We start from the raw sequence: 57,671 nt of genomic DNA on the forward strand, positions 1-57,671 counted from the left end.
CGGAGCCCCATTGGGGTGACGGCGTGCCTTTTGCATAATGAGCCTACGAGTTACCGTTTCTGGCCAGGTTAAGCACTTCAGGTGCGGATCCGTAGCGAAAGCGAGTCTGAATAGGGCGCATAGTCAGTGGCGGTAGACGCGAAACCGTGTGATCTACCCATGGGCAGGGTGAAGCTGTGGTAACACACAGTGGAGGCCCGAACCGGTTGACGTTGAAAAGTCTTCGGATGACCTGTGGGTAGGGGTGAAAGGCCAATCAAACTCGGAAATAGCTCGTACTCCCCGAAATGCATTTAGGTGCAGCGTACTGTTAGTTTTATAGAGGTAGAGCTACTGATTGGGTGCGGGGGCTTCACCGCCTACCAATCCCTGACAAACTCCGAATGCTATAAAATGTTGCAGTGCAGTGAGGGCATGGGTGCTAAGGTCCATGTCCGAGAGGGAAAGAACCCAGACCATCAGCTAAGGTCCCCAAATGTATGCTAAGTTGAATAAACGAGGTTGAACTGCTTTGACAGCTAGGATGTTGGCTTGGAAGCAGCCATTCATTTAAAGAGTGCGTAACAGCTCACTAGTCGAGCGGTTCGGCATGGATAATAATCGGGCATAAGCATACTACCGAAGCTATGGCATCCGTTAGGATGGGTAGGGGAGCATTGTAGTGCCTTTGAAGGTGCAGCGCGAGCTGTGCTGGAGGAGCTACAAAAGAAAATGTAGGCATAAGTAACGATAATGCGGGCGAGAAACCCGCACTCCGAAAGACTAAGGTTTCCCCGGCTATGCTAATCAGCCGGGGGTTAGTCGGGACCTAAGGCGAACCCGAAGGGGGTAGTCGATGGACAACGGGTTAATATTCCCGTACCCGCCCACGCTAAAAGTGACGGAGGCGTATATTTGGTGCGTGCTGACGGAATAGCACGTTGAAGCCAGTGGTAACACGGCGATAGTACACTAAGGCTTCGGCCGCGGTGATAATCCAGAGAAGCGACTTCCAAGAAAAGCGAGTGAGGCGGCCCGTACCGTAAACCGACACAGGTAGTTGGGATGAGAATTCTAAGGAGCTCGAGAGATTCATGGCTAAGGAACTAGGCAAAATAGACCTGTAACTTCGGGAGAAAGGTCGCCCCGCTCCGGCGGGGCCGCAGTGAAAAGGTCCAGGCGACTGTTTATCAAAAACACAGGGCTATGCTAAATCGAAAGATGACGTATATGGCCTGACACCTGCCCGGTGCCGGAAGGTTAAGTGGAGTTGTTAGCTTTTAGCGAAGCAATGAAATGAAGCCCCGGTAAACGGCGGCCGTAACTATAACGGTCCTAAGGTAGCGAAATTCCTTGTCGGGTAAGTTCCGACCTGCACGAATGGTGCAACGATCTGGACACTGTCTCAGCCATGAGCTCGGTGAAATTGTAGTATCGGTGAAGATGCCGATTACCCGCAGTGGGACGAAAAGACCCCGTGAACCTTTACTATAGCTTAGTATTGGCTTCGGACAAGTAATGTGTAGGATAGGTGGGAGACTTTGAAGCAGCATCGCCAGGTGTTGTGGAGTCGTTGTTGAAATACCACCCTTTGCTTGTCTGGAGTCTAACCCTCGCCGAGGGGACAGTGCTTGGTGGGTAGTTTGACTGGGGTGGTCGCCTCCAAAAGAGTAACGGAGGCTTCTAAAGGTTCCCTCAGCACGCTTGGTAACCGTGCGTAGAGTGCAATGGCATAAGGGAGCTTGACTGAGAGACATACAGGTCGATCAGGTACGAAAGTAGAGCATAGTGATCCGGTGGTTCCGCATGGAAGGGCCATCGCTCAAAGGATAAAAGGTACTCCGGGGATAACAGGCTGATCTCCCCCAAGAGCTCACATCGACGGGGGGGTTTGGCACCTCGATGTCGGCTCGTCACATCCTGGGGCTGGAGAAGGTCCCAAGGGTTGGGCTGTTCGCCCATTAAAGTGGCACGCGAGCTGGGTTCAGAACGTCGTGAGACAGTTCGGTCTCTATCTACTGTGGGCGTTAGAAATTTGAGTGGATCTGACTCTAGTACGAGAGGACCGAGTTGGACGAACCTCTAGTGTACCTGTTGTCGCGCCAGCGGCATGGCAGGGTAGCTACGTTCGGAAGGGATAAGCGCTGAAAGCATATAAGCGCGAAACCCACCACAAGATGAGATTTCTTTAAAGGGTCGTGGGAGATGACCACGTTGATAGGCTACAGGTGTAAAGGCAGTAATGTCATAGCCGAGTAGTACTAATTGCCCGTAGGCTTATTGTACGCCTGTTCTTTTTATAAGTACAAACACTTCATGTAAACTTTTCCAGTATGTTAAGATATTTGCAGCAGAGCTGCAGTTGACAGTAAACAGGCACAGTTAACAGTAAATACTACTGGAAACTGGTTGTTGGGACTGCCAACTTAAAACTTAAGGTGGTTATAGCGACGGGGCTCACCTCTTACCTTTCCGAACAGAGAAGTTAAGCCCGTTTGCGCCGATGGTACTGCACTCGTGGGAGAGTAGGTCGCCGCCTTTTTTAGAATCCTGGTTCATAAATATGAACCAGGATTTTTTTTTGCACTAAACATAAAAATAATAAGGCTTTTTGATGGGGGTAGGCATGGGAGTAAACATGCGTTAAAAAGCTTAAGCTTGTTTGGGTTTAATAGGATAAAATATATATGGGCTAGCTATTCTATGTGATTAGCTGTTAGTAACAAAAGGAGCGTGTAATAATGACTCTTTTTTTGTTTTCTATCTTATTGTTGTCTTTTTAAAAGGGAGTTAAAGTGTTAATAACCAGCTGCGTTGTAGCTTTTTAAAGGTTCTTAACTCGCGACGAAGTAAAGGAATAAAATCTTTTCCGTTGCTGTTACAGTTCTCCAAGCGCTTGCAGTTTTGGTATAATCTGTTGGTTAATGCCCTAACCGAAGCAATGTGTTTGTGTTTCTTTTCAGAAAAACGCTCTTGTTCTGCTTTGATTATTTCTGGCGCAATAGAAGTAGATTGCTGAACAATATCACCAGAGAAATAGATGTTGGAATCTTCAATACCATCATTGCTTAGATAACATAAGTCTTGATTGATGTAAGTACTAATGCTTCTAGACAAAACAATAATTTCGACTGCCTTTTTGTAAATGGGCAAATCTGATAAATGAGATGGAATATGAGGGACCATTCTTATTGCAATTTTATCAAATTTAAAGACAAAAAGGGATATTCTTCTTTAAGTATTAAAGTTAATTGGTATATTTGATTTAAGAATTAAATAATTTTATTCAATTTCTTTAGTAATGGATATTGATCAGCTTAATTGGAAAATTTTAACATGTTTGCAGCAAAATGCTAGACAGACCAATACCGAGATAGGTAGAAAAGTAGGGGTTAGTTCACCTGCCGTTTCAGAACGCATTAAGAAAATGGAGGATGCTGGGCTTATAGAAGGGTACAGAACTGCTGTTTCTTATTTCGAGGCAGGTTATCAGCTTAAGGCCATTATAACCATACGGGCCTTTATGGGAAAGTTGAAACCATTTTTAGAGAAGGTAAAAACTTTTGATGAAGTTTTAAATTGTTATCGAATTACGGGTAATGAAAACATTGTAATGGTTGTTATTTTAAAAAACCAAAAACATCTTGAAAAGTTTATAGATCAATTAATTATTTACGGTGAAACCAAAACACAAATCGTACTTAACGAGGTGGTGCGTGATGGGGCTGTTATTTCAATAAACCATTAGAAACTTTGTAAGGTTGCGTTTATGCTTTATAAAGCGCAGACCATACTAATAGGCCTGCGCTGAAATTACTTATTTTATTACTGGTTTTTTTTGTGCTTGTAGGTTTGTTTTTGGCTTTAACGCTTGTTTTAGCCAGAGTAAAAGTACCAAACACAGTACGGTTAGTAGTGTCATTATTAGCCAAGTGTTGTTAAAGCCAATACTATCGGTCATTTGCATGCCGGCATTATGTCCAAAAATATGCGATATGGAAAACGCAATGCTGTATAGCGCCATATATTCACCTTGATTGCCTCTTTGCGACCGGTCTAAGGCAAACGCATTGGAAAAAGGAAACATCACCATTTCTCCAAGGGTCATTAGTAGCATGCCAATAACCAAGACGCCCGACCACGAAACAAGGTTTAGTATTAAAAAGCTAGCGCCTAATAGTATGCCTCCAACAGTCATTAATGCTATTTTTGAATAGTTATGACCTTCTAGCCATTTTATTAAAGGCATTTCCAGTAAAAAAATAACAAAACCGTTAAAACCTAATAACAGGCCGATATCAAATTCATTTAAACCGTGCTCACCTTTATAATATAGGGGCATTGTAGAAAAGTATTGTAAGAATACAATTCCGAAGAGCACCATGGCCAAAATAAAAATAAGATAGGGTGCATCGCTATAAGCAGACTTTGGACTGTTGTTTTTATATTGATCTAACACTTTTGCTTTTTTGGGGTTAAGAACCTTGGTTAACAGTAGGGCAGCCAATATGCAGGTTATGCCATCTACCCAAAACAGCCCATTGTAGCCCATATTGGCAATAATAAGACCGCCAACGGCTGGCCCCGCAGAGAAGCCTAGGTTTATGGCCAAACGAATGAGTGTTACCGAGCGTGTTTTGTTTTCGGGTTTGCTATAGGCGCTCATGGCCACAAAGGCTGCGGGCCTAAACGTATCTGCAATGGCAATGGTAGCAAAAATGCCCAGGCAAATGCTATTAAAGGTTTTAAGATGTTGTAGTCCAATAAAAGCTAACCCGGTTGCAAACAAACTAAACACCATAACCTTGTAGTACCCCATAGCGTCGCATAGTTTACCACCCAACCAAGAGCCGACAACCGAGCCTATGCCAAAGGCAGACATAATCCACCCAACCTGGCTTATACTAAACTGGAGGTCGGTAGTTAGGTAGAGTGATAAAAATGGAATAACCATAGTACCTGCTCTGTTAATAAGCGTTATTAGCGCCAACCACCAGACCTCTGTTGAAAGTCCTTTAAAAGCGTTAATGTAATTGTTGAATATGTGTTTCATTAGGTTTAATAGGTATATAAATGTAAAAAGTCCAACGAAGACGTTGGACTTTTTGCAATTGTTTTGTGTTATGGTTACATCGCTACATTACATGGTTTGCCCAACGCGTTCATAAAGAATTTTGGTAGTTTGTTTGTATGTAGAGACTGTGCGTGTCATGAAATGATATAGTTTGCTGTAGCTAAGGTAGTTATTTTTTTTATAGGTTTTACCTCTTTGGACAAAATTTACCATTTAAACCTTGCTAAGATTTGGTTTTTGTGTATTTGTAATATTAATAATCAAAAACGCTTTGTTGCGTTACGACATTGAATGCAAGGCATAAAATTAAGGAACTGAAAGCAATTGCCACAAGGGTGTTTGTTAGTTTCTTTCAAGGGTTTGTAACAACCTCCTGCAGCTTGTCGCAGGAGGCTGATTCTTTATTGTTTGTTTATAATGGCATTCCATTTTTCTGCCAGCTGAAGTTGTCCACTCAGGGGCATTTCAGTAGCAATGTCAAAAAACAGTAATCTGGTTTCTGCCTTGTTGTTTGAGGTAGGTGCAAGCGCCAACTCTAATTTACTGATGTCTTTTGGTGCATTATTGTTATTGCTTGCTTTAATTAAGTTGCAGTTTTTTATGTGCAACAGGTCTATACTTTCTTGAGTAATGGTATCGTTATCCTGCCTAACAAAAAGCAATCGCTTTTTGCTGGTGTCTAACCCTATAGAAATGTTTGCAAAAACCTCATAGGTGTCCATTTTGCATTGTTCCTTTTGCGCTAATTTTGTTAATAACTGCAATTGTTGTTTTTTATTTTTTGCCTTACTAAGGCCCATAAGTATAAAGGGTATGATGCATATAGCTATAAGCACCACTTCTATAATTGTGATTCCTAAATCCATGATTAATGGTTTTTTTTATGTGAAAAAGTATTCCCTATAAAGGGGATGTGTGGTAAAGGGCCGTATGGGTATAGGGCCAATTAAGGATGTGCCTTTAGGTTTTACCAGAAATAATGAAAAGGAAAAATAATATCGTTCTTTCTATGCGATATTAGGGTGTTTATATTGCTTTGAGCGTATTGTTTATACGCTGCATTTAATAGGTGCTCTTTTTGCCTTAACTGCGTTGCTGCAAGGAATGGCGTGTCTTCTAGATTGAAGGGTGAAGGAAGATTGTCTTCAGAAAAAAAGACACTCTCGTATGGCACGGTATGTAATTGTGTGTTTGTAGTATTGCTACCGTACTGGTGCTCGTTTTCTGCCAGAGGGCTAGAAGCTTCTGTATTGAAAAATACCTCGCCAATACCCACGCCTAGACTTATGCTATAAATAAGTAGGAGCAAAACACTGGTTACGTATGTTAGGCGTTTTTTCACGCTACAAATATAGTTTTTAATTGAGTGGGGCGCTCTATAATTAACCTATTTTTAGTGATTTACTTATGCGATTAAGAGGTTGTTTTTATTTTTTATGAACTTATACAAAGGAAGTGAGCTTTGTTTAAATAAGGTTGTACAGTTTGTTATATCTTTGCTGAAAACACGAGATAATGAAACATATCCTTGCCTTATTTTTAGTAGTACTGTTAGTTTCCTGCAACCAAGGTAAGCAACCCGTTTTAGGCGATACCGCTTGGCAACGCGAACAAAACGCGAATTTTAAAGACGCGAGTAAATCACCTTTAACCGATAAAGACAGGAAGAATTTTAAAGGCTTGGCATTCTTTAAGATGGATTCGGCTTATGTGGTACAGGCTCGTTTAACCCGAACGCCAGATACGCCTTGGTTTAAAATGAAAACCACAACCGAACGTTTAAGCGAAGAGCGGGTGTATGGTACTATAGAGTTTAAGTTGCATGGCGAAATTTATAAGCTAAACGTGTACCAAGGAAAGGAAATGATGGCAAAACCTGGTTATGAAGACTATTTGTTCTTACCTTTTTTAGATGATACCAATGGCGAAACGACTTACGGCGGTGGGCGTTATCTTGATTTGCGAATTCCAGAAAACGATGTTATCACAGTCGATTTTAATAAGGCCTACAACCCATTGTGTGCTTATAACGAAGCCTATTCGTGTCCCATAGTGCCTCGTGCAAATTATGTTTCGACCGAGGTGAAAGCAGGGGTGATGGCTTATAAAAAGCAGTTATTTTATTAAAAACAGGCCGGCAAAAACAGCCAAAAACCCAAGTGCAAAACTGGTTATGGTATACAGTGCAAAATGGGTAAAGTTTCCAGATTTTAAAAACATTATGTTCTCATGGGCAAAGGTAGAAAAGGTGGTAAAGCCACCACAAAAACCTGTAGCCAATAGCATGCTGTGGTTTGTGTTAAGCGTATTGCTTTTTGCTATAGTGCCTAAAATAATTCCTATTAACAAACAGCCTAGGGTGTTGGCAATAAAAGTGCCATAAGGAAAGCCATTGCCTTCTGGGGTATTTAAGAACTTGGCTAAAAGGTACCTTAATATACTGCCTACACCACCACCAATAAAAACCAAAACAATATTCTTCATTTATTCTTTAATTGCGATAAACGTTTCGGTAACCCATAAGGCTGGGTTTGGTTCTTGTCCAGGGTCGGTAATGTAGTATTCAAGCATGGGGCCTTCTTGGTCAATTTCAAGTTGGTATTGCTTTATGTACGCCATAGTTTTTTCCCAAGTTTCGGTTAGGTTTTTGTAATCTCCGGTAAGCGTTGTTTTAACGGCTTTAAAAGGAGGGAGTTGTCCCGTTAAAATATCTCCTTCGGTAATAATAATTTTTTCGGTGGTTGGGATGCCGCAGGAAAGCATGGTCGTGCCTTGCTCTTCATCCCAACGGTGGTATAAGGTAAAAGGGGCGCTAGCCATAGCAATATTGTTTTCTTTGGCATAAGCACCAACATTAGACATTAACTCTGGAACCTTTACCGAAATATCTTCAAAGCGGCATGCGGTTGTTTGGTAAATATAATATCCGCCACCGTGTTGGGTAAGGCCGTCTATTGTAATGTTATAAGCTTTAATTTTAGCCGTAGCAACACTGTCTAATTTCTCCAAGCCTCTTTCAAAATCAGGGCCAATCATCGTGTCAAACCCGCCCATAAATACAGCAAAGCCTTTAAACAAAAAGGGAACACTTTCGCTATTCATGGTCCAGGTAACATTGGTTGCTCCGTTTGGGGTAGGTTTAAATGTCCAGGTAACCTTAGAAGGGGTGTAATCGCCAAATTGTAGCTCTTGTTCTATTTGAGAAAATTCTGTAGCTGCAGTGGTTTTCATTCGCCCTTTACCATCTTGATCCTCCCAAGCATAGGCTCCATCAACACCTTGCGTTTTTTCAGGGTACATTAATTTGGTGTCCGGATTTTTTTCCAGCCATGCAGACCAGGCCTCCCAATTTTTAAAATCGATAACCTGATTGAAGATAACCTTGGCAGGGGCGTTTATGGTTCTGCTTCGTTTTACCTCAAAAGCATTGGGCTGCACAGCAATATAAATGGCAAGCCCTATGGTTGCTATTAAAAAAATGAACAATAGGTATTTAAAAAATTTCATGGTGTTGGTTTGTTGTGATTCAAAGATAATCAATTTTAGCATGTTATAATATTGTTTAAATTTGTTGAAATAATTATTAAACTAAAACCTAATGAAATTTAAAGCCATTTTAAGTATGGTCTTGTTGGCGGTTTTGTTCTTCTCCTGTAAAGAAGAGGCAGCCCAACCCCAAGAAGAAACGACTAAAGTAGAAGAACCCGTAGCGTTTAACCATAACGTAGAGCAGTTTGCCGATATTAAGGTGCTGCGTTATCAAATTCCAGGATGGGACAACCTAACACTAAAGGAGCAAAAACTGGTATACTACCTAACCCAAGCAGGATTGTCTGGACGAGACATTATTTGGGATCAGAATTACCGACACAACCTAACCATAAGAACGGCTTTAGAGCAGGTTTATACCAACTTTTCGGGCGATAAAGCTTCAGACAACTGGAAGGCTTTCGAGGAATACTTAAAGCGCGTGTGGTTTTCAAACGGGATTCACCACCATTATTCAAACGATAAGATAAAACCAGAATTTACCCCAGAATATTTAAAAGAGCTTTTGGCAGCCACTAACACATCGTTAGAGGGTGATGCTTTTGATGTTATTTTTAACGAAGCCGATCGTAAAAAAGTTAATCAAGCAAAAGATGTTGATAACGTTGCGCAATCAGCCGTTAATTTTTATGGACCAAATGTTACGAATGCCGATGTGGAAAGCTTCTACGCAAAAAAAACCTCGCCAAATCCAGAAAAACCATTGTCTTTTGGGTTAAACTCTCAATTGGTTAAGGTTGATGGCGAACTAAAAGAACGCGTATATAAATCTGGTGGCCTTTATGGTGCTGCCATAGATGAGATTGTAAAATGGTTGGAGCTTGCCAAAGGCGTTGCAGAAAACCAAGCACAAGGCGATGCTTTAGGACTTTTAATAGAATACTATAAGACTGGAGACCTACAAACTTGGGACGATTATAACGTAGCATGGACCGCCGCCACCGAAGGCAATATAGACTACATTAACAGTTTTATTGAAGTTTATAACGATCCCCTAGGATATAGAGGATCTTACGAGACGATTGTTCAAATTAAAGATTTTGACATGTCTCAAAAAATGGCTGTGCTGTCGGAAAACGCCCAGTGGTTTGAGGACCATTCGCCATTAATGGATGCCCATAAAAAGGAAAATGTAGTAGGCGTAACTTATAAAGTGGTTAATGTGGCTGGTGAAGCTGGCGACGCATCGCCAAGCACGCCTATTGGTGTTAACTTGCCAAATGCCAACTGGATTCGCGCTGCTGTAGGAAGCAAATCGGTATCTTTAGGAAACATTATAAACGCTTATAATAATGCGGGTAGCACAGGGCGCTTAAAAGAGTTTGCTCATGACGAGGAAGAAGTTGCTTTAGAAGAGGAATATGGCCAATTGGCAGATAAATTACACACAGCCTTACACGAAGTTATAGGGCATGCCTCTGGACAGTTAAACCCTGGTGTAGGAGAAACCAAAGAGACGTTGAAAAATTATGCGTCGACTTTAGAAGAAGGCCGCGCCGATTTAGTAGGCCTTTACTTTTTGTACAACCCTAAACTACAAGAGCTAGGCTTGGTAGATGATTGGAAATCTATGGGGAAAGCAGCTTACGATGGTTACATAAGAAATGGGCTAATGACACAGTTAATCCGTTTAAACTTAGGTGATGATGTAGAGGAAGCCCATATGCGTAACAGACAATGGGTAAGCGCTTGGGTTTATGAAAAAGGCCAAGCCGATAACGTTATTGAAAAAATAAACAAAGACGGTAAAACCTATTTCAATATTAACGACTACGACAAGTTACATGATTTGTTTGGCCAGCTATTGCGCGAAACCCAACGTATAAAATCTGAAGGTGATTTTGATGCTGTACAGGCTTTAGTAGAGGGCTACGGTGTAAAAGTAGACCAAGACATACATGCTGAGGTGTTAGAGCGTAACAAGCAATTTAAATCGGCACCTTATAGTGGTTTTGTAAATCCGGTATTGGTTGCAGAAACCAACGATGCAGGAGAAATTACAGCCGTTAAGGTAACCCAACCAGAAGGGTTCCCGCAGCAAATGTTGAATTACAGTAAGAACTACAATTTTTTACCAGCGGTAAATTAAGTCTAGTTAATTTAAAGCAATAAAAAAAGCAGCGATTAAGTACAATCGCTGCTTTTTTTATAGGTTTTTTGTATAAAGAAATGGCTTAATACAGTTCGTGGTGTCACCTTTTACGAGCTTATACAAATAAAAACTTTATAGCCGCAATAAAAGCGATAAAGGCAATAAAGGCAATAAGCACCCAAATGGTTCCTTTGTAGTATCGTTTATGTAAATTAAGGTCTTTTCGGTAAGCGTAAAGAATTACAATAGCAAACACTATTGCAAATAAAACCCCAAAAACCAATTGCCCCGTTGTAAACATGCTTGCTAATTTTTATGCAAAAATAATTAATCGCTTTAAATAAACATTAGCAAAGCGTGTTAAACTAAAAAAACAAGAAAAATTAAGCTGTATTTTAAGCGTATGTGTTTAAATTCCCCTAATTTTTAACGCAACTTAAATTATAAAATTCCATGAAAGATAAAATAGAAGCGGTTAAAGCTTTCCATACAGCATTTAAAATAGGACATCGCGAAACTCCAAAAGCAGATTTAGGAATCGAAAAAAACATGTTGCGCTACAAACTTATGCGTGAGGAAAATGAAGAATACCTCGAGGCTGCTAACAACAACGATTTGGTTGAGGTGGCCGACGCCTTAGGCGATATGTTATATATTTTATGTGGAACGATTATAGAACACGGACTTCAACATAAAATAGAAGCGGTTTTTAATGAAATACAACGCAGTAACATGAGCAAGCTAGGAGAGGACGGCGCACCTATTTACCGCGAAGATGGTAAAGTACTTAAGGGGCCAAACTATGTAAAGCCAGACATTGCAGCCATATTAAAACCATAAAAAAAAGGAACCATTAGGTTCCTTTTTTGGTGTCTTATGCTTTAAGCACACAGACCTAGCTTAGAATGTTATTGTATTTTAACACGCCACCCAAAAGGATCTTCGGTACGGTTGTACTGTATGTCGGTAATGCGGGTTTTTAATATTTTGGCATAACTCGTTTCAAGTTCTGGAAGCTCGTAATCGGTGCCTTGGTATCCAAATCCCGAAATGGGCGAGATAACGGCTGCTGTACCCGAGCCGAACATTTCCTTTAAGCTGCCGTTTTTTGCAGCTTCAACAAGTTCGCTAACTTTAAGTTTTCTAACATCAACCTCGATGCCTTCCGCTTTTGCAATTTCAATAAGGCTTTTTCGGGTAATTCCATCTAAAATCCTATCGCTTGTAGGGGCGGTTATAAGCGTATCGTTTATTCTTACAAAAATGTTCATTGCACCAGCTTCTTCAATATACTCGTGCGAAGTGTCGTCTGTCCAAACAACTTGATTGTAGCCTTTTTCAATGGCCAATTGGGTGGGGTAAAATTGCCCGGCATAGTTGCCGCCAGCCTTTGCGTATCCTACTCCGCCATTAGCCGATCTGGAATACTTCTCTTCAATGGCTACGGTTACTTTCCCCGAAAAGTAGGCGCCAGAAGGGGCTGTGGCAATTATAAAAAGATACTCGTCAGATGGCGAGGCGTGAAACCCATTTCCAGAAGCAAAAACAAATGGCCTAATGTATAGGGCACTCCCCGGAGCTGTAGGAATCCAGTCTTTATCAGCCTTTAAAAGGGCTTTTAAGCCTTCCATAAAATAGGCCTCAGGAATTTCTGGAATGGCCAATCGTTTTGATGAGATGTTAAAGCGTTTCCAGTTCTCTAACGGGCGAAACAAAAAAACGTTGCTATCTTTATCTTTGTAGGCCTTCATACCTTCAAAAATAGATTGCCCGTAATGAAATATTTTAGCCGAAGGGTCTAGCGTTATAGGTTGGTAAGGAACAACTTTAGGAGCGTTCCATGCGCCATCTTTATATTGGCACAACAACATATGGTCAGAGAATACTTTGCCAAAAGGGAGGTTGTTAAAATCGATGTCCTTAAGTTTTGAATTTTTGGTTAATTCAACGCTAATATCCGCTTCTAAAATATGTGTCATGATTGCCTTGTTTTAAGCTGCAAAAGTACTGAATTTAGGCCGTATAAAAAATTTAATATTTCCTTAAAAAAAGATGTATATTTGAGGCTAAACATTTTAAGATAATTATGAAAAACGTATTAGGAGTTCTATTGTTTGCAGGCTTGTTTTTTGCTTGCAAGGAAACAGTTAAAGACCCTGTAAACGAATCGCCAGCAACCGAACAAACCGAAAGTGCTGCGCCAGAAGTGACTTATGTTCCTTTTGGAGACACGATAACCACAGACCATGCCGATGCCATTGAGAAAATAAGCCGTACCTACCACAACCTAACAGTAGGTGATAGCCTGAATATTAAAATGACTGCTAAGGTAAACAGCGTATGCCAAGCCAAAGGCTGTTGGATGAAGCTGGATTTAGGTAATGAAGAAGAGGTTATGGTAAAATTTAAGGACTATGCTTTTTTTGTGCCTAAAAACATTTCGGGGAAAGACGTAATTATTGAAGGTGTGGCCTTTGTTGATGAAATGTCGGTAGAAGACCAAAAACACTATGCCGAAGACGCTGGAAAGACCGAAGCAGAAATAGCCGAGATAACCCAACCCAAACGTACTTACTCGTTTTTGGCCGATGGGGTACTATTGGTTGAAAAACAATAATTTTTTGTAGTGAGGTATTTTTTGGCCATAATAACAATGGGTTTCTTTTTTGGGTGCCAAGAGCAACCTAAACAATCAGTAGTGCCGGCGGCTAAGGCCGAGGTGGTTTACGATATGTACGACCCTTCGGAGATGGCCCAGCTTATGAACAAAATGTATGCCCATAACCAGACTTTAAAGCAGGATATTCTTGCCGGAAATATTCCTGTGGAGTTTCCAATGGATTTTATGGAAATTCATTCTGCAGCGTTAACGAAGGCTAATATGCGTAATGAAACCTTCGAGCATTTTTCCCGTATTTTTATCGAGGCCGAAAAAGCCATATACGATCCCAATGCTTCAGAACCTATTGAGGCGCGTTTTAATACTGCCATAAACGTGTGTATTTCATGTCACCAAACCTCTTGTACAGGGCCTATTCCAAGAATAAAAAAACTATTGATTAAGTAGTTTTGAAACGACGCATTATTACCACAAAAGACGGGTCTAAAACCATTCATATAGACGAATGGAACGAGCAGTACCACTCTGTTCATGGGGCCATTCAGGAAGCACGTCACGTTTTTATAAAACACGGCCTTCATCATGTTATGGCGCAGCAAGAAGAACAAGCGCTTTCCATTTTAGAAATAGGGTTTGGTACAGGGTTAAATGCGTTTTTAACATGCTTAGAAGGCGAAAACGCCAACTGCAATATAAACTATGTAGGGGTAGAGGCTTATCCTGTGGGCTTAGAAGAACTCTCCCAGCTTAATTATGTCGAGCAATTATCGGCGCAAAGCCAACAAGAAGCATTTAATGCCATGCATACAACACCTTGGGAAAAAAGTGCTGCGATTTCCGAAAGGTTTACTTTAACCAAAGTAGAAGCTTTTTTTAAAGACATAGCATATAACCAAACGTTCGATTTGGTGTATTTCGATGCCTTTGGTGCTCGTGTACAGCCAGAGTTGTGGGAAGTGTCTATTTTTAAACTGATGTTCAATGCCCTTAAGACAAATGGGGTTTTGGTAACTTACTCGGCAAAAGGTTCTGCTAGACGGGCCATGCAGGAGGTGGGCTTTTTTGTGGAGAAACTCCCTGGGCCACCAGGAAAACGCGAAATGCTTAGGGCAGAGCGCAAAGCTCTGTAACTTGTTTAAAGTTTCGTTAATTCTGTTAAACCTATTAAAAATCGGGGTTTTATATGCCAAGGGCTTTGTAACTTTATAAAAGCCATGAAAAAACTATTACTTACAGGAGCAACGGGATTAATTGGACAGCATATTGTGGCGCAATGCCATAAGGCGCAAATAGGAGTGCATTACCTCACTACGTCCAAAGCAAAAATAACCCACACCGAAAACTACAAAGGCTTTTATTGGGCTCCCGAAACGGGCGAGATAGACCTCGCGTGTTTTAATGGGGTTACGGCTATTATAAACCTTGCAGGAGCCAGTATTTCTAAACGGTGGACGTCCGCCCATAAACAGGCCATACTTAATAGCAGAGTACAAGCATTAGAAACCCTTTATAAAGGGATGAACCAACAGGAGAACGCTATCGAGCAGCTTATTACTGCCAGTGCCATAGGCGTTTATCCAGACGCCCTTACCAAATACTACGAAGAGGATTTTCAAGAGGTATCGTCTTCTTTTTTAGGGCAGGTAACAGCCCAGTGGGAAGCAGCAGCAGAGCAGTTTAATACCTTGGGCATTACGGTGTCTAAAATTAGAATAGGCTTGGTTTTAGATGCTGATAACGGCGCTTTGCCAAAAATGGTAAGTCCTATTAAATATGGTTTAGGAGCAGCCTTTGGAACAGGAGACCAATGGCAATCTTGGATTCATATTACCGATTTGGCACGCCTGTTTCTATATGTTTTTGAGAATAGACTAGCAGGGGTTTACAATGGCGTGGCCCCAAACCCAGTTACCAACAGCGAATTGGTTAATGCCATAGCAAGACAGTTGCATAAACCTTTGTGGTTGCCACACATTCCTAAAGTTTTTATGAAGACGCTTCTTGGTGAGATGCATATTCTACTTTATGAAAGTCAGCGTGTAAGTAGTCGTAAGATTACAGATCGCGGTTTTTCGTTTCATTACCATACGTTGCCTTTGGCTTTAAAGACCCTTTTAGAATAAAAAAGCCGCTTTTTTAAAAGCGGCTTTTTAGTACTGTTAGGTTAGATGTTATGCTTTTTTAGCCACAACATTAACTTGAAGTTCGATATCGTCGTTAATAAACTTATCACCTAAGTCTTCAAAGAACGATTTAGACTTATATTTTACGTTCCACTTAGAACGGTCTATTGTAAACGTTTCACTCTTAATGGTTACGGTGTCGCCATTTTCTACAACCGTTACAGGAATGGTAACGTTGTTTTCGGCATCTTTCATTTTTAAGTTTCCAGAAAGGGTGCTTTTTCCGTTTTCGGTTGTAAAGCCAGTTACGCTAAAGGCAGCGGCAGGGTATACTTCAACATCAAAAAAGTCGGCGCTTTTTAGGTGGCCAGAAAGTTTTGCGTTCATTTCGTCTTCCGCAGGAATATCCATAACTTCTAAAGATTTCATGTCGATTAAAAACGTACCGCTTTCAACAACACCTTCTTTAACGTTTATTACGCCACTTTCAACACCAACAACCCCATGGTGACTGCCTGTTGGCTTAAATCCTTTCCATGAAACGGTAGAGGCTCCTGGGTCAACTTTATACTTTACAGATACAGCTGTAGTTTCAGCAACTTCTTCGGCAGCTTTGGTTTCTGCTTCTTTCGCTTTTTTACAACCAACCAATGCTGTAGAAATAGCTACAATTGTTAAGAAGTTTAAGATTTGTTTCTTCATAATAAATGATATTTTTTTGATTTAGTGTTAGCAACAAAAATAGCCAATAGAAAATTAAAAATATTTAAAAAAAGGATAAAATTAACATGTGACATTTTGACATTTTTCACATAATGGCAGTACTTTTGCCACCACATTTAAAGATGATAAAAAATTGTGCATACGCAATGAGTAAAAAAGATAAAAAAGAGGACATCGCTGTAGAGCAGGAAGCAGCCAATACTGTAGAAAATCAACCTGTTAATGAGCTAACAGCAGAAGAGAAATTACAAGAAGAATTGCAGCAGGAGAAGGATAAGTTTCTTCGCCTTTTTGCCGAGTTTGAAAACTATAAAAGAAGAACCGCCAAGGAGCGCATCGAGTTGTTTAAAACAGCAAACCAGGATGTTATGGTGGCCTTGTTGCCTATTTTAGATGATTTTGACCGGGCTTATATTGAAATAAGCAAAACCGAAGAAAAAGACCTTTTAAAAGGGGTCGAGCTTATAAGCAACAAGTTAAAAAATACCTTAGAAGGTAAAGGACTTGAACTTATGGCATTACAACAAGGAGACGCCTTTAACCCAGACAACCACGAGGCCGTTACCCAAATTCCCGCACCTAGCGATGATTTAAAAGGAAAGATTATTGATGTTGTAGAAAAAGGATACAAATTAGGAGATAAGATTATACGTTTCCCAAAAGTAGTTATAGGGCAATAATATTATGGCAAAAAGAGATTATTACGAAATATTAGGGGTTGATAAATCTGCCACGGCGGCCGAAATAAAAAAGGCCTACCGCAAAATGGCGATAAAATACCACCCAGATAAAAACCCTGGCGATGCCGAGGCCGAAGCTAAGTTTAAAGAAGCAGCAGAGGCGTACGAGGTTTTAAGCAACCCAGATAAAAAAGCCAAATACGACCAATTTGGGCACCAAGCGTTTGATGGTTCTGGAGGCTTTGGTGGCGGTAGCATGAACATGGACGACATCTTTAGCCAGTTTGGAGATATTTTTGGCGGCGCCTTTGGTGGCGGTGGTTTTTCTGGATTTGGCGGCGGTTTTGGTGGTGGCCAGCGCAGAGTTAAAGGTAGTAACCTGCGTATTCGAGTAAAATTAACTCTAGAAGAAATTGCCAATGGCGTAGAGAAAAAAGTTAAGGTTAAACGTAAGGTGCAAGCCCCGGGAACAACCTATAAAACATGTTCTACATGCCACGGAACAGGCCAGGTAACCAGAATAACCAATACCATTTTAGGGCGTATGCAAACAGCTAGCGCCTGTAATGCATGCGGCGGTAGCGGTCAGATTATAGATAAAAAGCCAGATGAGGCAGATGCCCATGGTCTTATTGTAAAAGAAGAAACCGTATCGATTAAAATTCCTGCTGGTGTTGTAGATGGCATGCAGCTAAAAGTATCTGGCAAAGGAAACGAAGCCCCAGGAAATGGAGTGGCAGGCGATTTATTGGTAGCCATTACCGAAGAAAAACACGCCACCCTACAACGCGAGGGCGATAACCTACATTACGATTTGTACGTGAGTTTGCCTGATGCCGTTTTAGGAAACTCTAAAGAAATTGATACCGTTACAGGTAAGGTTCGTATTAAAATAGAACCAGGCGTGCAGTCTGGAAAAATACTCCGCTTACGCGGCAAAGGCATTCCTAGTATTAATGGTTATGGCAAAGGCGATTTGCTGGTGCATGTTAACGTATGGACTCCAAAAACGCTTAACAAAGAACAAAAAGCCTTTTTCGAGGCTATGCGGGCAGATGAGCATTTCGAGCCCAAACCAGAAAGTAGCGATAAATCGTTTTTCGAAAAAGTAAAGGATATGTTTTCTTAAGGTGTAAGAAAATTCAAACTAATAAGAAACCTGCTTTAATTTAAAAGCAGGTTTTTTTGTAGCTTTTTTTGCATAAATTCTCAGTTTAAGTCAGTTATTGATAAAAATATGCTATATTTGATTTATCACTATTTCTTAGAATAGTGGTAATTTTTCTTTTTCATAGCAATTTTTTCCCATCCTTAAAATCTCAATGTTTTAAGGGTGGGTTTTGTTTTTATAAGGGGTAATTATTGTAATTTTATTAGTGTAGGCTTTATAACATTTAATATATTTACCTCACGTTACTTTAAAGCAGTATTTATATGGGAAGTTTATTAGAAGCACATGCTGTTTCTAAAAAATTTGGTGAGCATACGGCATTGAACAAGGTTTCTATTGCAGTGCCTAAGGGGAGCATATTTGGTCTTTTGGGACCTAATGGTGCAGGAAAAACAACCCTGATAAGAATTATTAATCAAATAACCATGCCAGATACTGGCCATGTTACGCTTGATGGGCAGGCATTACAGCCCCATCATATAAAAGACATTGGATATTTGCCAGAAGAACGTGGGCTGTATAAGTCCATGAAGGTGGGCGAGCAGGCCATGTACTTGGCCAGATTAAAAGGCTTGAGCAAAAGCGAAGCAAAAGAACGCTTGCTATATTGGTTTGACCGCTTAGAAATTGGCGATTGGTGGCATAAAAAAATCCAGGAACTTTCTAAGGGAATGGCGCAAAAAGTGCAGTTTATCGTTACCGTATTACACAGCCCCAAACTGCTCATTTTTGATGAGCCTTTTTCGGGCTTCGATCCCATAAATGCCAATTTAATAAAAGATGAAATCCTTAACTTAAAAGCGCAAGGCGCTACAGTTATTTTTTCGACCCACCGCATGGAGTCTGTAGAAGAGTTGTGCGATCATATTGCGTTAATCCACAAATCGAATAAAGTACTGGACGGTAAACTAACCGATATAAAGCGGCAATATAGAAGCCATACTTACGAGGTGGGTATTCGCGCCCATAACCACGACGCCTTACAAAACGAATTGGCCCAAAAATTTGAGGTAACCCCAACAAACTTTAAATCTTTAGAAAACGATTTAATGCTAAACATAAAGCTTTCTAATGGTACAACACCTAACGATCTTTTAGGGTATTTGTCCAATAAAGGCCAAGTGTCTCACTTTGTAGAGCTAATACCAAGCGCCAACGATATTTTTATAGAAGCAGTAAAGAAGAACAGTTAAAAATGAACCACCTAGCTTTAATTATCCAGCGGGAGTACTTAACAAAAGTAAAAAACAAGTCATTTATAATAATGACCATTTTAAGTCCGTTAATTATGATGGCCCTAGTGGCCTTAGTGGCTTATTTATCACAGTTAAATAACACCAAAGAACGCACCATTTCTATACTGGACAAATCGGCTTTGGTTCAAGAGGTTTTTGAGGATACTGAAACCACAAAATTTGTTGTATTAGAAGGTATGTCGCTTAAAGAAGCCAAAATCGCTTCAAAAGAAAGCAATTATTACGGCCTGCTGTTTATAGAAGATGTTAACGATATAGACACCCTAAGCACCCGTATAAAATTCTTTTCTGAAGAGCCTGCCTCGCTGTCTATTATTTCCGATTTAGAAAACAAACTGGAAGAGGAGCTAACCAACCTAAAAATGCAAGAAGAAGGCATCGACTTGGTTAAAATAGACGCCTCCAAAGTGCGCGTTAATATTGGTCAGGAAAGTTTTGTGGGCGAAAAAACATCTAAAGTCGATAGCGTGGTCAAGCTTATTTTTGGAGGTCTTGCAGGGTATTTGCTGTTTATGTTTATCATCATTTATGGCAACATGATTATGCGAAGTGTTATTGAAGAAAAAACCAGCCGAATTATCGAGGTGATTATTTCATCGGTGAAACCCATGCAGCTTATGTTGGGTAAAATAATAGGCACCTCGCTTGCAGGCATAACCCAGTTTGTTATTTGGATTATATTAGGCGCGGTATTAATGACAGGTATGTCCATGATATTTGGTGTGGAACTTACCCAATCCAATGCCGCCCAACAGGAACTTATAAAGCAGGCCATGGAAAGCCCAGAGGTAAGCATGGAAATACAGAATGTTTTAATGGCATTTTATAACTTACCTATCGCCAATTTAATTATGGCCTTTATATTGTTTTTTGTTAGTGGGTATTTGCTGTATAGCTCTTTGTATGCCGCTATTGGGGCCGCTGTAGATAACGAAACCGATACACAGCAATTTATGCTGCCTATTTTAATGCCCTTGATATTGGCTGTTTATATTGGTATTTTTACGGTAATAGAAGACCCGCACGGCACGGTCTCAACCGTATTCTCTTTTATCCCATTAACCTCTCCAGTAGTTATGCTTATGCGAATACCTTTTGGAGTGCCCGTTTGGCAACAACTACTGTCTTTAGGGATCTTAATAGGTACCTTTATGTTAACGGTTTGGTTTGCTGCAAAGGTTTACCGCGTGGGCATATTAATGTATGGTAAGAAACCCAGTTACAAGGAGCTGTATAAATGGTTAAAATATTAAACATGCAAAATACAATTGAAGAAATAGAAGAAGCTGTAACCGAAAGTAGCGTTTGGGAATCTATCGTAGAGTTCCTAAAATATGGAATTACTTTTGGCGAAGATTCCCAAAATCCCATAAGAATTACCGTAGGGCTTATCATCTTGGTTTTTGTTATTTACGTTATGACTTCACTGGTGCTTAGATTTTTTAAGCGGTTATATTCTAAAAGGCTACCAGAGGCAGACCGCACCAAGTTCAATACTGTTTTTTCGTTTGCGCGCTGGTTTGTTTATGTTATTGTAATTTTAGTGGTTTTCGATTCTATTGGTATAAATGTCACGGCTATTTTTGCCGCTTCAGCAGCATTATTAGTTGGCGTTGGTTTAGCACTTCAAACACTGTTTCAAGACATACTTTCAGGCGTGTTTATACTTATAGATCAAAGTTTACACGTAGGCGATATTATTGAAATTGAAGATAAAGTAGGTCGCGTAGTTGAAATAAAACTGAGAACAACACGAGCTGTAACTATAGATAATAAAGTACTGGTAATACCTAACCATTTATATTTAACCAATAGTTTATACAATTGGACACAAAACGGGACATCAACACGAGAAAGTGTTTCGGTAGGTGTGGCTTATGGCAGCGATGTGCAATTGGTAAAAAAACTGTTGTTAGAAGCTGCCTCAAAGCATCCAAGCGTATTAAAAAGCCCTGAACCAGTAGTGCTTTTTACGGGATTTGGCGATAGCTCATTAAACTTTAAAGTTGTTTTTACGCTTAACGATAGTTTTAAAGCACAATTTCCTAGTAGCGATATCCGTTTTGAAATAGATAAACTGTTTAGAGAACACAACGTCTCTATACCATTTCCGCAACGCGATATTCATATTATATCAAAACCTAAAGAAGACTAAAATATGCCTAAAATATTAGTAATAGAAGATGAAGCGGCCATTCGTCGCGTTTTGGTTAAAATTTTAACAGAAGAAAACGAGGCCTACGAAGTGGCAGAGGCCGAAGATGGCCTAAAAGGGATTGAGGCGATAAAAGAAACCGATTTCGACTTGGTGCTTTGCGACATTAAAATGCCAAAAATGGATGGCGTTGAGGTGCTCGAAGCCACAAAAAAAATAAAACCAGAAGTCCCTTTTGTAATGATTTCTGGCCATGGCGATTTAGACACCGCAGTAAATACCATGCGTTTGGGGGCTTTCGACTACATTTCAAAACCCCCAGATTTAAACCGTTTGCTCAATACTGTACGCAATGCTCTAGACCGAAAAGAACTGGTCGTAGAAAACAAAAAGCTAAAGCGAAAAGTAAGCAAGAATTACGAGATGATTGGCGACAGCACGGGTATTGTGCAAATTAAAGACATCATCGAGAAAGTAGCCCCAACAGATGCTAGGGTTTTAATTACCGGCCCCAATGGTACAGGAAAAGAGCTAGTAGCACACTGGCTGCACCAAAAGAGCGCACGTAACCAAGGCCCCATGGTAGAAGTGAATTGTGCGGCTATTCCCAGCGAATTAATAGAAAGCGAATTGTTTGGCCACATTAAAGGGGCGTTTACAGGAGCCAATAAAGACCGTGCCGGAAAGTTTGAAGCCGCCAATAAAGGAACCATTTTTCTAGATGAAATTGGCGATATGAGCCTTTCGGCCCAAGCCAAGGTATTGCGCGCCCTTCAGGAAAATAAAATCCAGAGAGTAGGTAACGACAAAGATATTAAAGTAGATGTACGCGTGGTGGCTGCCACAAATAAAGACCTGCAAAAAGAAATAGAAGCAGGCAAGTTTAGAGAAGATCTTTACCACAGGTTGGCCGTAATTTTAATAAAAGTCCCCGCATTAAACGATAGGCGAGACGACATCCCTTTGTTAATCGAATTCTTTTCAGGAAAGATTGCTACAGAGCAAGGGACCGCAAAAAAAACATTCTCTAAAAAAGCCATTAGTTTGCTTCAAGATTACGATTGGACCGGAAACATTCGCGAATTGCGAAACGTTGTAGAACGCTTAATTATTCTTGGCGGACAAGAAGTTAGCGAAAGTGATGTCAAGCTATTTGCTTCAAAATAAATGCCCATGAAGAAAGATATAAACATTGAAACGTTTAAGGTCTCTAGCCCCATTCATTTAAAAGAAGTGGCTACAACCTACAATTTAAAGGCCGACAAGGATAAAATTGAAGATGAAATGGAAGAGGTTTGCGAAGCCTTGGCCGATATTCAAAATGCCATGTATGCCCATGGGAAATATGCCGTGTTAATCTGTATTCAAGGCACCGATACCGCAGGGAAAGATAGTATGATTCGCGAGGTTTTTAAAGAGTTGAATGCACGAGGCGTTGTGGTGCATAGCTTTAAAGTCCCTACCGAACTGGAGTTAAAACACGATTACTTATGGCGGCATTATTTGGCATTGCCTGCCCGAGGTAAGTTTGGGGTGTTTAACAGAACACATTACGAAAACGTTTTGGTAACCCGCGTGCATCCAGAATATATTTTAAACGAAAACTTACCCGGAATTAATAGCGTTGCCGATGTAAACGATGCATTTTGGCACAAGCGTTTCGAGCAGATTAATAATTTTGAACAGCACATTAGCGATAACGGGACCATTATTTTCAAGTTTTTCCTACACCTTTCAAAAGACGAACAAAAAGAACGTTTGCTAAGACGCTTGGAAAAACCCAACAAGAATTGGAAATTCTCACCGGGAGATTTAGAAGAACGCAAACTTTGGGATACCTACCAAATGTATTTTGAAGATGCCATTAACCGGACTTCAAAACCGCATGCGCCATGGTATACCATTCCAGCAGACGATAAGCCAACGGCACGGTACATTGTAGCCAAAATTCTTTACGACACCTTAAAAACCTATAAGGACATTAAAGAACCAGAGCTAGAACCCGAGGTTAAGGCTAACATAGCAGCCTATAAACAACAATTGGAAAACGAGTAATTTCTATCCCGCACTAGCGGGATTTTTTTATGGTTTATTTCACAACATCGCTTTTAAGAAATGGTATATTAGTAGCAAAATTTAAGTTTATGAGATACTTTCTTTTAATCGTTGCCTTACTTTTTTCTAAATCGTTCAACGCTCAAACCGATCAAGAGGTTTTTAAGCGTCTATATAAAACCGCATTAACCAACGGAAAAAGTTACGAGTGGCTGGATTATTTGTCTAACCAAATAGGCGGACGATTATCGGGCTCGGTAAATGCCGAATTAGCCGTAGCATGGGGGAAACAGGAGCTTGAAGCGCTAGGTTTGGACAAGGTTTGGCTGCAACCGGTTATGGTGCCTAAATGGATACGCGGCGCCAAAGAGTATGCTTACATAAAATCGACTACGGGAAAAACCACCAATGTAAACATTTGCGCTTTGGGAGGCTCGGTAGCAACCAACCCACTAGGGGTAGAGGCCGAAGTTGTTGAGGTGCACAGCTTTGAGGAATTGACAGAATTAGGTGAAGACAAGATTAAAGGAAAAATCGTTTTTTACAACCGTCCCATGCAGCCCGATTTAATTCAAACGTTCGAAGCGTATGGCGGTTGTGTTAACCAACGTTATCAAGGTGCAGTTGAAGCGGCCAAATACGGTGCCGTTGGTGTTATTGTTCGCTCCATGACTCTGCGTTTAGACGATTTGCCACATACAGGAAGCATGACCTATAACAATTTGCCCAACGAAAAACGAATTCCGTCGGCTGCCATAAGTACTAACGATGCCGAGTTGCTTAGCAGCATGCTCAAATTAGATGAACGTCTAAAATTTTATTTTAAACAAAACTGCCAACAACTACCAGATGTAAAGTCTTATAATGTTATTGGCGAAATTACAGGAAGTGAGTTTCCTAACGAATATATTATTGTTGGTGCACATCTGGACTCCTGGGATTTGGGCGATGGCTCCCACGATGATGGCGCCGGTATTGTACAGTCAATGGAAGTTTTACGCCTTTTTAAGGAAAATGACATGGCTCCAAAGCGCAGCATTAGGGTGGTTATGTTTATGAACGAGGAGAACGGTTTACGCGGAGCTACCGAGTATGCCAAGGTTGCTAAGCAAAAAGGCGAGAACCATATTTTTTCATTAGAAAGCGATGCAGGAGGTTTTACCCCAAGAGGGTTTAGTTTTGAGTGTAACGATACCATTTTTTCAACCATTGAAAGTTGGAAGTCTTTATTTAAACCATATTTAATTCATTATTTCGAGCGAGGCGGTAGCGGTGCAGACGTTGGACCTTTAAAAACCAAAAAGAATGTTGTTGCGGGCTTGCGCCCAGATTCGCAGCGGTATTTCGACCATCATCATGCGGCTAACGACACGTTTGAGCATGTTAATAAACGCGAGCTGGAACTAGGAGCGGCCACCATGGCAGCTTTAGTCTATTTGTTCGATCAATACGGCATTGCACCCAACAGTTACGAAAACCATTAACAGACGTATGAGACTGTTTTTTATTTTAACGTTATTAATAGCCAGTCATCAAATGAAGGGACAATCAACAGAATTACCTTATTACGAGCTTCCTGAAACTTCGGCTGCATTTACGGCAGGAACCGTTGCGGCTAGACAGATTGACGGTTTAGGCTTTCGGTTTTATTGGGCAACCGCAAATCTAACCCAGGCAGATTTGAATTACAAACCAAACAACGACGCCAGAACAACCGCCGAAACCATTCTGCATATTTACGATTTGTCTAATGTGGTTTTAAGTGCAGCATTAAAGCAGCCTTATCATAAAGACCATGTTTCCCAGTTAAGTATAGAAGAGGTTCGCGCAAAGGCTTTAAGAAATTTAAAACAAGCGGCAGATATTTTAAGGGAAGCAGCAGATTTAAAGGTGTTTAAAATAGATTTCGGACAAGGGGAATTTCCGTTTTGGAATGCGATAAACGGCCCCATCGCCGATGCCATTTGGCATTGTGGGCAAATAGCGTCTTACAGACGAACGTCCGGAAATCCTATTAGTGCGAAAATCAACCATTTTACGGGAACGGTAACCCGTTAATTCTTTTGCAATGCAAGCGGTCTAAAAGCGCCTACATGTTTACAAACTCGTAACCTGCCAAGCCAAAAGGTCTTAAGTCTATTTCGGTTTCATTAAGCAAGATGTTGTGCTCTAAGTAAGCCTTTAAATTTGCTAACCAAAAGGTCCAGCCGTTACTGCAACCGTAAAAAATCTCTAGTTTGCTTTTATCGTCCAGAGGAATTTTACTTTGTGTTAAGGTTAACAAAACGACTCCTTGTTGTTGCTCCATGTTAATGGTAACTTCGCAACTGCCGGCAAAAGAGAATTTAATATAATCCTTATTGTTAGCGTCTAGTATTTGGCCTTCTTCCTTTCCGTCCCAATTGTGCCAATACCAAGTGTATTTGTCGGCTGCTTTAATGTGCTCGGACGCGGCTAGTTTTTCCCCGTTTCTCTGGTAGCTGCAATCTTTTAAAAACCAAGCGGTAATGCCTTCCTGAGTCGCCCAGCACCAATAAAGCTTTTCTAGGGACGTGTTAATGTAAATACGTTTTTTAAAATGTTCCCAAGTTAATTGTGCCATAAAAAAAGATTTTGTTCTAAAGTTACAAAAAAGCGCATAAAACAAAATGGGTGCCTAGATATCTATTTCTACTTGGTTCTTTAATAAATCCTCGAAGGTCTCTTGTGTTCTAATTAATTTGGCTTCGCCACCGTGCCATAATACTTCGGCAGGACGGTACCTAGAATTGTAATTAGAAGCCATGGAAAAACAATAGGCGCCAGCGTTTTTGAAGGCAAGGATATCGTCTTCAGCAATTTCAGTAATACGCCGGTTGTTAGCAAATGTATCGGTCTCGCAAATATAACCTACAACAGAATAAAAACGTTCCCGACCGTTGGGGTTGGAGATGTTTACAATGTCGTGCTGTGCTCCATAAAGCATGGGGCGAATAAGGTGGTTAAACCCCGAATCGACTTGTGCAAAAACGGTTGAGGTTGTTTGCTTTACCACATTGACTTTGGTTAAGAAAAAGCCGGCTTCACTCACTAAAAACTTACCCGGTTCGAAGGTTAGTGTAAGCTCTTTACCGTACGCTTTACAAAACGCATTAAAACGCTTGGTGAGTTTTTTGCCCAGAGCTTCAATATTCGTTTCAGCATCTCCAGCATGGTAAGGGACTTTAAAACCAGATCCAAAATCCAAAAAGGTTAAGGCTTTAAAGTTTTTAGCGGTTTCAAACAGGATTTCACTGGCGTACAGAAACACATCAATATCCAAAATATCACTTCCTGTGTGCATATGAAGACCATTAATAGTCATTTGGGTGTTTTCTACAATACGCAGCAGATGCGGTATTTGATGGATGGAAATGCCAAACTTACTGTCAATGTGTCCTACAGAAATGTTGGTGTTCCCGCCAGCCATAACATGTGGGTTAATACGAATGCATACGGGGGTTTGGGGGTGCTTTGTGCCAAACTGTTCTAAAATAGATAGGTTGTCTATGTTAATCTGTACACCTAGTTTTGCGGCGGCTTCAATTTCTTCTAAAGACACTCCGTTAGGGGTATACATAATGTCCTGTGGGGTAAAACCAGCTGCCAAACCTAGTTTAACTTCTTGTATAGAAACCGTATCTAAACCTGCCCCAAGGGTTTTTAGTAATTTTAAAATCGCTAGGTTAGATAAGGCTTTAACCGCATAATTAATTTTAAGCTGGCTAACGTTGCTAAAGGCCTTGGCTAAGCGGTTGTATTGCATAGCAATTCTTTCGGAATCGTAAACATAAACAGGGCTGCCAAATTTTTTGGCCACCTGTAAAAGCTGATCTTCTAACATGGTGATGTACAATTTTTTGCCAAAGGTATTTCATTAAAAGTAGCTGGAAATTTATCAACAGAATAATACAAAATATAAACATATTGTTAAATAATTAACAAGCGTATAAAATGTGCATGTTTTACAGGCTTTTCGTAATTAAAATATTAGGGTAAGTTATTGCGATTAATTACATTTGTGGCTCTTAAACTTTATAGCGAATTATGAATTTACACGAATATCAAGGAAAAGAATTATTAAGTAGTTTTGGTGTGCGTATCCAACGCGGATTAGTTGCCCAAAATGCTGAGGAAGCAGTTGCAAAAGCTAAACAACTAACCCAAGAAACAGGAACAGGTTGGCACGTTATAAAAGCTCAGGTTCACGCTGGTGGGCGTGGAAAAGGTGGCGGTGTTAAGCTTGCTAAAAACCTAGATGAAGTTAAAGAAATAGCGGGTCAAATTATAGGAATGGACTTAGTAACGCCTCAAACTTCTGCCGAAGGTAAACGTGTGCACCAGGTATTGGTAGCAGAAGACGTATACTATCCTGGAGATTCTGAGCCAAGTGAGTTTTATATGTCTGTGCTTTTAAATAGAAGCAATGGACGTAACATGATTATGTACTCTACAGAAGGCGGTATGGATATTGAAGAGGTTGCCGAAAAAACCCCGCATTTAATCTTTACTGAAGAAATAGATCCTGCTACAGGAATTTTACCTTTTCAGGCACGTCGCGTGGCGTTTAACTTAGGCCTAAGTGGTGCAGCCTTTAAGGAAATGACCAAATTTGTAACAGCACTATATACGGCTTACGACAAATCTGATGCGTCGTTGTTTGAAATTAACCCTGTGTTAAAAACAAGCGATGATAAAATTATGGCTGTTGATGCTAAAGTAACTTTAGACGATAATGCACTTTACAGACATAAAGATTTAGCCGAATTGCGTGATTTTCGTGAGGAAAGCCCAATAGAAGTAGAAGCTGGTGAGTTAGGTCTGAATTATGTAGACCTTGACGGGAATGTTGGCTGTATGGTTAATGGTGCTGGTTTGGCCATGGCAACTATGGATTTAATTAAGCAAGCTGGTGGAGAACCTGCAAACTTCTTAGACGTAGGAGGAACCGCCGATGCAGCCCGTGTAGAAGCCGCTTTTAGAATTATTTTAAAAGACCCTAATGTAAAAGCCATCTTAATCAATATTTTTGGTGGTATTGTACGTTGCGATCGTGTAGCACAAGGTGTTGTAGATGCTTATAAAAATATGGGTGATGCAATTCAGGTACCAATTATTGTACGTTTGCAAGGAACTAATGCCGATATCGCCAAAGAATTAATTGATAATTCTGGATTGGATGTGTTGAGTGCAACAGAATTCCAAGAAGCCGCCGATAAGGTACAGCAAGTACTTTCTTAAGCAAAAAAATAATTTATATAGAAAAAAGGCAACCTTGTGGTTGCCTTTTTTTTTGTTGAGGTTTTATCTAATTTTTTCACGGTTGCCATGTAAGAATGTAACACCAAACACGGCCATTAAAAGGCGTTATAAGAAAACAAGTGTTTATTTGTAATTAACTGATAATCAATTAAATAAATGTTTTTGACTGCTGTATTGTAAAAAAGCAGGGATGAACCGCACGCATTTTTTCGATAAGTCGCAGATTATTAGGGGTTAAGAAAGTTGAAAACTTCTTAATTTTAACCAGCAATTAATTAATCCTCCCTTACTTATGATAAATCGCGCTGAAAAGCTATGTCTTTTATCGGAAATGATTTCATTTGCTAAAAGCGATAACATACTCAGTCCAATAGAGTATAAGTTCTTATTGGCCATAGCCAAGCAATTGGAAATCTCCAGAGAGGATTTCGATTACTTAATCAATAACCCTGTAAATTACATTCATCTAGAATCGCATAGCGAGCGTATTGTTCAATTTCATCGGTTGGTACTTTTAATGAATTTGGACAAAGAGAACACCCCAAAAGAAATTATTAAGTTGCATAATTTTGGATTAAAGATGGGGTTAAGCTGTGAATCTATAAATAGGGTGTTGTTCTTAATGGAAGGGTTTCCTAACAAGATTATACCGCCAGATGTCCTCATCGATATTTTTAAAGTGCAATATAATTAGGCCTTGAGCTTTTCTAGCTTTTCCTGATAGCCTTTTATTTTGTCCCTAAATTTTGCAGCCTCCATAAAATCTAGGTTTTTGGCCGCATTTTCCATATGTTTTCGGTTGTCCCGTATTTTCTTTTCCAGCTCGGCTTTAGATAGGTACGCACTCTCTGGCTCCGCTGCTTTGGCGGCCTCCATTTCGTAGTGGTAGGTGCTTACCGAATTTTTAGACAAGGCATTGTCTAGGCTTTTGTTTAACGCTTGTGGCGTAATGTTATTGGCGGTGTTGTAAGCAATTTGTTTTTCGCGTCGGTAATTGGTTTCATCAATGGTTTTTTGCATGCTGTTGGTTATTTTATCGGCATACATAATGGCTTTACCGTTTAAATTTCTTGCCGCACGGCCAACGGTTTGCGTTAGTGATCTGGCCGAACGCAAAAACCCTTCCTTATCGGCATCTAGAATGGCCACAAGCGATACTTCGGGTAAATCCAAGCCTTCACGTAGGAGGTTAACTCCAACCAATACATCAAACAGCCCTTTGCGCAAGTCTTGCATAATTTCAACACGCTCCAGCGTATCCACATCGCTGTGAATGTAGCGTACACGAATTTGAATTCTGGCTAAATATTTAGTTAATTCTTCGGCCATGCGCTTGGTAAGTGTGGTTACCAATGTGCGTTCGTCCTTTTCAACCCGTTGCTGAATTTCTTCTATTAAATCATCAATCTGGTTTAAACTTGGGCGTACTTCAATAACAGGATCCAGCAAGCCTGTTGGCCTAATAACTTGCTCCACATAAATCCCATCGGATTTTTGCAGCTCGTAGTCTGCTGGGGTGGCCGATACATAAATCACCTGATTTTGTAAAGCTTCAAATTCTTCAAACTTTAACGGGCGATTATCCATGGCTGCGGGCAGCCTAAAGCCGTATTCAACCAAATTTTCTTTTCTGCTACGATCGCCGCCATACATGGCATGCACCTGCGAAATGGTCACGTGGCTTTCATCTATAACCATTAAATAATCGTCGGGGAAATAATCTAATAAGCAGAAAGGTCTAGTGCCTGGTTGCCTACCATCCAGATAGCGAGAGTAATTTTCAATACCAGAGCAGTAGCCCAATTCGCGAATCATTTCCAAATCAAACTCGGTGCGTTCTTTTAGGCGTTTGGCTTCCAGGTGCTTGCCTATTTCCTTAAAATAATCGTATTGCTTTACCAAATCATCTTGAATGTCCTTTATGGCATTTTGAAGCACTTCGGGCGAGGTTACAAACATGTTGGCAGGATAAATATTCAATCTGTCGTAATGCTCAATAACCTCGTTGGTTTGAATGTTAAAGGCTTCGATGTCTTCAATTTCATCCCCAAAAAAGTGAATCCTAAATGCATTGTCGGCATAACTAGGAAACACGTCAACCGTATCTCCTTTTATTCTGAAGTTTCCATGATTAAACTCGGCTTCGGTACGCGAGTACAGGCTTTGCACCAATTGATGCAATAGCTTGGTGCGTGAAATAACTTGGTCTCGTTCAATGGAAATTACATTTTTTTGAAATTCTACGGGGTTTCCAATACCGTACAGGCACGATACCGAGGCAACCACCAAAACGTCGCGCCTTCCAGACAATAGGGAAGAGGTGGCGCTTAGTCTAAGCTTTTCAATCTCCTCGTTAATAGAGAGGTCTTTTTCTATGTAGGTTCCAGAAACGGGAATGTAAGCTTCTGGTTGGTAGTAGTCGTAATACGATACAAAATATTCTATGGCATTATCGGGGAAAAACTGTTTGAATTCGGAGTACAATTGGGCCGCTAAAGTTTTGTTGTGAGCCAAAACCAATGTTGGGCGCTGTATCTGCTCAACCACATTGGCTACCGTAAATGTTTTTCCAGAACCGGTAACCCCCAACAGTGTTTGGTACTTGTCGTGGTTAAAAATACCGTTGGCAAGTTGCTTAATGGCTTGAGGCTGGTCGCCAGTGGGTTTAAACTCGGATGTTACCTTAAATTTCATCCCCTAAAATTACATAAAATTAGTGTGTTTAAGACTGCTTTTAAAGGTTATCTTTTTAAAGTAAAATGCCCTTTAAATGTTTTTCCAGCTGTGTTTTTTACAATGTACCAGTAGTCATCGCTTGGTAGCAGCTTGCCTTTAAACGTACCATCCCAACCGTGCTCATGACGGGTTAGGATTTTTAGTAATTTACCATAACGATTAAAAATCTTGACGTTTAAAGATAGGTGTTGTAGGTTGGCTCCAATTGGAATCCAGGTATCGTTTATATTGTCTCCGTTAGGGGTGAAGAATTTTGGGAACCCCAAAACAGCAACTTCAACAGTAACAGCACCGCAATAATTGGTGTCGTTTACAGTAACGGTATAAATGCCAGGCGCTACGTTTGTAAACGTATTAGCCGTTTGAAACACGCCATTGTTTAAGGAGAATTCGTAATTGCCATCGCCACTTACCAGAATGGTTATCGTGTTGTTGTTGCTGGCCTCCACAACATTAATGTTTTCTATTGTTGGGGTGTTTGAAGGCAGCACTTCAATATTTCTTGTGGCCGAGCAATTATCGTTATTTGTAACTGTAACGGTGTAGGTTCCTATCTCGTTAATTTGAATGCTTTCAGAAGTCAGCCCTAAAGCATTGCCATTAAATTCCCAGAAGTAATTAAATGTTCCTGTTTGGTTAACCAGACCAGCGTTTAATGTAATTTGTTGTGGGTAAGTGTTGGTGCAGTAATAGGTGGTTTCGTTAGCAAGTAGGGAAGGGGGACTTAATACTTGCAGAGCTATAGGTGTAACCGCATAGCACGTTTGGTTATTGGTAATCCTTACATAAATAGTTTCGGTATAAGGCAGCGTGTTTGCATGGGTGCCTGTTAAAGCATTACTGTTTGCTAGTGCTTCTTCTTCAGAAAGGTGAAAGCTTATCTGTGAATTGGCAGGAACACTTGGTATAATATGGGCTTCTACTAAGTTGAGATCAAATTCGGTGTAACCATCATTATCACTATCGTCGCAGATGTTATAGGGCTGTAGCGATACGGGATTATAACTGGTGTTTAGCGTGACTTCGGCGATAGTATAGCAGCCAAATTGATTTTCTACGCGCGCAAAAACAGTTTCGTTTGGCGTAGTATTGTTGTAGGCTGTTGGCGTGGTTACCTCATTGGTTTCAGCATTGGCGTCGTTTAGGTTGTTGTAAAAATTAGTAACATAGGTGCCATTTTCTGCTAGGATATCGTTTTCGGCATTAAAAAGGTTAAAGGTGGACAGGCCATCTTGGTCGGTATCGCATTGGGTAAGCGTGGTGTTGTTCGCTTGTGGTTGTGGGGTGTATTCAATGACCACATCGCCATACAGTAAACACCCGTTAATATTAATTTCAACCTGATATGTTCCCGGAGCATCTACATCGAGAACTGTTCCTGTTTCACCCATAAGTTCTGCGCCATCCTTAAACCATTTATAGGTGTTTGTATTACCAGGTTCCTGGGCAAGCAATTGGTAGGTTTCCCCTTCGCAAAGTGCTGTGCCGTTGGCAACCAGTAAATCTGGTCCCAAATCGGTAGACAATTGAAAGCTGCCGGCTTCTAAAAATACCGCCGAGTCGTAACGGTAGTTTTGTTCATCGGCAATCACCAGCTTAACATGATAGGTTTGGTTTCTTTCAACATTGGCAGTTGCCGTTAAAATAGCCGTTTGCCCATTAAAATTTATTGGAGCGCTGCTGTTGTTCCAGCTGCCAAAATAGGCTTCGTTTATGGGGTCGCATGCTCCAGGTATGCCAGAGTGTACCGTAGTAACCTTTACAGGGGTTTGCGTGTTGGGTACTAAAGCAATGTTTGTATATTGCTGTTCGTTGGCAGGTCTAATAAGAAACCCAAACAAATCGGAATACTGGCAGGTATTTGGGTTGCCTTCTTGGTATTCTTCTGAAGCAAAGATGTACCGAAACGTTATTTGTTCGGCAATGGATTGAAAATCGAATTCTATAATGGTTGCATTTAAGGTATTCGACTCATTTAGGGCTGCTTCTAAATCCTGATCACCGCCCCAGTTGTTGGCATCGTCGTCACTTAACGAGGTGTTTGGGCCTTCAACATTTGAAAGCCTCCCGGTACTTAAAACCAACCCCTCTGAAAAAGGAAAGCTAGAGCCGCCGTTATGAAAATAACCATAACTTTTTTCGCTACTGTTAAAATTACCTCCAACAACATTGGTTACATTTACGTTGGTTATGCATTGGCTACCAATAAGGATGTTTTCAATAAGTTCTTGTGGGGTGTAGGATTGGGCGTCAACTTGTACATGCTGACCAAAAACAAGACCATGAAAAATAAATGCCAAAAATAGATTTATCCAGTATTTCATTACAACAATTTTCAACAAGCAAAGGTAAGGAATAATTGGCGTTCTGTTTTTTTATCACGTTAATTTTACGCAAAGTTTCAAGGACTTCTAGATGGTGGTTGCCCTAATAGCCGCATTAACGTTAATTTTTATATAAATCACTCATTAAAAAGGACAAAAAGGTCTTAAATATATTATCTTTGCCAAAAGTTTTACAAATGAAAGATCGTACTGTTTTTTATAGTAAAGAAATTCGCCGTTTACTTCAAGAAAAGAACGCGGTGCTTTTGGCCCATTATTATCAGGAAGATGTGATACAGGATGTTGCAGATTTTGTGGGCGATAGTTTGGAGTTGGCCAGAAAGGCGGCGCAAACCCAGGCCGATATTATTGTATTTGCAGGGGTTTATTTTATGGCTGAAACAGCAAAAATACTCAACCCTAATAAACGTGTGCTTTTGCCCGATTTGGCCGCAGGTTGCTCTTTGGCCGACGGTTGTTTACCCGAGGACTTCAAGGCTTTTAAGGCGCGGTATCCTAACCATAAAGTGGTAACCTACATCAACACATCGGCAGAGATTAAGGCCTTAAGCGATTATGTGTGCACGTCGTCAAATGCAGAACGTGTTATACGGTCTATCCCGGAAGATCAGCCCATTATTTTTGCTCCAGATAAAAATCTAGGCGCTTACTTAAATCAGGTTACCGGTAGGGACATGGTGTTGTGGGATGGCAGTTGTATTGTACACGAAGCCTTTTCGTTAGAAAAATTAATTGATTTGGTCGCTAAAAATCCAGAGGCTAAAATTGTAGCACATCCAGAGTCTGAAGCTGCTGTTTTGCAGATTGCCAATTTTATAGGATCCACTTCGCAAATGCGCCATTATATTAAAACCAGTCCTTCTAAAACCTTTATTGTTGCCACCGAGGCGGGTATTCTACACCAATTAAACCAAGAGGTGGAAGGCAAGCAGTTAATTCCTGCCCCAGCTCGGGAAAACAACAGTTGTGCTTGTAGTGAGTGCGCATTTATGAAATTAAATACTTTAGAGAAAGTTTACCTCTGTTTAAGGGATGAAACCCCAGAGGTACAGGTCGAGGCCACTTTGGCAGAGCAAGCCATACAGCCCATAGCATTTATGTTGCAAAATACTTGATGATGAAAACAGATGTATTAATTATAGGTTCGGGAATAGCGGGGTTGTCTTTTGCCTTAAAGTTGGCCGAGCGCACCCCCAATTTAGCCATTACTTTGGTGGCGAAAACCAACCATTTTGAGAGCAATACTAAGTATGCACAAGGAGGAATTGCCGCAGTAATGGATAATGTTAAGGCAAATTTCGAATCCCATATTAGCGATACGCTTAAGGCAGGAAAAGGATTTTCTAATGTAGAAACCGTTCGTATGGTGGTCGAAAAAGCTCCAAAACGTTTGGAAGAGCTTATTACTTGGGGTGTCCCGTTTGATAAAACAGTTTCTGGCGATTGGGATTATGGTCTGGAAGGTGGGCATAGTGTGGCTAGAATTTTGCACCATAAAGACCAGACCGGTTTTGTTATGGAAAAAGCCTTGTTGGACCGGTTAAGTAGTTACCCTAATATTGTTTGCCTGCCCCAATTGTTTGCGACCAATTTGTTGGTAGAAGACGGCCGTTGCTATGGAGCACAATTTTTAAATGAAGCCAATCAATCGTTGACCATAACAGCCAAAATTACGTATTTGGCTACGGGAGGTAGCGGACAAGTCTTCTCGAAAACCACCAACCCCGTAGTCGCTACGGGCGATGGGGTGGCCATAGCCTTGCGTGCAGGAGCCGAGGTTGCCCATATGGCTTTTTATCAATTTCACCCTACAACTCTGGCGGTGCCAGGCAATCCCATGTTTTTAATCACCGAAGCATTAAGAGGCTTTGGGGCTCATTTAATTAATCATAAGGGGGAGCGTTTTACTTTTAAAGAGCATCCCGACGGGGAGCTGGCTACCCGCGATGTTGTTAGCAAAGCCATATTTAACGAACTGAAAAACAGCAATCAGGATTGTGTTTGGTTGGATTGTAGGCATTTGGATCCAGAAGCACTTGAAACGCGCTTTCCAACGATAGTAGAGCGTTGTAAGCAAAATGGGATTGATGTTTTTACTGCTCCAATACCAATTGTTCCTGCCGCGCATTATCAATGTGGGGGTGTTAAAGTAAATCAGTACGGGCAAACATCAATTAAAGGGCTTTACGCCAATGGCGAATGTGCTGCTACTGGACTTCATGGGTCTAACAGGTTGGCTTCGAACTCTTTGTTAGAGGCTGTGGTTTTTGCACACGAAGCAGCGGTAACGGTGATTAAGGCGTTGGAAACCATTCCTGAGGTGCCATTATTCCAACCAGAGGCTTCTAAAGTGATTGATAAAAAGACGGCAGCCCCTGAGAAATTAGATGGCTTAAAAGCCGAAATAAAAAACTTGATGAATCAGTTTATCACCTACAAATACTTAAACTTACCTTTGGATGATTTTCTGGTTGATATAGAGGCTTTGCATTTGGAAGTTTCCAGTTATTTTGAACATCACAAACCTAACGCATCGCTTTGGGAGTTGAAAAATATTGCCGCGGTAGCTAAATTAATCGTTAACGACACCCTTAACGAATAGGCTTGTTTTATCGGTTTAAATACACCCAGCCCGTTATGGATTTTTCGTAGTGGGGATCGTTTAGGTAAAGCACATAAAAATAAGTGCCAACGGGCAGGAGGTCGCCTTGGTTGTTTAATCCTCTGTTGGCCCTGCCTTCCCACGGGGTGTCGTTATCACCTTCAAAAATCAAGGTGCCCCACCTGTTGTAAATTAGCAGTTTATGGTGTTCAAAAATATGATATAATCCTTGTATGTTAAACCAATCGTTGTAGCCGTCGTTATTTGGGGTGAAAACCTGAGGGATGGTTGGTGGGCAATTTTCTACCAGTACGTTAAAGTTGAATATCTGGTAGCAATCTTGGGTCGGGCTTTTAACATAAATGGTTTGTGGCGTTGTTGTATTTTGAAAATTCTCGGGTGTAATTATTTCAAAAGTGTTGTTTTGTAAGTCTTCTAACGATGTGTAAAACGAAAAGGGCGCGCCATTGGGTTCAATATCCATAAGGTGAGCGGTAAGGTTAAAAAAGGTTTGGTTATATCCCGAATCGCAACCTGCTAATGGAGGTAATGTGGTGTTGGTAATGGTTAAAAGCGCAACAGCTAAAGGATTACTGGTGTTGTTGGTTTCGTTTAGCTCTGTTACAATCCCTGCGCCGTTTCCGGTGTCGTCTACTATGGCTTGTATGGTAAATTCTTGTCCTAAACTTTCGGGGATGGTTACTTGTAAACTTCCGCTTTCGGTTGTTCCAATAGCTAGGTTGCTATTTGTTTGTGTGGTGCCAATATTGGTGTTGTCGGCATAAAACGTTATTGGCGTGTTTGCCGGGAGCACGTCGGTGCTGTTGGCGTTGTGTACGGTATATGTTAGTATTATGTTGCGGTTGCCACATTCTAAAGCATAATTGTCTAAGGTTATGGTGGCATCTGGCAGTTGACTGTTTAGTACGGTGATGATGTTGTTTATAATAATTAAATCGGCTGAGAAGCCTCCACTTTCATTAAAATCGCCCGTAGTAAGTTTAATGTTTACAGCCGTATCGCCAATAGCAATATAGTTTTGAATGTTGTAATAATCGATGTCGCAATTGTAAAGGGTGTTGGAATTGGTAAAAGAGTTGGTGCCGTTAAAAGCATTGTCGGAGGGATTTAAAGGTGGGTTTGATAACAGGTTGTTGTTAATAAAAAGCGATTCGCCATAATTAAGGGCGGCATCGCCTTCCCAGGTTAAAAACCCAATTTTAGCCCCTTGGTTGTCCAGAACGTTTACGTTTTCTAGTAGAATGTTTTTCTCCTGAACATTTCGGTTAATAATTTCCAATCCCTGAAAAAGATTAATTTGGTTTAAGGGTAGGTTGTTGTTCTCGTATACAACATAAATACTCCAACCGGCAAAGTTTGTCCTGTTTCCACAATACCCCGGATTATTTGCTAGGGCCTGGGAGATATCGAGGTTGGAAATTTCATAGCTTGTATTGCCTTGGTCGAGAATGAGCGTTGTAATGTTTGTAAAGCAAGAAAAATATGTTAGTGGCCCATAATTGGGGTCGTTGTAATCTACATAATAGGTTTCTTCGGCCTGGATATCTACATTGTTAACAGCAATGTTTAAATCGCCCTCACCAGAGCCAGCCCAGTACAAATAGGCCGCTATAATGTTATAATCGTCAGAGAGGTTTAGTGTGGCGCTAGACGCTGGTAAGGTGTCGCAAAAACCGGTAGACAAATTGTTTTCGGCGGCATTTAAAGTGTTTCCTATGGCAAGGTAATCGTACCGACCATTAAATTGGTTGTACAACGAAATTTCTTGTCCTAAGCAAGTGGCCGATAAAAATAAGCAGCTTGTTATTAAGACAAAAAATATTTTTAGTTGGCGCATTATTAACACGGTCTTGTGCTAAAAATACAAATAAATCTTATCGTTTAAGTGTAAAGTGGCTTTTAAAAGACCTGCCATCTTGTAAGGTTACCGTAAACCAATAATCGTCTGTTGGCATGAGCTCGCCATTGTAAGTGCCGTCCCACCCCCGATCTAATGGAGAAAGCACTTTAAGGCGTTTGCCATAACGGTTAAAAATAATAATTTCTGTACTGGGCTGAAAGGTGTTTGAAGCTCCAAAAATGTTCCAGAAATCGTTATATCCATCTCCATTTGGTGTAAAAAACTTAGGGTAGCCTATCACCGATACCTCTTGGGTTATGCTACCACAATTATTTTTTATATCTGTAATCTCTACGGTATAAATGCCTGGAGGTAAGTGGCTAAAATGGTTGCTGGATTGGTAATTGGCAAAGAGTTCGTTTTCGAGGTAAAGTGCATATTGGTAGGTCCCTTCACCAGAAACTAAAACGGTAATACTGTTATTACTGGAAATATCTGTGATTTGAATGTCCTCGATAGTTGCCGTATTAGAGGGTTCAACAGTAATGGTTCGGCTTTTTGAGCATTGGTCGTTAGTGGTTGCTGTTACGGTATAGCTACCGGGTTGGTTAATTTGAATGCTTTCGGTTTGTGCTCCATTGCTCCAAGAGTAGGTATGGCTATTGGCAGCTCCATTAATGCCAGAGCTTAGTGTTATGGTTTGCGGAAAGGTGTTTAAGCAATAAAATACCGTTTCATCATCATCTAAATGCGGTAATGGTTTTACGGTAAGTGTAACGGCACTAATGCCATAGCACCCATTGTTGTTTTCTGCTCGGGCAAAAATGGTTTGAAAATAAGGCGTGGTGTTGGTATAGTTAGGGCTTAAAGCATTGGTTTCTATTAGGGCATCTTCTAATGACGCATAATATGTAATGGGCAATGTAATGCCATTAATGATTTGAATTTCTGTAGTGATGGTATCGAGGTTGAAAGTGTTCATGCCATCTTCAGATCCCAGCTCATCACAAACGGGCGGATGGTTGTAGTCCAATAAACTTGTAGTGCTTACCTCTAGGGTGAGCTGCGATGTGCTATAGCAATTGGTGGTGTTATCGATAACCTTGGCAACAATAACTTCGGGGTTGCTTGTGTTGGTATAATTTGTAGGGTTTAGCTCATTGTTTGAAGCATCGTAGAACACAACAGAAAGGTTGGGGGCATTGTTTGTAATTTGTGTTATGGCCTCGTTTAAATTAAATAGGGTTATGCCGTCTTCAAAGCCATCTTCATCACATTGTAGCATGTAGGCATTGTTGGCTATGGGACTCGGATTAACAACTAGGTTAAACGATGTGGTGCTAAAACAATCTGGATTGGCATTATTTTCAACCCTTACAAAAATAGTTTCGTTAAATGGGGTTTGGTTGTAGTAGTTGCTGGGTAGTAGAGGTGTGTCGTTTGTGGCACCATCTAGAGAGCTGTGGTAGGTTATGGTGTAATTTTGGGTATTGGTAGGCATAATCAAGCTATTAAACATACTGAGGTTAACAGCAGTTTGCCCGTTGCTTAGGTCGCCATCATTTCCATCATCACAAAATACTTGGTCGTTAATGCTAATGGGCATGGGCGTCTCGAAAACTGCTATAAAAAACGAAGTTGTATCGAAGCAATTAGGACTTCCGGTAAGGTCTACCCGTGCAAAAATTTCTTGGGGGTTGTTTTGGTTTATGTATGGCAATGTAATGGGGTTTTGGTTTAAATCGGCATCGGTTTGGCTTTCAAAATACTGCACGCTATAATTGTCGGGATTTTGATTTCCTAGGATTTCGGGGGTTTTTGTTACTGAAAAATCAAAGGCCCAATTCCCATCATTGTCATTGTCGCAAATGTTACTATCTGTAGCATTATGGGCAATAGGCTCTGGAAAGTATTCCACATTGGCTTCGCCCTCCAAAAAGTCGCAGCCACCGTTGTTTAAATCGATAACAACTTCATAAAGGCCGTTTTGGGTAACAACCAAATCGTGATCGCTCTCTAAAAGTGGTGTGCCATTAACGCTCCACGAATAAACGGCTCCTGGAATGTTGTCGGCGGTTAGGGTGTAGGAGGTGCCATTACAAAGGGGAAGGTAGGTTGAGGTGCTGTTTTGAGCCCCTATAATATCAATTTTATCCACAAAAAAGGATGAGATAAATGGAGGAAGACCCTGTCTAGAATTTCTGGTTAAAGCTACGGCATTGTTAGTATAGTTACAGCCTATACCAAGTTGATTGGGGTTGTTGATAACACTTAAAAAAGGCGACCCAAAAGTATAGCTATCGCTCATGGCGCGGTAAATTTTCCCATCGGGGCCTAATTGTAGGCCGCCGCGATAGGTTTGCCTATGGTCTATAACGGTTTCTGAAGCACTAATGTCGGTAGCCGTTAAATCGTACTGTAGCAAAGCACCGTATTGTACAGTGGGGTCGTTTAGATTGTTATTGTCGAAATAGGTGGTTACGTAAAGAATTTCGCTTGTTGGGGAAAATTCCAAGCCATAAGCCGATTGCGGTTCGCCTATACTTCTTCTATAGGAAATATCAAGCTGCTGTGGGTTGCTAACCACACCGGTAGTTTTGTCGAAATCGAACAAATAAAGTCCTTGGGCAATATTGGCACAGGCAAGTTTGGTGCCGTCTGGCGAGAGTTTTAAGTATCCTCTGGCTTCATTGATGTTTATGTTAAGCGTAGAAATTACGGGGGTTGTATTAACGCCAAGATCGGACACTTGGTAGGCGTAAAAGGTATTGTTGTTATTGCCCCCGGTGTTGCTGGCGAAGGTAATAACCCATATAGATTGGGTTTGGCAATCTTGCAAAACGGCACTGAGTTTTTCTGAGCAATTTGGCAACAAGGGAATGCGTCCACTGCTAACATCGCCCAAACCGTTGTTTAGGGTCATGTCTACAATGTAATAGTTAAAGCCTAGGTCTTCCCCATCTATAGCAGCCGTGTCTACAGTAAAGATATAATAAATATCGGGGTCGTTGGGCTTAGGGATAACAATGGCCGATTGCGTGCTTGACTCATCGCCTTTAAGGTCAAACCCATTGGGCATTACGTTATGGGTTCTGTCGTAAACAAAGCTTCCATCGGTATAAAACAACAAGTTTCCGGCATCGTCAGAAATGGTGGTACAGCCTTCTTCGGTATCCAGCTGGCCATCTGTTAATTCTGTAACGGTGCCATTGCTGTTAAATTTAATACCGGCGTTTTCGCCAAAGTACCAGTTAGATGCTTCTTCTTGTGAAACTGCTAATAAGGTGTTGGCGATTAAAAAAAAGGCAGTAAGTAGTTGTTTCATTTTTGGATGCTTCGCTTATCATGGTGACATCCAAAGGTATTATAAATCCCGCTTTTCTAATAATTTGTAAGATAAAAAGATACATAAAGCCGTCCAACCTAAAACGGTGGCAACTTCATACCAATGTACGGCATAGTCGTAAGTTAGGTCTATTTTATCTGGGTACTTGGTCATTATAATGCGTTGGAAGGGTTGGTCTATTAAGCTGTACATAGATTCTAAAGGTAAAAACCGCTTTACTTTCCAAGCCATTTCGGTATTGCCAAAAACTTCGTAAGCGCCCCAAAACACCAGCCATTCAACAATAAATAGGATAAATAAGAATGCTAGGGCAAATGCCGAACGCTTTACCAGCATGCCAAAGCCTAGGCATAAACTAAAAAAGCCGACTAATTTAACAAAGTAAGCCAGCAGGTAGCTTGTTTCCCTAAAAATAATGGCAATTTCGGTATAGCTTGAGTAGTATAAGCCAATAAATAAGGTGGCCACGCCTATAAGCACGGTAGCGACCAAAGAGAAGAACACAATGGTGTAGAATTTAGACAGTATGAATTCTTTTTTGCTAAGGCCGTCAATAAGGTTTTGTTTTAGGGTTTTGTTGCTGTACTCGTTACCAATCATGCTTACAACAACAATGGCAAAGAAAAATTTAAAATAGGAGGCAAAAAATGTGGTAATGTGCCAAATAATCGGGAAATTAAAAATGCCTAACTCTCCTAGTTCTAGAGTGAAAAAGCCAAAGAAGTTAATTTTTATGGACGATAGGATTAAAACCGTAAAGGGCAAAATGAAGGATATGAATATTAGAATCCTACTGGTTTTGTTAAGCCAAAGTTTTTGTAATTCAAGATTTATAAGACGTAACATATGTTTTTTTTTGATTGAATTTTTATTGGTTGTCGGTTAGTTGTAGGAATTGCTCTTCTAGGCTCTCCTTGCGTTTTACCAGATGGGTTAATACAATGCCGTTGTCGAACATTAATTGGTTTACGGCCTTGGCATCCATTGGCTGATCTAAAAAAACGGTAATTAAATCGTCTTCAACAGTTATCTTTCCAAATGTGTTTTTACTTTTTAAGAATGTTAAAAGGAGGTCTGGGTTTTCGGCTTTAAGTTCTAAATACCCGTGGCTGTTTATCATTTCGTCTACACGCCCAGAATAGAGCTTTTCGCCTTTACGCAGAACCACAACGTGGGTGCATACTTTTTCTACTTCATCTAGCAAGTGAGAAGCCAGTAGAATGGTGGTGCCGTTGGCTGCAATTTGTTTGATTAAAGAGCGAATTTGATGAATGCCCTGGGGGTCTAAGCCGTTGGTGGGTTCGTCTAGGATTAAAATCTCGGGGTCGTTTAATAAAGCCGAAGCAATGGCTAGGCGTTGTTTCATGCCTAGGGAGTAGGTGCGAAATTTGTAGTCTTTTCTGTCCCAGAGCCCTACCAATTCAAGTTTTTCCTGAATTTTGGTGTGAGGCACGCCTTTAATTTTACAAACCAGTTTTAAGTTGTCGTAGGCTGTCATGTAAGGGTAAAAGTTTGGGCGTTCTATAATGGCGCCTACTTTTTTTAGAGCATCGTGGGTTGAGGTGTTTCCGTCAAACCAATAAAAATCGCCAGAGGTTCTGTTAACCACATTTAAAACGATTCCTAAAGTTGTGGATTTTCCGCTACCGTTGGGGCCTAAAATACCATAGACATTGCCTTTGTTTATGGTGAAGGATAGGTTTTTTACGGCGGTAAGGTAGCCAAATTTCTTGGTGAGGTTGTTGATTGTTAAAATTGGTTCCAAAGGTTTTGTAATTGGTTGTTTACAAATGAGACGAGCAGGGGTGCGATTTGTTACAAAAATAAAAGCCTCCTAATTTTTAGGAGGCTTTTGTATTGTGGTACAAATTGTTTTAATTCCAATTTTCATCAAAATCTAGAGTGTTGTAATCATCAACATCATAATCATCGTCAAACTCATTAAATTCATCTAAGTCTTCGGCTTCAAAATTCTTTTCTGGGGCTTGGTCTGGAATTTGTCCATGAACAAACATTAGGTTAGGGTAGTCTGTACCTTCGGCTTCATCGACAATTTCTGCTAGTTCAACAAAAAAGGTCCAAAGACTTAAGAAGTCGTACACATAAATAAGCTTGGTTTGGGCTTCATGTACCACATCGTTAATGGTGGTTTCGTTCATTAAACGTGCGTTGCCGGCATCGCTTAAATCGAACAGCGATATTTCTTCGCCTTGTTCCCATAGATCGTTGCTTACATAAAACGAGGCCATTTCGGTGCCATCGAACCCAAAAGATTGGGTAATGGTGTTGTGTAAATCTTCTAAAGTGTCGGTTTCACGTATTTCTATATCGCGAAAAATATCGTCTTCGGTATCGTTGTCTAAAACTATTCTAAATCTATAAATCATATTCCAAGAAAAAACTTGCCGCAAAGTTACGTCTTTTCCATTATTTACTTGCTAAGCGGGGTTTAAAATCTGTTGGTCTTGTTTTTATGGTGCTTTTTTTTGGGGTTATTTGCTAAACCTATGCAGGGCAAATGTCATGGCCGAAAGTAGGAAAAAAGCTCCGATTTGATGCGCCACACCCAACCACAAAGGTACTTGATAGATAATGGTAAATACGCCTAAGGCAAATTGAATAAAGACAATAACCACCAAGGCGGAAATGCTTTTTTTCTGAAGTTGGCTGAGGTTTATTTTTTTGGCTTCTACCCACAGCCATATAATAGTAGCAACAACCAAATAGGCTAAGGTTCTGTGAATAAATTGAATGCCGCTAGGGTTTTCTATAAGGTTTTTATAAAACGGTTCGAAAATATAAACCGTGTGGTGTATAAATTTACCTTCGTTCATCATAGGCCAGTGGTTGTGTAGTAATCCGGCTTTTAGGCCCGCAACAAAGGCACCATAAATAATTTGTACCGTAAGTATGATAAAGCTGATAATTATAAGCTTTCTAAATTTTGGGAACTGTATGGGTTTGCGTTCTGGGTAAATTAAATCTAGGGCTACCCAGAGTGTTGCTGCAAATGTAAAGAAGGCAGTAATTAAATGGGCGGCTAACCTAAAATGACTAACATCGGGTTTGTCTACTAAGCCGCTTTTTACCATATACCAGCCCAAAAATCCTTGAAAGGCTCCTAAGGCCATTAAGGCCAAGCTTTTTTTAACAGTACTCTTGGTGAGCTGCTTGGTTAGGAGGAAGTATAAAAATGGTACGAAAAATACGAGACCAATTAGGCGTCCAATTACACGATGTAACCATTCCCAAAAATAGATTTGTTTAAAATCTTCCAATTCAAAATGGTAGTTGAGTTTTTGGTATTCGGGGTATTGTTTATAGAGTTCGAAAGCCTCCTGCCACTCGGTATCGTTTAAAGGCGGAATAGTGCCTGTGATTAATTTATAGTTGGATATGGAGAGCCCAGAGTCGGTTAATCTGGTAATGCCACCAACAACAACCATAATAAAAATAAGAAAACAGCCAGTAAGTAGCCAGTATATAACGCGTTTGTTGTCTTTTTGCATCTGTTTCGGGGTTAAGGTTATTGGGTTTTATAGTTGTAAAAGTTATTGAGTTGCAGAGTTTTTACTTTGCCACTTTGTGTCCTTGCTACTCTACTGCCTTGCTTAACCCTAGTTTTTTTCCTTTGTCAAGCATTAGTTTATAGGCCGCTTCGTAGTTGTTTGGTATTTTGCCGTCTAAAATGGCTTCTTTTATGGTTTCTTTAATGGTGCCTATTTCGCGACTTGGGCCAATATTGAACGTTTCCATAATGTCTTCGCCAGAGATTGGTGGTTCGAAATTACGAACGCGGTCGCGCTCTTCAACTTCGACCATTTTTTGTCGTACTATTTTAAAATTGTTATGGTATTTTTTAAAGCGTTTTGGGTTTTTTGTGGTGATATCGGCTTCGCAAAGTGTCATTAAGGCTTCGATGTAATCGCCAGCATCGAAAATAAGGCGACGTACGGCAGAATCGGTTACTTCTTCATCGACTAAAGCAATGGGACGCGAACTCATTCTTACCATTTTTTGAACGAATTTCATTTTGTCGTTAAGTGGCATTTTCAACCGTTTAAAAAGATGGAACACCATTTTAGAGCCTTTAAATTCGTGCCCGTGAAAGGTCCATCCCACTTTGTTGCTAAACCGTTTTGTGGGGGCTTTGCCTATGTCGTGCAAAAGGGCGGCCCAACGTAGCCAGAGGTCGTTGGTATTTTCAGAAATGTTATCGACTACCTCCAAGGTGTGGTAAAAGTTGTCTTTATGGCGTTGCCCTTCTTTTTCTTCAATACCCTTTAGTGCGGTAAGTTCTGGTAAAATACGATCTAGCAAGCCTGTTTTTTCTAGTAGGAGAAAGCCTTTTGAGGGGGTTTCACTTTCCAGTATTTTATGGAGTTCGGTTACAATACGTTCTTTGGTGATAATCTCGATACGGTGGCTGTTTCGGGTAATGGCGTTAAGCGATTCGTCTTCAATCCAGAAGTCTAATTGTGTGGCAAAACGTATGGCGCGCATCATGCGCAAGGGATCGTCGCTATAGGTAATATCTGGATCTAGCGGGGTGCGGATGGTTTTGGTTTCTAGATCGGCAATACCGTTAAAGGGGTCTAGTAAATCGCCAAAATGTGTTTCACTTAAATTAAGTGCTAGGGCGTTTATGGTAAAGTCTCGACGGTTTTGGTCGTCCTGTAAGGTGCCGTTTTCTACAATAGGATTGCGACTGTCTTTGGTATAGCTTTCTTTGCGTGCGCCAACAAATTCGATTTCTAAATCGTCGTAACGCAACATGGCTGTGCCGTAGGTTTTAAAGACTTTTACTTTGGGATTGTTAGGAAGGTTTTTTGAGACTTCCTTGGCTAGAGCAATGCCGCTGCCAACAGCTACAACATCGATATCTTTTTTGGCATCGCGTTGTAGGAGGTAATCTCGTACAAATCCGCCAATAACGTAGCTGTCTAAGTTAAGCGTTTTGGCAGACTTTGAGATAATCTTGAAAATATTATGTTGTAAGGCGTTTTTGTAATTCATAGGATTCAAATTTCAATAATGGTTTATTGTTTGAAATTTGAGTTTTTATTCTCGTATCACCTTTACCATACCATCGTTCGATATTTTAATAATAGACGAGGGCTGGCTTCCCGATTTTACGTTTTGCAAATTTACAACATAGTCCACACCTTTTAAAATGTGGTCGCTTATTTCTTTAAAGGACTTTGGGGTAGGTTCGCCACTTACATTTGCCGAGGTTGATACGAGGGGTTTGCGTAGTTTTCTAATCAGTTTGTTGGCAAAACCCTCGCGAACTACTCTTATGGCCAGGGTATTATCGGCAGCGATTAGGTTTTCGGATACGCGAATGGGCTTGTCGTAAATAATTGTAGTGGGTTTATTCGCGTATTTTAGGATGTCGTAGGCGACTTCGGGGATGTTCTCTACGTATTGTTCCAGCATTTTAAAATCGCTAACCAAACAGATTAAGGCTTTGGTTTCGTCGCGCTTTTTTAGTTTGAAAATGGCTTCAATAGCTTCAAAATTGGTGGCGTCGCAGCCAATACCCCAAACGGTATCGGTAGGGTAAAGGATGGTTTTGCCTTGTTTTAAGGCGGTTAGGGTGGTGTTTATTTCGTTTTGCATGATGCAAAAATAATTTAATTGGAGTGAATTATACTAACAAAATAAGATATTACAAACGTTATATTCTCTATTAAGATGGATAACTTTCTTTAGTTAATTTAACTTTATTAAATTTACCAACTAATTAAATATTTAATGATAGCCTAATGGGGTTGGTGGATAAGCTTAAAAGAAAAGAAAAAAAAGACAAAGTTCTTATACATATAGGTAAATGTGGAGGTTCTTCGGTTATAGAGGAATTAAAAAAAAAAGAGATTAATTTTTTTGAAAAACATGTTGGCGAGGTAACCTATAGAAGAAAGAAGAAGTATATAATTGTTGTTAGAAACCCAATATCTAGGTTTGTATCTGCATTTAATTGGCGGTATAAACTTGTGGTTGAAGACGGAACTCAAAAAGATTTATATCAAGGTGAAAAAGAACTTCTTGAAAAGTATAGCGATATAAATAACTTAGCTGAAAATATTTATGATGAAAAAGGGAATCTTGTACTAGATTTTAAAAAAGACGAATTTTATATTCATCACATTAAGGAAGATATCGATTTTTATTTAGGTGATTTTTTAAAGAAGTGTAAAAAGAAACAAATTGTAGCTGTTCTTGCAACCGAAACGTTAAGTGAAGATTTAAGCACTCATTTTAATATTACACTTAAAAGCCATTTAAAGAAAAATAAAAAGAAAACCGACTTATCTAATTTGGCTGTTAGTAACTTGATTAAGTATTTAGAAAAAGATTATGCGTGTATTGAGAAACTAAACGACATGGGCGTGTTAACAGAAAAACAATACGAAAAACTATCTAATAAAGTGTTTTAAGCACCCTTGTTTGGTAAAATAATGATATGAGAATAGGAAAATTAACACTTTCTAAATTTATAAGAGGCCTTATAGGAACAAGACTTATAGATTCCATAGAGGTTTATTATATACCAGAAACAAATACCTTTTACCCTATAATATCCAAATCTGGTTGTTCCACAGTTAAGGTAGATATTATTAGGCGTTATAAACCCGATTTTACAAGTAAATTCCCTGAAATACATCAGGTTGATCCTGCTTTAGAAACTAATGGCAAAGTATTAAGAAAGCGCTTTTATAGTTTTAAAAAATACCGCAAGTTTAGTTGTGGTAAAGTGGCGCATTTAGTAATAAGAAACCCATATGAACGTATCTATTCATGTTTTTTAGATGTGGTTACAAACAAAAATGTAATGTATGAAGACCCTTCAGGACTTACCAACTTTTTTGGTATTAAAAGCGAAATAAGTTTTGATGAGTTTCTCAAGAAAGTGGTGAAATTACCAGATTATTTATCCGATAGGCATTTTAGGAGTCAATCGTTTTATTTACAAAAAGGTGTTGAGGAAGTTTTAGGGCGTATAGAGGTTACTTTACTAGAAAATTATAATAAAAAAACAGGCGAAAAGGCAAGTAAGCTTAATACTAACAATAAAAAAATACCACAAGAAATTCTTCAGAAATTAAAAAAAAGTAATGCGTTTAATAAACGTTTTTCTAAAGATATAAAGATGTATCAGGACATTAAGAAAGACTAGTTGTAGGCTAGTTTTTTTAAATACCAACTTTCAAAACGCTTTAAAATATTTTTTTTATTAGTATTTCTAATCAGTCTAAAAGCAATCTCGGGATTGTTAATGGCATAGCGTATAAAAAGACTATACTGTTTTGTTTTTTTGGTGTTGAATTGCAGGAAATCTTTAATCTTAAAGTTTTCAAGATGTTGCTTTATTAAAGTTGTGCCTTCTTTTTTATACGTGATATTCTTATTCTTTTTTATAAACCTGTAAAAAGCAGCAACTACTGTAATTTGAAAGTTTAAAATATAAGTGCCTGTAATTAATTTATTTTGATTGTCTTTTTCGGGCGTATAATATTTTGTGTAAATATCTTCAATAACTATTAAATAAGACTTAAGATTGTATAAGCTGTAATTTTTTGTTATAGAACTTTGATTGCCAATGTTATAATAGTAGGTGACTTTAGAGTTGAAAATAATCTTTCTAGCATAATACATGGTTTCAAAAAACCAAAGTTCATCTTCATGAACAAACCCATCTTTAAACCACAAATTGTTAGTGGTAATAAAATCAGTATTATAGAGCTTATTCCAAGCCACAACACTAAAAGGTGTTTTTAAGGCCAGCTCTACAAAATTCTTACCTTCAAGTAATGTATTTGTTGAGTTATAATGTTCTAAAGTGTTAATAATTGTTGTTGTTTGATTGCGAACTGAAGCATTTTTCCCTATTACAACATCAATGTTTGGTTGGTATAAATCTGTTAGGTTTTCCAAGCAATTTTCATCTAACATATCATCTGGATCGAAAAAATAAATACAATCACCTTTAGCGTGTTTTAACCCTGTATTTCGTGCGCCAGAAAGCCCTTTGTTCTCTTGAGAAATTAGTTTAAAACGCGCATCTTTATTTACCCATTTTTTTATTTCATTTTCTGTATTGTCTTTACTGCCATCATTAACAACTAGACACTCCCAATTTGTGTAAGTCTGGTTTAAAACGCTTCCTAATCCTTTATCTATAAAACTTGCTACATTATAACATGGCACTATAATACTTACAAAAGGTGATGCTGTGTTTTTATTTGTCATATTTTAAAATAAACTTTTAAAGAAAATTACCATCTTATCTATAATGGGCATTTTAGAGAAATAACCAGACTCTTTTTTTAAGTAATTAAAGAATGCCATATTATAGCTTTCGGCATTTCTAATGGTTCGTATCAAAATTTTGTCTATATGTGCCTTAAATAGCTCTTGGTGGTAATGTTTGTGTTTTAAATTTAATTTTTCAAGCGTTTTTGCGGCTTTAATGACTTGTTTAATGTCGTTTATGGGCAACTTGCGTTTTAATGAGACGGCATGCAAATAAGAATCAATATGGGTATCGTTTTCATCAATTCCTAAGTGTATTAATTGACGTTTTCTTATCAGGATTTCAGATTTCTTTAAGTTTTCTTTTTTGGTTTGGCTAATATTTCCCGGGTGCCATCTATAACGCAACAAAGACTCTGGAATATTATGAAACTTAGTTCTGGAAATTAATTGGCTCCATAAGCCATAATCTTCGGCGGGGACGTATTGGTGTTCAAATTGTAGGTCGCCCAATACCGATTTTCTAAACATAACCGTAGGATTACCAATACCACAACTATTTAAAAACTGTATTTTAAGAGCCTCATGGTCTACGGCATGTTTTAATACCTTTTCTTTTTTATCACCAAAAATGGTAAACCAGGTACCACAAACGCCTACATCGGGATTAGACTTTAAAAAATTTATTTGTTTTTCAAACCGAGTAGGAAGTGCAATGTCGTCGGCATCTAAAAGGGCAATAAGGTCTGTTTTTGCCAATTTAATGCCTTCGTTTCTTAAGTTAGCAGGTCCTTGGTTTTCGGTTTTGGTTACAACATGAACCCTATGGTCTTGTTCCTTATAGCGATTAAGAATGTCGGGTGTGCTATCAGATGAGTTATCATTTAACACTAAAAGCGTAAAATTTGTGTAAGTTTGGTTTAAAACACTATTTATAGCTTCTTCTAGATGTTTTTCGCCATTATAAACAGGCATAATAACAGTTAACTCGGGCATCTTAATTACAATTTATGCAACAAAAGTAGTTATTTATAGGTGTTAAAGTATATTTGTAAAAAATTATTCATGAAAAAAATTCAAGTTGGCTTTTTAGTATCTTACGATTATGAGTTACTGAAAAATGCAATACCTAAAGTTTATTCAGAAGCCGACACTATCTTTTTGGCTATAGATAAATATAGGCGTACTTGGAATGGCAGTGCTTTTGAAATAGCACCTTCTTTTTTTGAATGGTTAAAAAACTTCGATTCCGAAAATAAAATCACCCTTTTTGAGGAGCAGTTCTATTTGCCCAATTTAACTACCATGCAATGTGAGGTAAGGGAGCGCCAATTGTTGGCTAAGCAAATGGGAATAGGACATTGGATAATTCAGTTGGATGCCGATGAGTATCCTGTAGATTTTAAGGCCTTTGTTAAAACGTTAAGAAAATACGATTCATTTTTAAATAACCCAAAGTCCAATAAGATACAAATAGCTACTTTTTTAGTGAATATATATAAATTCGTTGATGGTGGGTTTTTATATATCGATGAGCCAACAAAATGTATGACAGCGACAAATTTCCCAAACTATAAAGTAGGACGAAAAACCAAAGAACGTATAATTTATACCAAGCATTTAATGCTTCATGAAACGTTGTCGCGAGATGAAGAAGAGCTTAAGTTTAAGTTTGAAAACTGGGGGCATAATAAAGAAGTGAATCCTGATTTTTTTAAAAAATGGAAAATAGCCAACAGCAAAAATTATAAAGAGTTAACAGATCTATTTTATTTAGAACCCCATAAATGGAAAAAGTTAAATTTTATAAATACTGAAGACCTAAATAAAGTAGGTATTAAGTTGAAAGCGAATAATTTTGCTCCTAGCAATTGGTTCTTATTAAAGAAAAACTTCGGCCAATGGTTTAAGCATTTAAAGGTTTTTAAAGCAAAACAAAAAAAGGAATTCGAAACGTATTTTTAAACATGCAGGCAAAAAGCAGTTTACTTATTAGTACCTATAATTGGCCACAGGCGTTAGAATTGGTTTTAAAAAGTGTTTTAAACCAGTCGCAACTTCCAGACGAGGTTATTGTTGCAGAAGATGGGGAAGACCAGACAACTAAAACATTAATTGAGGGTTTTAAATCTAAGCTTGCTATTCCTTTAATTCATATTAGTCATGAGGATTTAGGGTTTAGAAAGTCTGTAATACTTAACAAGGCTATAGCAAAAGCGCAAGGAGAATATATTATTCAGGTTGATGGCGATTGTATTTTGCATAAGCACTTTATTAAAGATCATTTAAGCTTTGTTCAGAAAAATACGTATTTATATGGTAGTAGGGTTAACATCCAAGAGCCCTATTTAGAAACACTTTTTAGTCAGCAAAAAATAAACTTTAATGCTTTTTCAAAAGGCATAAAAAAACGAACACGCGCGTTGTACATTCCTCTTTTTAGCGGGTTATTTAAAACAAAAACAGTACTTTCTTCCAAATACCGCGGTTGCAATACGTCCTACTTTAAAAGCGATGCTATTGCTGTAAATGGTTATAATGAAGATATTCAAGGTTGGGGGCGTGAAGACTCTGAATTTGCATTGCGATTAGTAAATAAAGGTGTTTTAGGAAGACGATTAAGGTACAAGGGCATTGTGTTTCATATTTTTCACGTAGAAAAATCTAAAGCGCAATTAAAGCAAAACGATGGTATAGAACAGCAAACCATACTTGAAAAAAGCATTTGGTGCAAAAACGGAATCGATAAATATTTAGGTGAAAGTAACGAAACAAATACATAAACGCTTTACAGCACAAGACCAACAACTAGACGATTTCATCAAAAACTTTAAATCGTCCGGGACACCCTTTGGCAATCAGGATCGCAATTCGTTAAAACTGTTTGATTTAAACGGGCTAACCATTAACGTCAAGTCGTTTAAGGTGCCTAATCCTATAAACCAACTGGCTTACCGATTTTTTAGGAAAAGTAAGGCACAGCGGTCTTTTGAGTATGCCAATAAATTGGTAGCACTTGGTATAGGAACCCCGAAGCCCATAGCGTATTACGAGTTTACAACACCATTTTTATTCAAGAAAAGTTATTATGTAAGTGCACAATTAGATTGCGATTATACCTATCGCGATTTAACCAAAGATTTTAATATTCCCAACTACGAGGCCATACTTCGTGCCTTTACACGGTTTACATACAAGTTACACGAAAACAAGGTGTTGTTTTTAGACCACTCGCCAGGCAATACCCTTATAACAGTTAACAATGACGATTATGGGTTTTTTCTGGTAGATTTAAACCGTATGGAGTTTAAAACTTTAGATTTTGAAACGCGAATAAAAAATTTCGCCCGATTAACCATTCATAAAAAAATGGTCGAGGTAATGAGCGATGAGTACGCCAAGTGTATAAACGCGCCTTACGAAAAAGTGTTTAACCTAATGTGGCAGTACACAAACGAGTTTCAAGACAAATACCACCAAAAAAAACGCTTAAAAAAGAAACTTAAGTTTTGGAAGGCTTAGCCTCTTGGTACAGCTCCCTTAGTTTGGCATATTTTAAAAACGTAATGTTTCCGGTTTGGTAGCAGATCATAAAGCCGTTAAACCCATCTAGAACCCCCAGTCTTAAAAAGTACGCCTTAAAAAAAGCCCAAGTAGGGTTCCAGATAAGTTTCCACATGGGAGCTTTTTTGCCTAGGTCGAAATAGGCCTTTGCTGCAATAGTAGAGAAATGCTCGGTTTTTTTGTTGAACTCGGAATAGCTTTGGTAGGTCCAGTGTAAAATATCACCTTTAAGTTGTCCAGAATTTTTAGGATTTTGCAGTACAATTTCGTCATGCGGATTGATGCCTTCCCATTGCGCTACTCGTCGATCAAAAACCCGAAGTTTTTTATTGGGGTACCAATCGGAATGTTTAATCCATTGGCCGCAAAAATTGTTAAACCTATTAGCGTAATAACCGTTTTTAGTCCAGTTGGATTTTAAATATATAAGCTCCTTTTGAAGTGTTTCAGATAAGGCTTCATCTCCATCTAGCGAAACAATATAATTGTAGGACGCTTGGTTTAGGGCAAAATTTTTCTGTTCTATATAACCTAAAAAAGCTTGCTCAATAAACGTTACGGGGTACTTCTCGCAAATGCTTTTGGTGCGGTCTGTAGAAAACGAGTCGACCACAACAATTTCATCAACTACATGCAGTAGCGATTTAAGACAACGTTCAATGTTGCGCTCTTCGTTAAAGGTTATAATAACGCCAGAGAGTTTAATCATAAAGCTAAAAAATTGATTGTAAAAATAGTACTTTTGTTATAATGAACCTAAAGCCTAAAGTCTCGGTAATTATTAGCACCTACAACCAGCCAAAATGGTTGCAAAACGTCCTGTGGGGGTACGAGCAACAAACCGAGCGTCATTTTGAAGTTGTTATTGCCGATGATGGTTCTACAAATGAAACCAAACAACTAATCGATGGGTTTAAGTCTAAATCCAATTTAAAGATTATACACGTTTGGCAAGACGACCATGGTTTTCAAAAAACAAAAATTCTTAATAAAGCCATTTTACAAACAACAGCCGATTATTTAATTTTTACCGATGGCGATTGCATTCCCAGAGCCGATTTTGTTGCCACGCATTTAAAAATGCGAAAATTTAATAGCGCACTCTCTGGCGGCTACTTTAAATTGCCTAAAACAATTTCAGAAAGCATAACAAAACAAGTTATTAACGAGCAATGTTGTTTTGAGGCAAATTGGTTATTGGCCCGTGGTTTAAAAAAAACATTTAAGCTAAATAAGCTTACCTCTAACGGAAAAAAAGCATGGCTTTTAAACACTTTTACGCCAACCAAAGCCACTTTCGATGGAATGAACGTATCCTGCTGGAAACAGGATGTGCTAGATGTAAACGGGTTTGATGAGCGCATGCAGTACGGTGGTGAAGATCGTGAAATAGGCGAGCGCCTTATGAACAAGGGCATTACGTTTATACAGGCCAGATATAGTTTAATATGCGTACATTTGCACCACGAACGGCCTTATAAAAACGAAGACAGCTTAAAAAAGAATAAAGCCATAAGGCAAGCCACTAAAAAGCAAAAAACAATAAAAACACCCTACGGAATCATTCAATAATTATGGCAGAATACCCAAAAATAACGGTCATTATAGCAACATATAATAAAGTAGATTGGTTAAGCAAAGTTTTAGAAGGTTACAAATACCAAACGTACAACAATTTTGATGTTATTATAGCAGATGACGGCTCTACAGAAGAAACAAAAACCTTAATAGATGGTTTTAAAGCAGACTACCCTGTAAACATAACGCACCTGTGGCATGAAGATTTGGGGTATAGGCGACAAACCATTTTAAACACAGCCATTGTAGAAGCAAAAAACGAATACATTTTGTTTACCGATGGCGACTGCATACCCAGAGCAGACTTTGTAGAAACACATGCCAAATTAGCCCAAAAAGGGTATTTTCTTTCAGGAGGGTATTGTAAACTACCAATGAATACCAGCAAAGCCATAACTGCCGAAAATATTAAAAATCAAGACTGCTTTAAAGTTGATTGGCTAAAAACACAGGGGGTTGTCAGCTCTAAAAATAAGTTGAAACTTTCTGTAAAAGACACATTGGCCAATTTTTTAGATGTGGTTACGCCAACGGGAGCAACCTTTAACAATTGCAATTCCTCGGCATGGAAAACCGATTTAATAGCCATAAATGGTTATGACGAACGCATGCGGTATGGTGGACCAGATCGGGAACTGGGGGAACGTTTGTTTAATAATGGAATAAAGTCTAAACAAATACGATATAAAGCCATTTGTGTGCATTTAGACCATGCCAGGGGTTACAAAACCAAGGAGTCTTTAGAGCGAAACTTAGCCATTAGAGCCGAAGTGAAAAAGCAAAAGAAAACCTGGACAGACTTTGGTATTGTAAAAGGGGAGGACTAATCTTGGTTTAAAAACTGGGCAAGTTGGGGTGTAATGAGTTCTGGCGGAAAAATCTCATAAAGCGCAAACACATCATTTTTCATCGCTTTCATGGTTTTGCCATCGTAAAGCTCGGGCTTAACATCTTTTAAATGAACAGAAGTATTGGTTTTTCCATCTTCAAAAAGGCTCCAAGCTTCTTTTTTAATCCACGGAGAGAAAATAGAAAATGTCGGGATGTTTAAGGCCTTGGCCATGTTAACAGCACCACCTTCATTGCCTATTAAGGCCGTACATTGGCTGGTAATGGCCAAAAACTCACGAAGGCTATTGCCAAAAACATCAAAATAAATATGCTTTTTAGTTTCTGATGTGCAGAAATTATAAATTGTTTTTGCTTCGGTATATTGTTTTGGAATGTAATTAAATAAAATTTGCCCTTTGGTTTCCGAAACAATAAAATCGATAAGCTTGGCCATATGGGGCAACGGATAGGTTTTGGCGTGCCCACTGCCTAAAACGCCAATCATATAAATGGGTTGGCTTAAGGTTATTCCAGAGCTAACAAGCAATTGCTTAGCGGCATCGATTTCTTGTTGACTTAAATAAATTTTTGGTTTAAAGATTTTGGTAGCCAGTTCTTTAGAAATTGGCTCGAGCATTTGCATCCTGTTTTCAATAGCCAGACCAGCATTAGTTTGGGCTTTTGCTTTGTTTTTAAAGGTGTGGGTATAAACAGATTTTGTATACCATTTAGCTTTCGAAATCTTGATTTTAGCTCCAGAAAAGGCCGTAATTAAATTGCTGGATGTTTTAGAGTACACATCTATAACAACATCGTAGCCTTCTTGTTTTATTGTTTTTAAAAACTGCCAAAATGCCCGTTTGCTGCTTTCTATTTCGGGGGTAAAAAATTTAAAATCATCAATAAACGGGTTGTTCTCAACAACAGGAAATGTGTGCGAATTAATTAGGTAGTGCAGCTCTGCTTTGGGATACTCACTTTTTATGGCTTCAAACAAGATGCTACTTGTAAGCACATCGCCAATCATTTTTTGTTGAATGATAAGAACTTTCATTACACGGCTACATCATTTTCGCGAAGCGCATCGTTTAAAGAGGTTTTCTTATCTGTACTTTCTTTACGTTTACCAATAATTAAAGCACATGGTACTTGGTATTCGCCAGCAGGAAAGGTTTTAGTGTAGCTTCCAGGAATAACAACAGAACGGGCAGGAACGCGACCTTTCATTTCAACAGGCTCATCACCAGTAACATCAATAATTTTGGTGCTCATCGTCAATACCACGTTAGCCCCTAAAACAGCTTCTTTTTCTACGTGCACCCCTTCAACAACAATACAACGCGAACCAACAAATACGTTATCCTCGATAATTACTGGAGCAGCTTGCAGTGGTTCTAAAACCCCACCAATGCCAACACCGCCAGAAAGGTGTACGTTTTTACCAATTTGGGCGCAGCTGCCTACAGTGGCCCAAGTATCAACCATCGTACCTTCATCTACATAAGCACCAATGTTTACGTAGCTTGGCATCATAATAACACCTTTAGAGATATAAGCCCCATGGCGCGCCACAGCATGCGGTACCACACGAATACCTTTGTCTTGATAGCCCGTTTTTAAGGGGATTTTATCGTGGTATTCAAAAATACCAACCTCCATAGTTTCCATTTTTTGAATAGGGAAATACAAAACAACAGCCTTTTTTACCCATTCGTTTACTTGCCAACCGTTAGCTGTTGGTTCGGCAACCCGTAAATCGCCAGAGTCTAGCAAGGCAATAACTTCGCGTATGGCG

General features: G+C 39.5%; 54 protein-coding genes and 2 rRNA genes (2 of these 56 running past the window's edge). 30 read left to right on the plus strand and 26 right to left on the minus strand.

Translation table 11 applies throughout. The features are described 5' to 3' along the window. Positions 1-2,264, plus strand: a 23S ribosomal RNA gene (locus IA57_RS08210); it begins 557 nt to the left of the window's first position. Between the two features lie 149 nt (positions 2,265-2,413). Next, a 5S ribosomal RNA gene (gene rrf, locus IA57_RS08215) occupies positions 2,414-2,521 on the plus strand. Positions 2,522-2,769: 248 nt separating this feature from the next. Here rrf and IA57_RS08220 read toward each other — a convergent pair. Further along, positions 2,770-3,165, minus strand: coding sequence for a hypothetical protein (locus tag IA57_RS08220; RefSeq protein ID WP_036121885.1), 396 nt, complete (start codon positions 3,163-3,165; stop codon positions 2,770-2,772). A gap of 115 nt (positions 3,166-3,280) precedes the next feature. Between IA57_RS08220 and IA57_RS08225 the strand changes: the two genes are divergently transcribed. Beyond that, a complete protein-coding gene (locus tag IA57_RS08225; protein ID WP_036121888.1) occupies positions 3,281-3,727 on the plus strand; it encodes an Lrp/AsnC family transcriptional regulator in 447 nt (148 codons plus the stop codon). A gap of 69 nt (positions 3,728-3,796) precedes the next feature. On the opposite strand, the gene IA57_RS08230 is transcribed toward IA57_RS08225, so the two are convergent. The 3 genes from IA57_RS08230 to IA57_RS08240 all read right to left on the minus strand — a co-directional run bounded on the left by IA57_RS08230 (position 3,797) and on the right by IA57_RS08240 (position 6,395). Then, a complete protein-coding gene (locus IA57_RS08230) occupies positions 3,797-5,032 on the minus strand; it encodes an MFS transporter (RefSeq protein WP_036121891.1) in 1,236 nt (411 codons plus the stop codon). Positions 5,033-5,454: 422 nt separating this feature from the next. After that, positions 5,455-5,919, minus strand: a complete 465-nt coding sequence (locus IA57_RS08235) for a hypothetical protein (protein WP_036121896.1) — start codon at positions 5,917-5,919, stop codon at positions 5,455-5,457. Between the two features lie 101 nt (positions 5,920-6,020). Further along, complete coding sequence (locus IA57_RS08240) at positions 6,021-6,395, minus strand: hypothetical protein (RefSeq protein ID WP_036121898.1); 375 nt, start codon at positions 6,393-6,395, stop codon at positions 6,021-6,023. A 173-nt stretch (positions 6,396-6,568) separates the two neighbouring features. Here IA57_RS08240 and IA57_RS08245 point away from each other — a divergent pair, with 173 nt between their 5' ends. After that, the gene (locus tag IA57_RS08245) at positions 6,569-7,180 is read left to right on the plus strand and encodes a DUF1684 domain-containing protein (protein ID WP_036121901.1); all 612 of its coding nucleotides are present in this window, start codon (positions 6,569-6,571) and stop codon (positions 7,178-7,180) included. On the opposite strand, the gene crcB is transcribed toward IA57_RS08245, so the two are convergent. Both crcB and IA57_RS08255 read right to left on the minus strand, forming a co-directional pair. Next, on the minus strand, positions 7,169-7,537 hold the full coding sequence (gene crcB, locus IA57_RS08250) for a fluoride efflux transporter CrcB (RefSeq protein WP_036121903.1): 369 nt from the start codon (positions 7,535-7,537) through the stop codon (positions 7,169-7,171). The genes IA57_RS08245 and crcB overlap by 12 nt on opposite strands. Then, positions 7,538-8,560, minus strand: coding sequence for an SRPBCC family protein (locus tag IA57_RS08255; protein ID WP_036123215.1), 1,023 nt, complete (start codon positions 8,558-8,560; stop codon positions 7,538-7,540). Between the two features lie 91 nt (positions 8,561-8,651). Here IA57_RS08255 and IA57_RS08260 point away from each other — a divergent pair, with 91 nt between their 5' ends. Then, positions 8,652-10,691 carry a dipeptidyl-peptidase 3 family protein gene (locus IA57_RS08260; RefSeq protein ID WP_036121906.1) on the plus strand — a complete coding sequence of 680 codons (2,040 nt, stop codon included), beginning with the start codon at positions 8,652-8,654 and terminating at the stop codon, positions 10,689-10,691. Between the two features lie 118 nt (positions 10,692-10,809). Here IA57_RS08260 and IA57_RS08265 read toward each other — a convergent pair whose 3' ends face one another. After that, positions 10,810-10,995 carry a hypothetical protein gene (locus tag IA57_RS08265; protein WP_036121910.1) on the minus strand — a complete coding sequence of 62 codons (186 nt, stop codon included), beginning with the start codon at positions 10,993-10,995 and terminating at the stop codon, positions 10,810-10,812. Positions 10,996-11,147: 152 nt separating this feature from the next. Here IA57_RS08265 and IA57_RS08270 point away from each other — a divergent pair, with 152 nt between their 5' ends. Further along, the gene (locus tag IA57_RS08270; protein WP_036121913.1) at positions 11,148-11,534 is read left to right on the plus strand and encodes a pyrophosphohydrolase domain-containing protein; all 387 of its coding nucleotides are present in this window, start codon (positions 11,148-11,150) and stop codon (positions 11,532-11,534) included. Positions 11,535-11,602: 68 nt separating this feature from the next. Here the strand turns inward: IA57_RS08270 and IA57_RS08275 are convergent, their stop codons facing one another. Further along, positions 11,603-12,673: a branched-chain amino acid aminotransferase gene (locus IA57_RS08275; RefSeq protein WP_036121915.1), complete on the minus strand. Its 1,071-nt coding sequence runs from the start codon at positions 12,671-12,673 to the stop codon at positions 11,603-11,605. A 107-nt stretch (positions 12,674-12,780) separates the two neighbouring features. Between IA57_RS08275 and IA57_RS08280 the strand changes: the two genes are divergently transcribed. The 4 genes from IA57_RS08280 (at position 12,781) to IA57_RS08295 (ending at position 15,437) form a co-directional block, all read left to right on the plus strand. Then, a complete protein-coding gene (locus IA57_RS08280; RefSeq protein WP_036121918.1) occupies positions 12,781-13,311 on the plus strand; it encodes a DUF4920 domain-containing protein in 531 nt (176 codons plus the stop codon). Between the two features lie 36 nt (positions 13,312-13,347). Continuing rightward, positions 13,348-13,761, plus strand: coding sequence for a hypothetical protein (locus IA57_RS08285; RefSeq protein WP_084176741.1), 414 nt, complete (start codon positions 13,348-13,350; stop codon positions 13,759-13,761). A 2-nt stretch (positions 13,762-13,763) separates the two neighbouring features. Continuing rightward, a complete protein-coding gene (gene mnmD / locus IA57_RS08290; protein ID WP_036121924.1) occupies positions 13,764-14,444 on the plus strand; it encodes a tRNA (5-methylaminomethyl-2-thiouridine)(34)-methyltransferase MnmD in 681 nt (226 codons plus the stop codon). 84 nt (positions 14,445-14,528) lie between these two features. Further along, a complete protein-coding gene (locus IA57_RS08295; protein WP_036121927.1) occupies positions 14,529-15,437 on the plus strand; it encodes a TIGR01777 family oxidoreductase in 909 nt (302 codons plus the stop codon). Between the two features lie 48 nt (positions 15,438-15,485). Here IA57_RS08295 and IA57_RS08300 read toward each other — a convergent pair whose 3' ends face one another. After that, positions 15,486-16,139, minus strand: a complete 654-nt coding sequence (locus IA57_RS08300) for a YceI family protein (protein WP_036121929.1) — start codon at positions 16,137-16,139, stop codon at positions 15,486-15,488. Positions 16,140-16,306: 167 nt separating this feature from the next. Here IA57_RS08300 and IA57_RS08305 point away from each other — a divergent pair, with 167 nt between their 5' ends. The 9 genes from IA57_RS08305 to IA57_RS08345 all read left to right on the plus strand — a co-directional run bounded on the left by IA57_RS08305 (position 16,307) and on the right by IA57_RS08345 (position 25,535). Beyond that, a complete protein-coding gene (locus IA57_RS08305; protein WP_036123218.1) occupies positions 16,307-16,840 on the plus strand; it encodes a nucleotide exchange factor GrpE in 534 nt (177 codons plus the stop codon). A 4-nt stretch (positions 16,841-16,844) separates the two neighbouring features. Further along, the gene (gene dnaJ, locus IA57_RS08310) at positions 16,845-17,969 is read left to right on the plus strand and encodes a molecular chaperone DnaJ (protein WP_036121932.1); all 1,125 of its coding nucleotides are present in this window, start codon (positions 16,845-16,847) and stop codon (positions 17,967-17,969) included. 305 nt (positions 17,970-18,274) lie between these two features. Then, the gene (locus IA57_RS08315) at positions 18,275-19,204 is read left to right on the plus strand and encodes an ABC transporter ATP-binding protein (RefSeq protein WP_036121934.1); all 930 of its coding nucleotides are present in this window, start codon (positions 18,275-18,277) and stop codon (positions 19,202-19,204) included. A 2-nt stretch (positions 19,205-19,206) separates the two neighbouring features. Continuing rightward, complete coding sequence (locus tag IA57_RS08320; protein ID WP_036121937.1) at positions 19,207-20,520, plus strand: ABC transporter permease; 1,314 nt, start codon at positions 19,207-19,209, stop codon at positions 20,518-20,520. 2 nt (positions 20,521-20,522) lie between these two features. Beyond that, positions 20,523-21,422 (plus strand): mechanosensitive ion channel family protein, encoded by a 900-nt coding sequence (locus IA57_RS08325; RefSeq protein ID WP_036123220.1) that lies wholly within the window; start codon positions 20,523-20,525, stop codon positions 21,420-21,422. A gap of 3 nt (positions 21,423-21,425) precedes the next feature. Continuing rightward, positions 21,426-22,589, plus strand: coding sequence for a sigma-54-dependent transcriptional regulator (locus IA57_RS08330; protein ID WP_036121939.1), 1,164 nt, complete (start codon positions 21,426-21,428; stop codon positions 22,587-22,589). Positions 22,590-22,595: 6 nt separating this feature from the next. After that, positions 22,596-23,477, plus strand: a complete 882-nt coding sequence (locus IA57_RS08335) for a PPK2 family polyphosphate kinase (RefSeq protein WP_036123222.1) — start codon at positions 22,596-22,598, stop codon at positions 23,475-23,477. An 89-nt stretch (positions 23,478-23,566) separates the two neighbouring features. Then, on the plus strand, positions 23,567-24,961 hold the full coding sequence (locus tag IA57_RS08340) for a M28 family peptidase (protein ID WP_036123226.1): 1,395 nt from the start codon (positions 23,567-23,569) through the stop codon (positions 24,959-24,961). Between the two features lie 52 nt (positions 24,962-25,013). Further along, the gene (locus IA57_RS08345; protein WP_236625390.1) at positions 25,014-25,535 is read left to right on the plus strand and encodes a DinB family protein; all 522 of its coding nucleotides are present in this window, start codon (positions 25,014-25,016) and stop codon (positions 25,533-25,535) included. 31 nt (positions 25,536-25,566) lie between these two features. Here IA57_RS08345 and IA57_RS12355 read toward each other — a convergent pair whose 3' ends face one another. Together IA57_RS12355 and lysA are read right to left on the minus strand one after the other, a co-directional pair. Continuing rightward, positions 25,567-26,079, minus strand: coding sequence for an SRPBCC family protein (locus IA57_RS12355; RefSeq protein WP_051881017.1), 513 nt, complete (start codon positions 26,077-26,079; stop codon positions 25,567-25,569). A gap of 54 nt (positions 26,080-26,133) precedes the next feature. Further along, positions 26,134-27,339, minus strand: coding sequence for a diaminopimelate decarboxylase (lysA, locus tag IA57_RS08355; protein ID WP_036121942.1), 1,206 nt, complete (start codon positions 27,337-27,339; stop codon positions 26,134-26,136). Between the two features lie 203 nt (positions 27,340-27,542). Here lysA and sucC point away from each other — a divergent pair, with 203 nt between their 5' ends. Further along, on the plus strand, positions 27,543-28,736 hold the full coding sequence (sucC, locus tag IA57_RS08360; protein WP_036121945.1) for an ADP-forming succinate--CoA ligase subunit beta: 1,194 nt from the start codon (positions 27,543-27,545) through the stop codon (positions 28,734-28,736). Between the two features lie 313 nt (positions 28,737-29,049). Further along, on the plus strand, positions 29,050-29,451 hold the full coding sequence (locus IA57_RS08365; RefSeq protein ID WP_036121948.1) for a hypothetical protein: 402 nt from the start codon (positions 29,050-29,052) through the stop codon (positions 29,449-29,451). Here IA57_RS08365 and uvrB read toward each other — a convergent pair. Beyond that, complete coding sequence (uvrB, locus tag IA57_RS08370) at positions 29,448-31,451, minus strand: excinuclease ABC subunit UvrB (protein ID WP_036121951.1); 2,004 nt, start codon at positions 31,449-31,451, stop codon at positions 29,448-29,450. The two genes, IA57_RS08365 and uvrB, sit on opposite strands and share 4 nt — an antisense overlap. Positions 31,452-31,498: 47 nt before the next feature. Continuing rightward, positions 31,499-33,817, minus strand: coding sequence for a T9SS type B sorting domain-containing protein (locus IA57_RS08375; RefSeq protein ID WP_036121954.1), 2,319 nt, complete (start codon positions 33,815-33,817; stop codon positions 31,499-31,501). A gap of 197 nt (positions 33,818-34,014) precedes the next feature. Here IA57_RS08375 and nadA point away from each other — a divergent pair, with 197 nt between their 5' ends. Then, on the plus strand, positions 34,015-34,953 hold the full coding sequence (nadA, locus tag IA57_RS08380; RefSeq protein ID WP_036121956.1) for a quinolinate synthase NadA: 939 nt from the start codon (positions 34,015-34,017) through the stop codon (positions 34,951-34,953). Beyond that, positions 34,953-36,440 carry an L-aspartate oxidase gene (gene nadB, locus IA57_RS08385; RefSeq protein WP_036121959.1) on the plus strand — a complete coding sequence of 496 codons (1,488 nt, stop codon included), beginning with the start codon at positions 34,953-34,955 and terminating at the stop codon, positions 36,438-36,440. The genes nadA and nadB overlap by 1 nt, the downstream gene beginning before the upstream one ends. Positions 36,441-36,447: 7 nt before the next feature. Here the strand turns inward: nadB and IA57_RS08390 are convergent, their stop codons facing one another. From IA57_RS08390 to IA57_RS08425, 8 genes are all read right to left on the minus strand, one after another. Continuing rightward, complete coding sequence (locus IA57_RS08390) at positions 36,448-38,298, minus strand: T9SS type B sorting domain-containing protein (protein ID WP_084176742.1); 1,851 nt, start codon at positions 38,296-38,298, stop codon at positions 36,448-36,450. A 37-nt stretch (positions 38,299-38,335) separates the two neighbouring features. Then, complete coding sequence (locus tag IA57_RS08395) at positions 38,336-41,626, minus strand: T9SS type B sorting domain-containing protein (RefSeq protein ID WP_036121962.1); 3,291 nt, start codon at positions 41,624-41,626, stop codon at positions 38,336-38,338. 39 nt (positions 41,627-41,665) lie between these two features. Next, positions 41,666-42,493, minus strand: a complete 828-nt coding sequence (locus tag IA57_RS08400; RefSeq protein WP_036121965.1) for an ABC transporter permease — start codon at positions 42,491-42,493, stop codon at positions 41,666-41,668. Positions 42,494-42,515: 22 nt separating this feature from the next. Further along, on the minus strand, positions 42,516-43,412 hold the full coding sequence (locus IA57_RS08405) for an ABC transporter ATP-binding protein (RefSeq protein WP_036121968.1): 897 nt from the start codon (positions 43,410-43,412) through the stop codon (positions 42,516-42,518). Between the two features lie 109 nt (positions 43,413-43,521). Continuing rightward, positions 43,522-44,034 (minus strand): IS1096 element passenger TnpR family protein, encoded by a 513-nt coding sequence (locus IA57_RS08410; RefSeq protein WP_036121970.1) that lies wholly within the window; start codon positions 44,032-44,034, stop codon positions 43,522-43,524. A 105-nt stretch (positions 44,035-44,139) separates the two neighbouring features. Beyond that, a complete protein-coding gene (locus IA57_RS08415; RefSeq protein WP_036121971.1) occupies positions 44,140-45,156 on the minus strand; it encodes a COX15/CtaA family protein in 1,017 nt (338 codons plus the stop codon). 85 nt (positions 45,157-45,241) lie between these two features. Then, positions 45,242-46,663, minus strand: coding sequence for a CCA tRNA nucleotidyltransferase (locus tag IA57_RS08420; protein ID WP_036121974.1), 1,422 nt, complete (start codon positions 46,661-46,663; stop codon positions 45,242-45,244). Positions 46,664-46,708: 45 nt separating this feature from the next. Then, the gene (locus tag IA57_RS08425; protein WP_036121977.1) at positions 46,709-47,269 is read right to left on the minus strand and encodes an L-threonylcarbamoyladenylate synthase; all 561 of its coding nucleotides are present in this window, start codon (positions 47,267-47,269) and stop codon (positions 46,709-46,711) included. Between the two features lie 146 nt (positions 47,270-47,415). On the opposite strand from IA57_RS08425, the gene IA57_RS08430 reads away from it, so the two are divergent. Together IA57_RS08430 and IA57_RS08435 are read left to right on the plus strand one after the other, a co-directional pair. Then, on the plus strand, positions 47,416-48,087 hold the full coding sequence (locus IA57_RS08430; RefSeq protein WP_036121979.1) for a sulfotransferase family 2 domain-containing protein: 672 nt from the start codon (positions 47,416-47,418) through the stop codon (positions 48,085-48,087). A 26-nt stretch (positions 48,088-48,113) separates the two neighbouring features. Beyond that, a complete protein-coding gene (locus IA57_RS08435) occupies positions 48,114-48,827 on the plus strand; it encodes a sulfotransferase family protein (RefSeq protein WP_036121981.1) in 714 nt (237 codons plus the stop codon). Here the strand turns inward: IA57_RS08435 and IA57_RS08440 are convergent. Both IA57_RS08440 and IA57_RS08445 read right to left on the minus strand, forming a co-directional pair. Beyond that, positions 48,824-49,900 carry a glycosyltransferase family 2 protein gene (locus IA57_RS08440; RefSeq protein ID WP_036121983.1) on the minus strand — a complete coding sequence of 359 codons (1,077 nt, stop codon included), beginning with the start codon at positions 49,898-49,900 and terminating at the stop codon, positions 48,824-48,826. The two genes, IA57_RS08435 and IA57_RS08440, sit on opposite strands and share 4 nt — an antisense overlap. A 3-nt stretch (positions 49,901-49,903) precedes the next feature. After that, a complete protein-coding gene (locus IA57_RS08445) occupies positions 49,904-50,899 on the minus strand; it encodes a glycosyltransferase family 2 protein (protein WP_051881019.1) in 996 nt (331 codons plus the stop codon). Positions 50,900-50,968: 69 nt separating this feature from the next. Here IA57_RS08445 and IA57_RS08450 point away from each other — a divergent pair, with 69 nt between their 5' ends. The 3 genes from IA57_RS08450 to IA57_RS08460 are packed head-to-tail and all read left to right on the plus strand — an operon-like array spanning position 50,969 to position 53,425. After that, positions 50,969-51,868 carry a hypothetical protein gene (locus IA57_RS08450; RefSeq protein ID WP_036121986.1) on the plus strand — a complete coding sequence of 300 codons (900 nt, stop codon included), beginning with the start codon at positions 50,969-50,971 and terminating at the stop codon, positions 51,866-51,868. A gap of 2 nt (positions 51,869-51,870) precedes the next feature. Beyond that, positions 51,871-52,686 (plus strand): glycosyltransferase family 2 protein, encoded by an 816-nt coding sequence (locus IA57_RS08455; protein ID WP_036121989.1) that lies wholly within the window; start codon positions 51,871-51,873, stop codon positions 52,684-52,686. After that, on the plus strand, positions 52,661-53,425 hold the full coding sequence (locus IA57_RS08460; RefSeq protein WP_229730307.1) for a lipopolysaccharide kinase InaA family protein: 765 nt from the start codon (positions 52,661-52,663) through the stop codon (positions 53,423-53,425). The genes IA57_RS08455 and IA57_RS08460 overlap by 26 nt, the downstream gene beginning before the upstream one ends. Here the strand turns inward: IA57_RS08460 and IA57_RS08465 are convergent. Next, entirely contained in the window at positions 53,406-54,176 is a 771-nt protein-coding gene (locus tag IA57_RS08465) for a glycosyltransferase family 2 protein (protein WP_036121992.1), read from the minus strand. The genes IA57_RS08460 and IA57_RS08465 overlap by 20 nt on opposite strands. 41 nt (positions 54,177-54,217) lie before the next feature. Between IA57_RS08465 and IA57_RS08470 the strand changes: the two genes are divergently transcribed. Both IA57_RS08470 and IA57_RS08475 read left to right on the plus strand, forming a co-directional pair. After that, positions 54,218-55,039: a glycosyltransferase family 2 protein gene (locus tag IA57_RS08470; RefSeq protein ID WP_036121993.1), complete on the plus strand. Its 822-nt coding sequence runs from the start codon at positions 54,218-54,220 to the stop codon at positions 55,037-55,039. Positions 55,040-55,041: 2 nt separating this feature from the next. Then, positions 55,042-55,872 carry a glycosyltransferase family 2 protein gene (locus IA57_RS08475; protein ID WP_036121999.1) on the plus strand — a complete coding sequence of 277 codons (831 nt, stop codon included), beginning with the start codon at positions 55,042-55,044 and terminating at the stop codon, positions 55,870-55,872. Here IA57_RS08475 and IA57_RS08480 read toward each other — a convergent pair. Beyond that, the gene (locus IA57_RS08480) at positions 55,869-56,930 is read right to left on the minus strand and encodes a glycosyltransferase family 9 protein (RefSeq protein ID WP_036122002.1); all 1,062 of its coding nucleotides are present in this window, start codon (positions 56,928-56,930) and stop codon (positions 55,869-55,871) included. The genes IA57_RS08475 and IA57_RS08480 overlap by 4 nt on opposite strands. Further along, positions 56,930-57,671 carry the 3' portion of a 2,3,4,5-tetrahydropyridine-2,6-dicarboxylate N-succinyltransferase gene (locus IA57_RS08485; RefSeq protein WP_036122006.1) on the minus strand. It continues 74 nt past the right edge of the window, so only the last 742 of its 816 coding nucleotides appear in the window; its start codon lies off the right edge, out of view; its stop codon occupies positions 56,930-56,932. The genes IA57_RS08480 and IA57_RS08485 overlap by 1 nt, the downstream gene beginning before the upstream one ends.

The sequence above is a fragment of the Mangrovimonas yunxiaonensis genome, from assembly GCF_000733475.1.
Classification (GTDB): Bacteria; Bacteroidota; Bacteroidia; order Flavobacteriales; family Flavobacteriaceae; genus Mangrovimonas; species Mangrovimonas yunxiaonensis.

Bases quoted from the DNA above. Each gene is read 5' to 3' on its own strand.
- IA57_RS08480 (WP_036122002.1), bottom strand. From the start codon at position 56,930: ATGAAAGTTCTTATCATTCAACAAAAAATGATTGGCGATGTGCTTACA.
- IA57_RS08475 (WP_036121999.1), top strand. From the start codon at position 55,042: ATGGCAGAATACCCAAAAATAACGGTCATTATAGCAACATATAATAAA.
- IA57_RS08465 (WP_036121992.1), bottom strand. From the start codon at position 54,176: ATGATTAAACTCTCTGGCGTTATTATAACCTTTAACGAAGAGCGCAAC.
- sucC (WP_036121945.1), top strand. From the start codon at position 27,543: ATGAATTTACACGAATATCAAGGAAAAGAATTATTAAGTAGTTTTGGT.
- IA57_RS08455 (WP_036121989.1), top strand. From the start codon at position 51,871: ATGCAGGCAAAAAGCAGTTTACTTATTAGTACCTATAATTGGCCACAG.
- IA57_RS08445 (WP_051881019.1), bottom strand. From the start codon at position 50,899: ATGCCCGAGTTAACTGTTATTATGCCTGTTTATAATGGCGAAAAACAT.
- IA57_RS08395 (WP_036121962.1), bottom strand. From the start codon at position 41,626: ATGAAACAACTACTTACTGCCTTTTTTTTAATCGCCAACACCTTATTA.
- IA57_RS08410 (WP_036121970.1), bottom strand. From the start codon at position 44,034: ATGATTTATAGATTTAGAATAGTTTTAGACAACGATACCGAAGACGAT.
- IA57_RS08230 (WP_036121891.1), bottom strand. From the start codon at position 5,032: ATGAAACACATATTCAACAATTACATTAACGCTTTTAAAGGACTTTCA.
- IA57_RS08275 (WP_036121915.1), bottom strand. From the start codon at position 12,673: ATGACACATATTTTAGAAGCGGATATTAGCGTTGAATTAACCAAAAAT.
- IA57_RS08295 (WP_036121927.1), top strand. From the start codon at position 14,529: ATGAAAAAACTATTACTTACAGGAGCAACGGGATTAATTGGACAGCAT.
- IA57_RS08450 (WP_036121986.1), top strand. From the start codon at position 50,969: ATGAAAAAAATTCAAGTTGGCTTTTTAGTATCTTACGATTATGAGTTA.
- IA57_RS08260 (WP_036121906.1), top strand. From the start codon at position 8,652: ATGAAATTTAAAGCCATTTTAAGTATGGTCTTGTTGGCGGTTTTGTTC.
- IA57_RS08320 (WP_036121937.1), top strand. From the start codon at position 19,207: ATGAACCACCTAGCTTTAATTATCCAGCGGGAGTACTTAACAAAAGTA.
- IA57_RS08305 (WP_036123218.1), top strand. From the start codon at position 16,307: ATGAGTAAAAAAGATAAAAAAGAGGACATCGCTGTAGAGCAGGAAGCA.
- IA57_RS08300 (WP_036121929.1), bottom strand. From the start codon at position 16,139: ATGAAGAAACAAATCTTAAACTTCTTAACAATTGTAGCTATTTCTACA.
- IA57_RS08255 (WP_036123215.1), bottom strand. From the start codon at position 8,560: ATGAAATTTTTTAAATACCTATTGTTCATTTTTTTAATAGCAACCATA.
- IA57_RS12355 (WP_051881017.1), bottom strand. From the start codon at position 26,079: ATGGCACAATTAACTTGGGAACATTTTAAAAAACGTATTTACATTAAC.
- IA57_RS08400 (WP_036121965.1), bottom strand. From the start codon at position 42,493: ATGTTACGTCTTATAAATCTTGAATTACAAAAACTTTGGCTTAACAAA.
- IA57_RS08440 (WP_036121983.1), bottom strand. From the start codon at position 49,900: ATGACAAATAAAAACACAGCATCACCTTTTGTAAGTATTATAGTGCCA.
- IA57_RS08435 (WP_036121981.1), top strand. From the start codon at position 48,114: ATGAGAATAGGAAAATTAACACTTTCTAAATTTATAAGAGGCCTTATA.
- IA57_RS08345 (WP_236625390.1), top strand. From the start codon at position 25,014: ATGAAGGGACAATCAACAGAATTACCTTATTACGAGCTTCCTGAAACT.
- nadB (WP_036121959.1), top strand. From the start codon at position 34,953: ATGATGAAAACAGATGTATTAATTATAGGTTCGGGAATAGCGGGGTTG.
- IA57_RS08365 (WP_036121948.1), top strand. From the start codon at position 29,050: ATGATAAATCGCGCTGAAAAGCTATGTCTTTTATCGGAAATGATTTCA.
- crcB (WP_036121903.1), bottom strand. From the start codon at position 7,537: ATGAAGAATATTGTTTTGGTTTTTATTGGTGGTGGTGTAGGCAGTATA.
- IA57_RS08390 (WP_084176742.1), bottom strand. From the start codon at position 38,298: ATGCGCCAACTAAAAATATTTTTTGTCTTAATAACAAGCTGCTTATTT.
- IA57_RS08375 (WP_036121954.1), bottom strand. From the start codon at position 33,817: ATGAAATACTGGATAAATCTATTTTTGGCATTTATTTTTCATGGTCTT.
- IA57_RS08340 (WP_036123226.1), top strand. From the start codon at position 23,567: ATGAGATACTTTCTTTTAATCGTTGCCTTACTTTTTTCTAAATCGTTC.
- IA57_RS08315 (WP_036121934.1), top strand. From the start codon at position 18,275: ATGGGAAGTTTATTAGAAGCACATGCTGTTTCTAAAAAATTTGGTGAG.
- lysA (WP_036121942.1), bottom strand. From the start codon at position 27,339: ATGTTAGAAGATCAGCTTTTACAGGTGGCCAAAAAATTTGGCAGCCCT.
- IA57_RS08285 (WP_084176741.1), top strand. From the start codon at position 13,348: ATGGGTTTCTTTTTTGGGTGCCAAGAGCAACCTAAACAATCAGTAGTG.
- nadA (WP_036121956.1), top strand. From the start codon at position 34,015: ATGAAAGATCGTACTGTTTTTTATAGTAAAGAAATTCGCCGTTTACTT.
- IA57_RS08470 (WP_036121993.1), top strand. From the start codon at position 54,218: ATGAACCTAAAGCCTAAAGTCTCGGTAATTATTAGCACCTACAACCAG.
- IA57_RS08280 (WP_036121918.1), top strand. From the start codon at position 12,781: ATGAAAAACGTATTAGGAGTTCTATTGTTTGCAGGCTTGTTTTTTGCT.
- IA57_RS08335 (WP_036123222.1), top strand. From the start codon at position 22,596: ATGAAGAAAGATATAAACATTGAAACGTTTAAGGTCTCTAGCCCCATT.
- uvrB (WP_036121951.1), bottom strand. From the start codon at position 31,451: ATGAAATTTAAGGTAACATCCGAGTTTAAACCCACTGGCGACCAGCCT.
- IA57_RS08420 (WP_036121974.1), bottom strand. From the start codon at position 46,663: ATGAATTACAAAAACGCCTTACAACATAATATTTTCAAGATTATCTCA.
- IA57_RS08245 (WP_036121901.1), top strand. From the start codon at position 6,569: ATGAAACATATCCTTGCCTTATTTTTAGTAGTACTGTTAGTTTCCTGC.
- IA57_RS08225 (WP_036121888.1), top strand. From the start codon at position 3,281: ATGGATATTGATCAGCTTAATTGGAAAATTTTAACATGTTTGCAGCAA.
- IA57_RS08270 (WP_036121913.1), top strand. From the start codon at position 11,148: ATGAAAGATAAAATAGAAGCGGTTAAAGCTTTCCATACAGCATTTAAA.
- IA57_RS08235 (WP_036121896.1), bottom strand. From the start codon at position 5,919: ATGGATTTAGGAATCACAATTATAGAAGTGGTGCTTATAGCTATATGC.
- dnaJ (WP_036121932.1), top strand. From the start codon at position 16,845: ATGGCAAAAAGAGATTATTACGAAATATTAGGGGTTGATAAATCTGCC.
- IA57_RS08430 (WP_036121979.1), top strand. From the start codon at position 47,416: ATGGGGTTGGTGGATAAGCTTAAAAGAAAAGAAAAAAAAGACAAAGTT.
- IA57_RS08325 (WP_036123220.1), top strand. From the start codon at position 20,523: ATGCAAAATACAATTGAAGAAATAGAAGAAGCTGTAACCGAAAGTAGC.
- IA57_RS08265 (WP_036121910.1), bottom strand. From the start codon at position 10,995: ATGTTTACAACGGGGCAATTGGTTTTTGGGGTTTTATTTGCAATAGTG.
- IA57_RS08425 (WP_036121977.1), bottom strand. From the start codon at position 47,269: ATGCAAAACGAAATAAACACCACCCTAACCGCCTTAAAACAAGGCAAA.
- IA57_RS08220 (WP_036121885.1), bottom strand. From the start codon at position 3,165: ATGGTCCCTCATATTCCATCTCATTTATCAGATTTGCCCATTTACAAA.
- IA57_RS08330 (WP_036121939.1), top strand. From the start codon at position 21,426: ATGCCTAAAATATTAGTAATAGAAGATGAAGCGGCCATTCGTCGCGTT.
- IA57_RS08415 (WP_036121971.1), bottom strand. From the start codon at position 45,156: ATGCAAAAAGACAACAAACGCGTTATATACTGGCTACTTACTGGCTGT.